This window comes from Streptomyces sp. NPDC001852 (assembly GCF_042891825.1).
Lineage (GTDB): Bacteria > Actinomycetota > Actinomycetes > Streptomycetales > Streptomycetaceae > Streptomyces.
In genome coordinates this window covers 393,294-448,900 of record NZ_JBIATN010000004.1, presented here as the reverse complement: position 1 = coordinate 448,900, position 55,607 = coordinate 393,294, and the positions used below count along the sequence as shown (strand labels likewise).

Here is a 55,607-nt window from a genome sequence, read left to right as displayed (position 1 = left end):
GGCGTCGACGTACGCCACGAGCGCCTCGGTCTGCCCCTGCCGGGCCAGATCGAAGATCTTGGTCGCCAGCTCCACGACCTCGGGGTCGGGGGCTTCACTCATCGGCCGGACCGCCTCTCCTCGGAACTTCGGGGACTTCAGGGAGCGTACGGCAGCGGGAGCGGAATGCGGCCGTACGAGTGAATCGCCAGGGTACTGGCTCGCGCGGCACATGACCCGATGTGCCCGAGGTAAAGATCACCGACAGCCCCCGTCTGAGGCAACCGCCCAGCTCAGACGGGCCGTGACGCGCTCCGCCGACAGAGTGAAATCGACTGGATTTCACCCATTTGCACCTTTAATAGTATGGATACATGCTGTGATCCTGGAAGAACTCAGGGTGACTGTCCCCCCTCGACACCAGGAGGCCTCAAATGATCCTCTCCATCTCGGGCGTCATGCTGCTCGGCGTCGTCGTCTTCCTCTTCTTCCGCAAGGACGGCCTCAAGGGCTCACACGCCTGCACCTCGGCCCTGTTCGGCTTCTACCTCGCCAACACGGGCATCGCCCCGAGCATCAAGGCGGGCGGCGAGAGCCTGGCGAGCCTCCTCGGCGGCATCAAGTTCTGACCCGGCCCGTCCCGCCCGCACTCACCGTCAGGAGACAGCAGTGGCCCGGCGCCCTCTCCCCCGCATTCTGAGCAAGGACAGCGCCCAGCTCGCCCGGACGCAGCTCGCCCGGAGCCGGGAGCTGGCCCGGACGGCGGCCGACAGCGCGACCGATGTCCTCCACCCGCTCATCACCGTCTCGCGCGGGCTGCGCCGGCTGGCCTCGGCCGGGCGGCGCAGATGGGCGGACACCCCCCAGGACAAGCGTGGCCCACTGCTGTTCCTCGTGGCCTCCGTCATGCTCGCCGTGGCGCTGGCGCCGTACGGGCCGCTCCTCGCCGTCATCGCCGTCATGGCGGCAGCAGCCTGGCAGGGCCGTGACCACCCCCCGACGGCCCCCGAGGGGCCCGACGAGTCGCAGACCGAGCGGCTCCAGTCCCTCTACGAGGCCCTGGTGCCGTACTTCGCCGGCCGCGAGGACCCGGCACCGCTGTACGCGCACGGCGGGGAGTGGCAGAAGGCCTTCCCCGCCCACGAGTTCGACGACGCCGGGCGCATCGGGCACCTCGTGATCCGTTACCCCGCGTACTTCCCGGACGGCGAGTCCGAGGCCCGCATGCGGATCGAGCAGCTGCTCACCGCGAAGGCCGGCCGGGGCCGCGAGTACCACTTCGCATGGGACGAGGAGGGCAACCAGCTCACCGTCACCGTCCTCCCGCCCCTGCCCGCCGACATCCCGGCCCAGCACTTCGTCACCACACCCGGCGAGACCGTCCTCGGCTTCACCGACCCCAGCGAGGTCCAGCGCACGCTGCCGCTCTCCTACGGGGAGGAACAGATCGACGTGCCGCCGGTCGTCTGGCGCACCGGCATCCGCTCCACCGAGCCGCACCTGCTGGCCATGGGCCACCCCGGAAGCGGCACCTCGACCCTGTTGCGCTCCATCGCCCTGCAGGCCCTCCAGTACGGCGACGTCCTGATCGTCGACGGCGGCGGCACCGGCGAGTACGCGTGCCTGACCGGCCGGGACGGGGTGCTGGCGGTGGAGTGCGCGCTGCCCGGTGCGCTGGCGAGCCTGGAGTGGGCGGCGCAGGAGACCGAGCGGCGGCTCATCGCCGTCAACCTGGCCCGGCAGGCGGGCGACCCGCCACCGCCCGACGCCCGACGCCCGCTGTGGATCCTGCTGGACCGCCCGTCCGTCTTCGCCCACCTCGCCGCCACGGACGGCTGCAAGGACCCGCAGGCGCTGCTCGAGGTGCCGCTGCGGCACGGCCGCGCGGCGAACGTGACCGTCGTCGTGGCCGAACAGTTCGACAGCGCGGAGGCCTTGACCGACGCCGTACGGCAGCACACACGCGCGCGTGTCGTGCTCGGGTCCGCGGCGCCTCGGCAGGTGGAGGCGGTACTGGGCGCTCCGCCGCACACGAGACCGCTCGGGCAGGTGCCGCCGGGGCGCGGGTACGCACGGCTGGGGTCGGGTCCGGTGCACCGGCTGCAGGTGCCGCGTACGCCGGATCCGTACGACGACGCGACCAGTGACGCCGACCGGCAGGCGGTGCTGGAGCTGCTGCCGGCGCGGGCGACTGCCGTGGGGGCTCAGCCGGCGGAGGCTCCGAAGCCGACGGATCTCACGAAGCCGGCGGTACCTGCCGAGGCTGCCGGGTAGCGCCGTTGGGGTTCCGGACCGTCTCCCGGGTGCGGGGTCGCCGTGGTCGCCGAAGGACCCGGCGCCCCGAGCCATCAGGCGCCCGGCCTACGCCACGAACGTGCCCGGCGCCTCCACACCCCCCGTGCCACCGCTCTCCACCAGCCGGGCCGCCGCCCCAAGGCGGACCGCCGCCTCCTCCGCCACCGCTCCCCCGACGGTGAACGGCAGCCGGAGATAGCCCTCGAACGCGCCGTCCACGCCGAAGCGGGGGCCGGAGGGGACGCGGACGCCGGTCCGCTCGCCCGCTTCGGCGAGGCGGGAGCCGGACAGGCCCCCGGCGCGGACCCACAGGGTCAGCCCGCCCTGCGGGACGTTGAACTCCCAGGTCGGCAGCTCGCGCCGGATCGCCGCCACCAGCGCGTCCCGGTTCTCGCGGGCCTGGGCCCGGCGCAGCTCCACCGCCTGCTGCCAACCCCCCGTGCTGAACAGCCAGTTGACGGCGAGCTGTTCCAGCACCGGCGTACCGAGATCGGCGTACGCCCGCGCGGCGACCAGGCTGCGGATGACATCCGGGGCCGCCCGCACCCAACCGATCCGCATACCCGCCCAGAACGCCTTGCTCGCCGAGCCGACCGTGATGACCGTCGAGCCGGCCGGGTCGAAGGCGCAGACCCTGCGCGGCATCGCGCCGTCCGCGAGCTCTTCGTCCAGCCACAGCTCGGTCATCGTCTCGTCGGCGACCAGCACCGTGCCGGCCGAACGCGCCGCGTCCACCAGACGGCGCCGCTGGTCCTCGTCGGCGAGCGCGCCGGTGGGGTTGTGGAAGTCGGCGACGACGTACGCGAGACGGGGCGCGGCCTCACGCAGGACCTGGCGCCAGCGGTCCATGTCCCAGCCGGACAGCCCCTCGGCCATCGCGACGGGGACCAGGCGGGCGCCGGCCTCCCGCATCAGCTGGAGGATGTTCGCGTAGGACGGCGACTCGACGGCGATGCGTTCACCGCGCCCGGCGAAGAGGTGGCAGATCGCGTCGATCGCGCCCATCGCGCCCGTCGTCACCATGATCTGCTCGGGCATGGTGGGGATGCCGCACGCGGTGTACCGCTCGGCGATCATCGAGCGCAGCGCGGGCAGTCCGGCCGGGTAGTCGCCGTGCGTGTGGGCGTACGGGGGCAGTTCCTCCAGGGCGCCCTGCACGGCGCGGGTCAGCCACGGCTCGGGGGCCGGGAGCGAGGCACAGCCGAGGTCGATCATCGAGCCCAGGGCCTCGGGGGGCAGCGGCTCCAGACCACGGGCGGGCAGCGGATTGCCGGCCGGTACGGCGGTCCAGCTGCCCGCGCCGCGCCGGGACTCCAGGAAGCCCTCGCCGCGGAGCGCCTCGTACGCCGCCGCGACGGTGGTGCGGCTGACGGAGAGGGCGAGGGCCAGTTCGCGCTCGGCGGGCAGGCGGGCGGCCACCGGGACGCGGCCTTCGAGCACCAGCAGGCGGATGCCGTCGGCGAGAGCACGGTAGGCGGGCGGGCGGCGGGTGCCGGGACCGGCCGGGCGGTCCTGCTGGGACTTGAGCAGCCGGGCGAGCTGCGCGGCACCCATCGCAGAGGTCCACTGCGCCATGACGATCAGTCCACCTTCCCCGAATTGGCCATGGATGGCGATTCTCCCCAAGCCACAGAGTGACATGCGTCAGGCCACCGCCACCACCCAGGGGGTACTTCGTGTCCACTCCGCGCCGCCTCGGACGGCGGTTGATCCAGCTGTACGCCGGGCTCACGCTCTACGGCGCGAGTTCCGCCCTGCTCGTCGAGGCGGGACTGGGCCTGGAGCCCTGGAACGTGCTGCACCAGGGGCTCGCCGAGCTCACCGGGCTGACCATCGGCGTGGTGTCGATCATCGTGGGAGCGGCGGTGCTGTTGCTGTGGATCCCGCTGCGCCAGCGCCCCGGCCTCGGCACGGTCTCCAACGTCTTCGTCATCGGCCTCGCCATGGACGGCACGCTCGCCCTCGTCCCGGGCGCGCACTCCCTCGCCGTACGCGTGCCGCTCCTGCTCGCCGGGATCGTGCTGAACGGCGCGGCGACGGGCCTCTACATCGCGGCACGCTTCGGTCCCGGCCCCCGCGACGGGCTGATGACCGGCCTGCACCGGCGTACCGGCCGCTCGATCCGGCTGATGCGGACCGGGATCGAGGTGGCGGTGGTGGTCACCGGGTTCCTGCTGGGCGGCACCATCGGCGTCGGCACCGTGCTCTACGCGGTGTCGATCGGGCCGCTGGCGCAGCTGTTCCTGCGGGTGTTCGCCGTGCCGGCGGCATCGGGCGGCAGCACGGTCTTTGCCACCTCGACACCGGAACAGGTCATACTGCGGCCGTGACCCTCACGAAGCCGCCCATACGCCACCCCTACCTCGACCATCCCGGCCCGATCCCCTTCGCCCACCGCGGTGGGGCCGCCGACGGGCTGGAGAACACCGTGGCGCAGTTCCGGCGCGCGGTCGAGCTGGGCTACCGCTACATCGAGACCGACGTGCACGCCACGGCAGACGGGCGGCTCGTCGCCTTCCACGACTCGACGCTGGACCGGGTCACCGACGGTGCGGGCCGCATCGCGGACCTGCCGTGGGACGACGTACGGCACGCGCGCGTGGCCGGCCGGGAACCGGTGCCGCTGTTCGAGGAGTTGCTGGAGACCTTCCCCGAGGTCCGCTGGAACGTCGACGTCAAGGCGGAGCACGCCCTGCGCCCCTTCCTGGAGCTGATCGAGCGCACGGGCGCCTGGGACCGGGTCTGCGTGGGCTCGTTCTCCGAGGCGCGTGTGCTGCGCGCCCAGCGGCTGGCCGGGCCGAAGCTGGCCACCTCGTTCGGCACCCGCGGGGTCCTCAGCCTGCGGCTGCGCTCCTGGGGCCTGCCGGCCGCCGTGCGCCGTTCCGCCGTCGCGGCCCAGGTGCCCGAGGCCCAGTCGGGCGTCCCGGTGGTCGACCACCGCTTCGTCCGCGCCGCCCACGCGATGGGGCTGCAGGTGCACGTGTGGACGATCAATGAACCCGAGCGCATGCACCGGCTCCTGGACCTGGGAGTCGATGGCATCATGACCGATCACATCGACACGTTGCGCAAGGTCATGGAGGAACGCGGCGTCTGGGCCTGACCGCCCGGCCGGCCGGCCCGAGCCTTCGCACTTGAGCAGTTGAGCGGGGAAGCGAGGGCACGGGTGAGCACGGACACCGTGCGGACGGCCGCGGCGGACGACGCCGCCGGCCTCCGGCGCGAGCAGCGCGGCTGGTATTTCTACGACTGGGCCTGTTCGGTCTATTCGACGAGCGTGGTGACGGTCTTCCTGGGCCCCTACCTCACCGCGGTGGCCGAGCGGGCCGCGGACGCCGACGGCTATGTGCACCCCCTGGGCGTCCCGGTCCGGGCGGGCTCCTTCTTCGCCTACTCGGTGTCCCTGTCGGTGATCCTGGCGGTCGTGGTGATGCCGATCGTGGGCAGCGCGGCCGACCGCACCGGACGCAAGAAGCCGCTGCTCGCGGCGGCGGCGTACACCGGGGCCGCGGCGACCACGGGCATGTTCTTCCTGGACGGCGACCGGTACCTGCTCGGCGGGGCGCTACTGGTGGTGGCCAACGCGGCGCAGTCCGTCGGGATGATGCTCTACAACTCCTACCTGCCGCAGATCGCCCCGCCCGAGGAGCGCGACGCGGTCTCCTCACGGGGCTGGGCCTTCGGCTACGGCGCGGGCTCCACGGTCCTGGTCGCCAACCTGGTCCTGTACTCGGCGCACGGCTCCTTCGGCCTGACCGAGACGGCCGCGGTCCGCGTCTGCCTGGCCTCGGCGGGCCTGTGGTGGGGGGCGTTCACGCTCATACCGCTGCGCAGGCTGCGCGACCGGCACGCGCGCGTGGAGCGCGGCGCGGCGCCCGGAGCGAGGCAGTTGGCGGCGACGGTCCGGGACATGCGCCGGCATCCGCTGACGCTCGCCTTCCTGCTGGCGTACCTCATCTACAACGACGGCATCCAGACGGTGATCACCCAGGCCTCCGTCTACGGCTCGCAGGAACTGGGACTCGGCCAGTCGACGCTCATCGTGGCCGTGCTGCTGGTGCAGGTGCTGGCCGTGGCCGGGGCGCTGGCGATGGGCCGGCTGGCGCGGACGTACGGCGCCCAGCGGACGATCCTGGGCTCGCTGGTGGCGTGGACGGTGACGCTGGCGGCCGGTTACTTCCTGCCCGCGAGGACACCGGTGTTCTTCTTCGTGCTGGCCGCCGGGATCGGCCTGGTCCTCGGCGGCAGCCAGGCGCTGTCCCGGTCGCTGTTCTCCCATCTCGTGCCGCCCGGCAAGGAGGCCGAGTACTTCTCGGCGTACGAGCTGAGCGACCGCGGGATGAGCTGGCTCGGGCCGCTGCTGTTCGGGATGACCTACCAGCTGACCGGGAGCTATCGGTCCGCGATCATCTCGCTGGTGGCCTTCTTCGTCATCGGCTTCGTGCTGCTGGCGCGTGTCCCGGTGCGGCGGGCGATCGGCGAGGCGGGCAACCCGGTTCCGGAGAAGATTTAGCACTGATTTAGCGCTCAACGCGAAAGGGCGGTAGTGTACGCCTTTGGCCTGCCAGGCGTACCGTTACTGCGCGTCAAAGATGCCGAAACGCTGGGTGACATCTGCTAGCAGATGTGACAAACCGGGCGCCGGTGGGTAGAACAAGGGGCGGCTACGACGGCGACGCATGACCCGGAACGGGACACGGAACGGGAATCTTTACCGCCGACCGGACGTTGACCGGATGACGACGACAGCGACACCTGTCCTGTGGGCGACAAGCCCGGGAGGCACGATTCATGAGTGAGCGAGCTCTTCGCGGTACGCGCCTCGTGGTGACCAGCTACGAGACGGACCGCGGTATCGACCTGGCCCCGCGCCAGGCCGTGGAGTACGCATGCGAGAAGGGGCACCGCTTCGAGATGCCCTTCTCGGTCGAGGCGGAGATCCCGCCGGAGTGGGAGTGCAAGGTCTGCGGAGCCCAGGCACTCCTCGTCGACGGCGACGGCCCTGAGGAGAAGAAGGCCAAGCCCGCGCGTACCCACTGGGACATGCTGATGGAGCGGCGCACCCGTGAGGAGCTCGAAGAGGTCCTCGAGGAGCGCCTGGCGGTTCTGCGCTCGGGGGCGATGAACATCGCGGTTCACCCCCGGGACAGCCGTAAGTCGGCGTAGTCCTGCGGGGCTGGGCCGGGATACAGCGCACACGAAACCGCGGGCGCCGTACGCGAATCGCGTACGGCGCCCGCGGTTTCGTCTGTGCCCGGGGTTTCGTCTGCCCGCGGCCCGCGGTTTCGTACGGCCGCCGGGCTCAGCGGGACAGCGGCGGGCGCTCCTGCTCGTCCCCCGGCCCGGGCCGGTCCTCCCGGATGACCTCGCCCTGCACCACCTTGCCGTCGGGACGGCGGATGCGGGCCTGCTGGAAGGCGTCGCCGAGGCTGCCCGGGGCCGCCGTGCACAGCCTCTTGTCCAGGGCGTTCTCCGCGTACCGGCTCACGGCCTTCTGCACCGGCGGCAGCAGCAGGAGCAGGCCCGCCACGTCGGAGAGCAGGCCGGGGATGATCAGCAGCAGACCACCGAGCATCATCAGGCCGTTGCCGCCGCCGCGCTCCGGTGAACCGCCCCGCTGCAGCGCCTCGTTCAGGCTCTGGAAGGCACGACGGCCGGCCCGTTTGATGACCACGGAGCCGGCCATGAGGCCCGCGACGAGCAGCAGGAACACGGCGAGCCCCCCGGCCGCGCCCGCGACCTGGGCCAGCAGCCAGATCTCCAGCACCAGCCAGGCGGCGATGCCCAGCGGCAGATACCTGCGCAGCCGGGAGCGCCGGGGGCGGGCAGCGGTGTACGGAGAGGTCGGAGCGCCAGTCGTCATGCTCCCAGTGTGCCTGGTGGCAGCTCAGCACGGGATAAGGGGTTGATCGGCCGGGTCCGGCCGGGGACCACGAGGTCCGCCGGAGCCGGCCGGGGACTACGAGGCGCGCTTCTTCTTGCCGGTGAGCTTGGCGACCCGCTCTTCCGCACCCCAGGCGGTGACCCGCCACAGCGCCTCGATGAGGATGTTCTTGCTCATCTTGGAGTCGCCGAGCTCGCGCTCGACGAAGGTGATCGGCACCTCGACCACGTGGTAGCCGGCCTTGACCGCGCGGCGGGCCAGGTCGACCTGGAAGCAGTAGCCCTGGGAGGCGACCTCGTCCAGGCCCAGGCCCTGCAGGGTCTCGCGGCGGAACGCACGGTAGCCGCCGGTGATGTCGCGCAGCGGAAGGGAGAGGGCGAGCCGGGAGTAGAGGCTGCCGCCGCGGGAGATGAACTCGCGGGACTTGGGCCAGTTCACCACGCGGCCGCCGGGCACCCAGCGGGAGCCGAGCACCAGGTCGGCGCTCTTGAGGCCGGTGAGCAGCCGGGGCAGCTCCTCGGGCTGGTGGGAGCCGTCGGCGTCCATCTCGACCAGCACGCCGTAGTCGCGCTCCAGGCCCCAGCGGAAGCCGGCGAGGTAGGCGGCGCCCAGGCCTTCCTTGCCCTTGCGGTGCATCACCTGGACGTGTCCGTCCTCGGCCGCCAGCTCGTCGGCGAGCTTGCCGGTGCCGTCGGGACTGTTGTCGTCCGCGATCAGCACGTGCGCCTCGGGGACGGCCTTGCGCACCCGGCCGACGATGGTCTTGATGTTCTCCGCCTCGTTGTAGGTCGGAATGATCACCAAGGCCGTGCCGAGCGGACCGAAGTGCCTCTCCTGGGCCTTGGCCGCCAGGGTCCCGTCGCCGTCGTTCACTGCTGCCCCTTCTGGTCGTACGCAGGGGTCCACCATAGTGGCCACCGGCGGGTAAGACGCACCGGCTCGTTCCCAGGGTGGTGTCGATTCCGCAAGAGCGGGGTAAGAATCGGCGTTTCGGCACCTTGACGGCGCGCCGGGGCCGCGTTCCCCGCCGCGGCGGATGGGGGCCCGGCGCCCTTCGGGCCGACCTGGGACCCGCTGGCTGCGGATCGACCGAAAGCCGTTGTCTACTGAGCGCACGGGCCCCACCCGGGTCACACCTTGCCGACCGGCTGGAACGTTCCCTCGGCGGCGCGGGCGCTGAGCCTGGCTCCCAGCGACGGTGCCCGGTGCGGCACACCGTCCCTGACCCAGCGGCGCCGCGCCGAGTGCGAACGCTCCCCGGTCGGGCGTCCGGTGGTGGACTCGGCCGAACCTACCGGCCCCCGGCCGTCGACTGTCAACAGCCGCCTGGCCTGCGACGACGTCCCGGACGGGGCCGCCTTCGGGGAGGATGCGCAGGTCGGGCGGCGGCGCGGCGGCGCCTGATCGCCACCGCGCCACCCCCGTAGATCACTCGCCCGGCCGTACGAACACCGTCCGTCCGCCCACCGCGGTGCGCAGACAGACCGGCAGGTCACGACCCGGGGTGAGGTCCGGCAGGCCGGGCGTGCCGGAGCGCGGGTCGGTCGACCAGCGGGCCACCCGGTCGTCGGGGGCCTGGACGACCAGCTCGTCGGTGCGCCAGACCGCGTAGTCGGCGGGCGCGCCCGGCACCAGGACGCCGGCGTCGTCCCGGCCCACGGCCCGCCAGCCGCCGCGCGTGTGCGCCGTGAAGGCGGCCCGGACGGAGACCCGGTGGTGGGGCGTGTGGTGGAACGCGGCGGCCCGGACGGCGCCCCACGGGTCGAGCGGGGTGACCGGGCTGTCGGAGCCGAAGGCGAGGGGCACACCGGCGCGCAGGAGAGCCGCGAAGGGGTTGAGGGTACGGGCACGCCCGGCACCCAGCCGCCGGGCGTACATGCCGTCCTCGCCGCCCCACAGCGCGTCGAAGGCGGGCTGGACGGAGGCGATCAGACCCAGCTCGGCGAAGCCGGCGACGGTCTCGGGGGTGAGCATTTCGGCGTGTTCGACGCGATGCCGGGCGGCACGGATCCGGGCGAGGCCGAGCTTCTCCGCGGCGGCACGCACGCCCTCCACGACGGTGGTCACGGCGGCGTCGCCGATGGCGTGGAAGCCGGCCTGCAGGCCCGCCTCGGTGCAGGCGACGACATGGGCGGCGACGGCCTCGGCGTCCAGGTAGGCGGTGCCGGAGTGGTCGGCGTCGGCGTACGGCTCGTGCAGGCAGGCGGTGTGCGAGCCGAGGGCGCCGTCGGCGAAGAGGTCGCCCGCCGCGCCCACGGCGCCGAGGTCCCGTGCCCGCTCGACGTTCCGTTCGGCCCAGTAGCCGACCACGCGCGGGCCGGGCACCTCGGCGGCGAGCCGCAGCAGGCCGGTGAAGTCCTCCTCGGAGGAGATCTGCGGGCCGCCGCACTCGTGCACCGAGCCGATGCCGAGGGAGGCCGCGTGGGCGAGGGCGGTGCGCTGGGCCTCCGCGCGCTGGGCGGGGGTGATGGCGGCGAGGGCGGCCTCGCGAACGGCGTGATGGGCGTCCCGGGTGAGCGGGGCGTCCTCGCGCGGGACGTCGCCGCCGATCAGGTCCAGCAGGGCGGTGGTGACGACCGCCGAGTGCACGTCGATGCGGGAGAGGTACAGCGGGCGGCCGCCGGTGGCCTGGTCGAGTTCGGCGCGGGTCGGCGGGCGGCCGCCGGGCCAGCGGGCGGCGTCCCAGCCGTGGCCCAGCAGCACGCGGTCGTCCGGGCGGGCGGCGGCGAAGTCGCGGACCAGGGCGAGGGCGGCCGCCAGGGAGGGTGCGCCGGACAGGTCGAGTCCGGTCAGGGCGAGGCCCGTGGCGGTGGTGTGCACATGGGCGTCGGTGAAGGCCGGGGTGACGAGGGCACCGTCGAGGTCGATCACCTCGTCCACGCCCTCGGCGAAGGCGTCGGCGGCGCCCTCCGAGCCGACCCAGGCGACGTGGCCGCGCTCCACCACCATCGCCGTGGCGAAGGGGTCCGCGGGGCTGTGCACCTCTCCTCGGCGCAGGAGGACGGTCTGGGCAGGCTCGGGCTCGGCGGTGCGGTCGCTCATGGCGGACAGTTTCTCCTGCCGCCGGGGCGGAGCCGCACCTGGGGCGTGTCGGAACGCCTCGGTCAGATCCGCGGCGGCCGTGCTTCGTACGGCGTCGACAGGACCACCGTCGTGCGCGTCGACACCCCCGCGAGACCGCGCAGCCTCGCCAGCAGCTCCTCCAGTTCGTGCGGGGTCGCCACCCGGACCTTGAGGATGTAGTTCTCGTCGCCCGCGACGCTGTGGCAGGCCTCGATCTCGGGGACGCCGGCGAGGCGGTCCGCGATGTCGTCGGGGGCGCTGGGGTCGAACGGTTTCACCGAGATGAACGCGGTGAGCGGCAGCCCGACGGCCTCCGGGTCGACCACCGCGGCGTAGCCGCGGATGACGCCACGCTGTTCCAGCCGGCGCACCCGCTGGTGCACGGCCGACGTGGACAGGCCCGTGGCCTTGCCCAGGTCTGTGTAGCTCATCCGCCCGTCCTTGACGAGCAGCTGCACGATCTGTCGGTCCAGCTCCTCCATGGCGCCAAAACCTACAGTGCGCTTGATCTCCTGGGATAGCCGAGAGCGCAGGTCATGGCCGGTTCGATACAAAAAGCACTGCATAGGGCCCGCAGGGCGCACCTGCGCCCGGCATGTGACGAACACCACACACCACGGGCAGGCTCCGTGATGCTCTCGTGATTACCGCCGAGGGCGGGCGGGAAGTGCTTGCTGTGGTCGAGGCCGCAGCGCCGTCACGGCCCAGCCTTAGGGGGAGAATCCCATGCAGAGTGTCCATCGCCCTGGTCGATCCGCGTCCAAGCGGCAGCAGCCGGTCGTCGAGCCCGAGCCGGAGGGCGTCGAACCCGGCGCCCTCGACGACGAACCGGACGCCTACGACACCTTCGAGATGTACCGGGTGATCTGCCCGGACTGCGCCCAGCCGATCGCGCTCCTGGCGGACGAGCAGGTCCTGCCCGAGCACGCGCTGTGCGCCTCGCCGTGGAACCCGTTCGGTCTCACGGTCTGTGCGGGTACGGGCCGTTCGGCCGCCGACGCCCGCCCCGCGGACGAGTCCGTCACGCTGCAGGAGCAGGACACCGCCCTGCTGCTGACGCTCCCCCAGGGTCTGGACTGGCGCAAGCAGCCGTTCTCGCACGTCGGCGGCCCGGGCTCGCGCCCGATGCGCGTGCCGGCGATGCGCCGTCAGGCCGCCTGAGCCGCCTCACCGCGTCCAGTACGTGCCCTGCACCATGGCGCGCAGGCTGCCGTGGTGCAGGATCAGTGCGTCCGGGTCCGCCGGGACGGCGTCCTCCCCGAAGTGCACCTGCCGGTAGGCGATGCGAAGCATGACGATCGCATGGCGCAGGGCGGCGTAGAGGGTGTGGAAGTCCATGTCCCGTGGCGTGTGACCGGTCAGGCGTGCGTAGCGGGCCTCGACGCGGTCCCGGCGCAGGAGCTCCGGCAGTCCGCGCTGTCCTGAGGCGACCGTGAGGTCGTGGAAGAAGCGGTGCAGATAGATGATCCAGCCGAGGTCGACCTCGCGCGGGGCGAGTGCCGCCATCTCCCAGTCCAGGACGGCGACGGGGTCGAAACCGTCGTAGACGATGTTTCCGATGCGCGCGTCGCCCCAGCTGAGGACAGGTGGGCCCACCTCGCGTGGCCACAGCTGCTCCAGCCGGTCGAAGGCGGCCTCGATGAGGGGTGAGCGGGGCAGGCCGTCGACCACCCAGGCGTAGTAGGCGCGTTGGGCGGTCACATGGCGGCGCAGCGCGTCGCCCGGACCGGGCGTGGCGAGGAAGTGGGCCTCGGCGACGGGCACTTGGCCGTGCAGGCGGGCCAGCAGCCCGACCGTCCCGGCCTCCAGGTGCTCGCGTTCGGCGTCGCTCGCCCCGTGCAGCCAACTGCCCTCGTAGGTGTACGGCATGACGTCCGGCGGCACGCGGCCGGCGACCCGTTCCATGACGAAGAACGGCGCCCCCAGCGGGCCCGGGTCCTCCTCCAGCCACAGCACCCGGGGCACGGGCACGTCGGTGTGCTCGGCCACCAGTTGCAGGGTGCGGTACTGCCGGGCCATGTCGTACTCGGGGAAGACGGTGTACGCGGCAGGGTCCGCCGCGAGCCGCAACACACAGGCCCGGCAGGGTGCTTCGGGGTGCTCCAGGTCGAACAGCAGGGTCTCGCTGGACATGCCGTTGGAGGCCGGGACGGTGACACCGGTCGCCCTGGCGCCGGGCAACCGGGTGCCGAGCCAGGCGGTGAGGCGCCGGACGAGTTCCCCCGGGGCCCGGGTGCTGGTACGGGGACGCGGTGCCGTGGCCATGCGGATCCCCTTCCTCAGGGCGCGACCGAGTCGAAACCGGTGAAGCCGCTCGGGTCGTGCCGGCCGAACGAGCCGTGCTCGAAGATGCCGTGACCCGTCTGCCCGTCGAGCCGGAAGCGGGCGGAGTGGTCGGTGACGCCGTAACCGGCCAGGGGGTGCGGCTGGGTCATGTCGTAGGTGCGCCGGTCGGTCCAGCCGGGCCCCCGCCAGGTCCCGTGCTGCCAGTCGTCCGCCGGCGGGTAGCCCGCGCCGAGGGCGAGCGGCGAGGAGGCGAGGATCTCGACGTCAAGCTTGCGCGATTCCCGTGCGTCCCCCAGATGGATGACCGCCCGCCGCGGGTGACGGGTGCCGGGGCGGTAGCCGATCTCGGTCTGCGGCCAGCCCAGCTGGCGGTCGCGCCGGCCGGGGCGGACCTCGGTCGCGTCGTTCAGCAAGCGGTGGCCGTCGGCGTCCTCCTGGGTGATGACCATCAGGAAGCGGTCGTCGAAGCGGACCGGGCACCAGATCCAGTGGAAGCCCTCGGTGGGGTGGTCCGCCGCGAGCCGCCCGCCGTCCTCGCCCGGCAGGGGCCGCACGCCCCAGCTGCGGTCCCGGGTGCCGGTCCAGTCGTCCGCGGTGACCCGGAACTCCGCTCCCCCGGCCCGGACGACACCCTCCGCGGTACCCGCCTGGACGAAGCGGCGGCCCTCCAGGGTGAGCCGGTCGCCGCGGCGCTGGAGGTGGTGCGGCTCCCAGAGGGCGGGGAAGGCGGCCGTCCAGGTGAGGTCGTACGACAGCTGGTCGTCCTCGCAGATCAGGCGCAGTTCCCGGAGCGGCCGCGGGACCTCGATGCGCAGGGGGCCGACGGCGAGCCGCATCCGGTCCTCGCCCAGGGCGTCGGAGGCGCGTACGGCGTGCAGGGTATCCCCCGTGCGCAGGGTGGCGTAGGCGTCGATCACGCCGAGGTTGGGGTAGACGCCGAGGCCGAGGATGAGCAGGGCGCGGCCGGCGTGGTCGAAGACGTGGAAGATGCAGCGGTCGTAGGCGTTCCGGTCGCCGGTCGCCACGTGCTTCATGGACAGCGGTACCTGGTGCACCGGGTACTCGTCGAGCGGTACGGGACGGTCGTCGGCCACGGTCACCCCCTGGGCGATGGTCGGCTGACGGTACGTCAGTTGACCGTAGGAGGCCAGAGCGGGGACCGGATGCGCCTGAACTGACGCTCGATTCCACCGGGTGGTGACCTGTCCGGCCGCTGCCGCGTTGCCCAGGCATGACCGCCTTGCACTCGGCCACCGGGCGTCAGCGCCGGATCTTCGTCCCCCGCCCGGCAGAATCGGTTCCGCCGCCCGTGCCGCAGGACCCGCCCATCTACCGCGATCTCATGCGGACGTGGGCCGACCGGGGCCGGACGCTGCCGGGCCGCCACGATCCGGAGTGGATCAGGCTGGCGGCCCCGACCGTCCTCACCGGGCAGTTCAGCGGCTTTCGGGTCCCGCCACGTGACGGGCGATGACCATGCGCTGGATCTGGTTGGTGCCCTCGACGATCTGCAGGACCTTGGCCTCGCGCATATAGCGCTCGGCCGGGAAGTCGGCGGTGTAGCCGTAGCCGCCGAGTATCTGTACGGCGTCCGTGGTGACCTTCATGGCCGTGTCGGTGCAGTGCAGCTTGGCCATGGCGGCCTGCTTGGCGAACGGCTTGCCGGCGTCGCGCAGCCGGGCGGCGGCGAGGTAGAGCGCGCGGCCCGCCTCGATCTGGGTGGCCATGTCGGCGATCATGAAGCGCAGGCCCTGGAAGTCGCCGATCGGGTGGCCGAACTGCCGGCGCTGGGTGGCGTAGGCGACCGCCTCGTCCAGTGCGGCCTGGGCGAGGCCGATCGCGCAGGCGGCGATGCCGAGCCGCCCGGAGTCGAGGGCGGACAGGGCGATGAAGAAGCCCTGGCCCTCCTCGCCGATCCGCCGGTCGTCACCGACGCGGACACCGTCGAGGTGGACCTGCGCGGTGGGCGAGCCCTTCATGCCCATCTTCTTCTCGGGCAGCGCGCCGCTCAGGCCCGGCGCGTCGCCGGGGACCAGGAAGGCGGTGATCCCGCGCGGGCCCTCCTCGCCGGTGCGGGCCATCACGGTGTAGAAGTCGGCGATGCCGCCGTGCGTGATCCAGGCCTTGGTCCCGTCGATCACCCACTGGTCGCCGTCGCGGACGGCCTTGGTCCGCAGCGAGGCCGCGTCGGAGCCGGAGGACGGCTCGGAGAGGCAGTATGCGCCGAGCAGGCCGCCGCCGAGCATGGCGGGCAGATGCTCGACCTGCTGCTGCTTGGTGCCGTACGTGGCGAGCGCGTAGGAGGCGAGCGTGTGCACGCTGACGCCGAGGCCCACGGTGAGCCGGGCCGCGGCAAGCTCCTCCAGGACCTGGAGGTAGACCTCGTAGGGCTGGTCGCCGCCGCCGTACTCGGCGTCGTACGGCAGGCCGAGCAGGCCCGATTCGGACAGCAGGGTGAAGACCTCGCGCGGGAAGCGGCCCGCGTCCTCCTCCTCGGCGGCCTTCGGCGCGATCTCGCGCTGGGCGATGTCCCGGACGAGGGCGAGCAGATCCCGCGCCTCCTCCGTCGGCAGCTGACGCTCCACCGGCTGCGGGTCGCGGTCGGACATGGCGTCGGTCTCCTCCCTGGTCGGGCACCGGCGGTCTGGCCCTTCGGGTGGGGGCGGCTCCGCCTGGTCGTTCCGTGATGCCGAAGGCGCCCGCTCCCGGGTCTCGGAAGCGGCTGACCAGCGGCTGTGCGCTGTGAGTATGCCCGATCAGCGACCTCCCGTCACCAGTTAACGACCGCTTACTTCAAGAATCCAGCCGGAACCTTGTGTACGGGTCGAACCGCAGGTGAGCCCGGTACGGCACGCCGTCGCGTTCATGCCAATCCTTGTCCCGGCGACACGGCGACAGGGCGACCCTGCGACACGGCGACACAGCGGCCGGGTGGGTCAGGTGTCGCGACGGGCCGGCCGCGGCGCCGGGTAGGCCGGGTCCAGTTCCTCGACCGCGCGCAGGGCGCCGCCGAGCGTCTTCACCAGCAGCTCGCGCATGGTGTCGCGGGAGAGCTCGGGGCGGTCGATCCAGTCCAGGGTCGCGCCCTCGACGCTGCACACCCAGGAGAGCAGGCCCATCCGGGCGAGCGGAGCGATGTCGCTGCGGCCGTACGCCCCTTCGGCGATGGTGGCGATGATCGCCTCGCGGACGCCGTCCCGGATGGCGTGGACCTCGGCGTCGAAGCCGACGCCGCCGCTGACGATGGTGCGGTACGCGGCCTGGTGGTGCTCGGCGTACCGCAGATAGCCGTCGATGGTGCGGTGGACCCGGTCCACGGCGGGCATCTCGAGGCCGTTCGCGGCAAAGGTGACCAGGTCGGCGACGGAGTCCTGGATGATCGCCAGGTAATAGCCCCGCTTGGACTGGAAGTAGTAGTAGATCAGCCCCTTGGCGACATGCGCCTGGCGGGCGATGTCGTCCATGGACAGCGCGTCGTAGGACGTGTCGGCGAACAACGTCCGCCCGATGGCGATGAGTTCGGCGCGACGGGCCACGGAGCGCTCGGTACCGCGCATCCGGGGACGGACGGCGGCACGCTGCGGCGGCATACTCAATTTCGGCCCTGTTCCAGGCGGTCGGCGGGACCTCCGCAGTATGTCAGAACATGCCGCACACGTGAGCGGGCCGACTCAGAGCAGGCCGAGCTGGGTCACGAACATCGCGACGACCGCCACGAGGACCCAGCCCATGACGTGCTCCAGGATCTTCGGGCCGTCTTCCTGGGGGCCGCCGGTGCGGGTGGCGGTGGCCGGGGGTGCGGTCGTGTCCATGCGGCCACCTTGCCACCCGCGACGGCGTCTGCGGTGATGAGCTTGCTCACACGGCCGCGCTCACCAGGTCAGTGCACGCCCACCGCCGCGAGCGCCTTGCGCTGACGCGGGCTCGGGTGGGCCGGGAAGTAGAGGTAGCAGACTCCCCCCGTGCCGGAGACGACCTTGCCTGAGGCGTTGTACCGCTTGGTGCGCAGCCAGATGTTCTCGAACTCCCGGCGCAGATAGACCCGTCGTACCGCGTCGTCGCTCGGCGAGGCCGGGTCGTTGGCGATCACGTCGCCGTCCGCCGTGAAGCCGATCACCGTCATCAGATGGCCGGAGGTGCCGTAGCCGGCGCCGGTCAGTTCGGTCTTCAGGAACGACTGGGACGTTATGGCCGGGATGCCGGCCGCGATCAGCGTCTCCAGGTCGGTCAGCGAGGCGAGCCGCGTGACCACGCCCTGCAGGCCCTCGAAGGTGGCCGCGTAGGCGGCGTTGAACGGCCAGTTGCCGCAGCCCTCGTACTGGTAGTCGTAGGTGAAGCGGGCGGCGTTGTCCACCTGCGGGTCGGCGTAGGAGGGGTCGACCCAGGACAGCTGCCCGGGGGTGAGCCGGCCGCCCCAGTACTCGATGATCATCTGCGAGGATGTGGGGCTGCACCAGGCCTCACCACCGTTGTCGTACTGCGGGTACTGGCCCTTGTGGATCTCCTGGGAGTAGCGCGGTACGGCGAGTTCCTGGGCGAGTCCGGGGGTGGAGGCGGGGACGGTGAAGCGGTCGGGGATGTCGGACCCCATGGCGCCCAGCCGCCACACCGTCGGGGTCAGGTGCGTCCCCGGCCTGCGGTAGAGGGTGAGGCGCAGCCGGTACGAGGTCAGGCGCAGGCCGGTGCTCGCGTCGTCGATGGCGAAGGTGTCGGTCCAGATCGCGCTCTTGCCGTCGGCCTGGCCGTCCACCGAGGTCCGCTTGATGTCCTGGTCACCGGCCGCCCAGCGGCCCATCACGTACCACGGGGTCCCGGTGCCGTCGGAGTACGTGCCCTGGAGCTCCACCTGGATCCAGGTGCCCTCGGGGGTGTGGGCGTTCCAGGAGGAGACGACCTCGGTGGCGGGGACGGTGAGCCGGTGGAGCGGGGAGGTCCAGGTGGCGTACTCCCAGGTGGTGGTCGTACCGGTGTGCGGGTCGGCGTAGTCGGTGCGGCCGGCGGGGGCGCCGATCACGACGCCGGGGCGGGCGCCGGCGACGGCCCGGACTCCCTGGGCGGCGCCGAGGCGCCACTCGCGGTACGTGGTCCAGGCGTGGTAGTCGATCGGGCGGGCCTGCGCCTGGCCGGGGTCGTCGGCGTCGGTGGCGAGCCGTGGCGCGGCGGCGGCAGCGGGGGCCGTTCCGCCGGCCACCGCCACGGCGACGGCTGCGGTGAGGACGGTTCTGCGGGACGGCTGTTGGGCTCTGCTCATGGGCGCGATTACCCCCAGGTGTCCGGTGATCCGGTGCGGTTTGTGCGCCAACTATGGAGCAGGCCGCATGGGCCTGCCAGCACTTCGGCGCATGCGGCGCCATCAATATTGGTCTCAGCCACTGGAACGGCAGAGTGGAGCCCTTGTGAGCTGCTGAGCGGCGCTGTCGGCGGGCCGGGGGTGGGGGCGGGCGCCTGGCACCTCGAAGGCCGACCTCCGAGGCCGTCGGGCTGTGGTCATATGCGGCTCCGCCCCGTGGGAGCGCCCGGCCCACCGCCGGCCCGCAGCCGCGCGACTCCCCGCAGCCACCCGAGCCGGACGCCTCCTGACTTCGGCGCGCGTCGGTCAGACGAGATCCATCGCCGCGACCTCGTCGGGCCGGCCATAGCTGATCGGCCCCTGGAAGCGGCGGCGGGCGGTGGCGAACCACCACACCGTCGCCACGACCAGGACGGCGGCGAGCGCGATCGGCGCGTAGTTGAAGGAGTCGACGGTGATCGGTGAGGCCTGCGGCAGCATGAACAGGACGCTGCTGAGCACGATCCAGATCACCGCGAGCCAGCCGACCGGCCGGCCCCAGCGCCCCAGGTGCCAGGGCCCGGGCTGGAACGCGTCACCGAGCCGCAGCCGCAGGAAGATCGGCACGGCGTAGGCGAGGAAGAGACCGACCACGTTGACACTGACGATCGCGGTGAAGGCGGTGTGCGACCACCAGCCGGGCAGGACCAGGGCCAGCGAGCAGACCACCGCGAGCCACACCGCCTTCACGGGCGTACGGGTGCGCGGCGAGACCGAGTGCCACCAGCGGGAGCCGGGCATGGCGCCGTCGCGGGAGAAGGCGAAGATCTGCCGGGTGTTGCTGGTGAGGTTGGCGAGACCGCAGAAGAGCATCGCGCCGATGACGATGAGGAGCATGACCTTGGCGGCGCCGAGGCCGAGGCCGTCGATGAGAATCTGGACGGGTGGCGCATCCGAACCGGCCACCTTGGCGTAGTCGCCAATGCTGTAGACCAGTGCCAGCATCAGGATCAGACCGGTGATGGCCGAATAGCCGATGGCGCGGGTGATCCCCCTGGGCGCGTTGACCGTCGCGTGGACCGTTTCCTCGGACATGTGGAAGCTGCCGTCGAACCCGGTGAACGTCCAGCTGGTCACCAGCAGGCCGAGCATGCCGCCGTAAAGTCCGTTCGTGAAGCCGGTGTTGTTCTCGAAATGCGTCACGAACGACGCCGGCTGATGGTGATCGGGCATCACTATGAGTGCGCCCACGATCACGACGAGTCCGATCAGCAGCCACCACACGGAAATGCGGTTCAGTACGGCGACGAGCTGCACGGTGTAGGTGTTGGCGAGGCCCTGCACGACGATGATCAGGGCCGTGATCAGCACCGTCTGGTGCGCGGTCGCCCGGTAGGAGGGCCACTGGAGCTGGACGAAGGCCTGGATGAACGTGGCCGCCGCATAGCCGGTGGCCGCGGTGCCGCCGATCTGGCCAACGAAGTTCAGCCAGCCGGTGAACCAGGACCAGGCCCCCTTGTGCCGCTTTGCAAGTTTACCGGCGGAGAAATACAGGGCACCGCTGGTCGGGTAGGCCGAGGCGACTTCCGCCATGGCCGCCCCGATGAGCAGCACCATGACGCACACCCCGATCCAGCCGAACACGAGAATGCGCGGGCCGCCCGCGTTCATACCGAATCCGAAGGACGAGAAAATACCCGAGAGGATATTGATGATGGTGAAGGAGATCGCGAAATTGTCGAACGCCTGGAAGCGCCGGGTGAGTTTCCGCGGATATCCCATCGCGTGCAGGGTCGCGTCGTCGTCGAGCACGACCGGGTCTTCTCCCCCGCGGGCCTTCGCCCATGGAGTCGACATCCGTTCCGACACAGATCGGCCTTTCTCTCGGTGGGGTGGAAAAAGGGGACGAACGGCGGTCAGTCGGGCCGCGGGACGGGCAGTCCGCAGGCACGCCGGGCCCGGGAGAGCTGCTCGGCCGGATCGCCGAAGGCGCTCCAGGGCATGCGCGAGGCGTACGGGCCCATCGCCGTGAACACCGCCCGGGCCTCGAACTCGCGCCGGCCCATGATCAGCGCGTGCGCGAGGTAGGCCAGGTCGAGCACCGGGGTGAAACGGTAACGGCCCACCGCGGGCAGCCAGTTCTGGTAGATCGCCAGCGCGGTGGAGCGCCACTGCGGCTGTTCCCAGACGCGGTCGGCGAGCAGCTGGGTCGGGTTGTAGCTCTCCACCAGCGCCACCAGGGGCAGCAGCCGGAGGGCGGAGTCGGCGGGCGCCCGCTGGCTGAGGAAGGCGGCCACGTCCCAGGCCGCGTTGACCGAGCCGCCGTACCGCGTGAAGAAGAAGGAGAGGAAGCGGTGGTGGCCCTCGCGGTGCCAGGGGTCCAGCGACAGGACGTGCGCGAACAGCCGCCAGGGGCCGGGCGGGGCGGTGAGCAGGCCCTGCGGGGCCGGGTCGCGCAACCGGTGCAGCCGGGCCATGGCGAGCCTGGCGACCCAGGGGGTGGGGTCCTCGGGTGCCAGGGCGGCGGCGCGGTCGCAGGCGGTCAGCGCGATCCGTTCCAGCGCTTCGGCGCGTTCGTCGCGGGCATCGGCGGCCCGCAGCGCGCGCTGCACCGCGACCCGGGCCCACATCAGCGCGGACTCGGGCGTCGGCTCCTCGGCGAGCCATCGCTCGACCAGATCGGTGCCGGCCGCCTCGGAGGCGAGGACCAGCGAGCGATGGGCGCGCAGGGCGAAGTCGGTGCGCGTTTCGGCGAGGGCCTCGTACGCGTGTCGATAACGTCCCGCACGCACATCGACGCATACGCCCGCCAGGACACGGTCGTCGGCCGCCGGGTGCCACACATAGTGCCCTTCGAATAACTCCGCGGCCATGTCCCCCTGCCAGTACCCGTACGGCGCACAGCGGTTGCGCTGATGGCACCCTACTCAGCGGCGGTCACACCCGGAACGCCTAATTCGACATATCGGTCAGGGGATTCGCGAATGTTTATCGGGGGCCCTTGACTGGCCGCCAGCCGATGATTCAAAACGCGACTACCACTACACTGTTGCTGCACAGTTCCGGAAAACCGCCCACACCCGCCCACCCCGGGGGACCCCCATGCGCGACCTCGCCGCCCGGCTGCGCGGGCTTCCCCCCTCCCTCGGGCCGGTCCGGCTGATCGGGATCGACGGGCACGCCGGCTCGGGAAAGTCCACCTTCGCCGGGCAGGTGGCCGCCGCACTCGGCGGGGCTCCGGTGCTGCACCTCGACGACATCGCCAGCCACGAGCAGCTCTTCGAGTGGACCGGTCGGCTCATGACCCAGGTGATCCGCCCGTTCGCCCGCGGCGAGAGCGCCTCCTACCTGCCGTACGACTGGGTCGCCCGCGGCTTCGGCGCGCCGCGTCTGCTGCCGGCCGCACCGGTGGTCCTCGTCGAGGGGGTCGGCGCCGGCCGCCGGGCGCTACGGCCGCACCTGGCCCTGCTGCTGTGGATGGAGCTGCCGCGGGAGGCGTCCTGGGCGCGCGGTCGGCTGCGGGACGGGGCGGAGCAGCGGGAGTTCTGGGAGGGCTGGATCGAGGCGGAGCGCGTGCACTTCACCGCGGACCCTTCGCGCCCCCATGCCGATCTTCTGGTGCTGCAGACGCAGAAGGGGTATGAGGTGCTGCCGGGCCCTGGGGAAACTCGTGGACCGGACCAAGGTGTGACCCAGAGTGACGAATCGTCCGCGTTGTGGTGAAGTTGTGAAGACCCTTGCGGGGGAACTTCTCCGAGTGCCCCAACTCCGCTTGACCGGGGGGCCGTACAGGTCTTACGTTCTCAATGAGCGGTCATTCGGGACCGCCCACAGACGCGAAGCCCCCGGTTGTTCCCCCGTGACCGGGGGCTTCGTTCTGCCCGTCGGCCTTTTTCCGGGCGCCCCGCGCACCGATCCGGTCACCCTCGGTCACCGATCCGTGTGCGCCCCGTCTGCTCCCACCTCGTCAAACGGCCGGTGCGGCACCCTTCGGCACGCGGTCACCGCGCGGGTACGATGCCCTCGGTGCGGCCTTCGAGGCTGCCTCGCGCACCGGTAACTCCGGTCCGCGGCACAGCGGTTCGACTGCGGCGGCCGTCGGGTCACTGCCCGGTGGTGAACCACGGGGGCACGGTCTGTGGGGGGACGGGATGGACTTCGGCACGCAGGGCCCCGAGGCCCCGGCCGACCTGGCCTGGCTGCGGGGTGTGGACGCCTACACGATGGGCGCCTATCCGCAGGCGGAGGAGGAGTTCCGCGCCGCGGTGCGGATGGACCCCGGAATGGCCGACGGCTGGTTAGGGCTGCACGCGCTCCGCGTCGACACGACGACCTCGCTGCTCAGGATGTTCCGGCACCGCGACCGCTTCGGCGAACAGCGCGCCCGGCACCGCAGAACGCTCAACTCCTGGTACTGGCTGGGCTGGTGGGTGCAGCCGGTGCTGGAGAGCCCGCGCGACCTGCTGCTCGCGCACGCCTCGCACTGGCTGGACGGCCGGCACGTGCCCGAGCTGGACCGGGCCCTCGCCGGACTGCCCCCGGTCGACACCGACCCCCAGGTCCGCTTCCTGCACGCCTGCCGCGCCTATCTGGTCAAGGACTGGGAGCAGCTGGTACGGCACACCGACCCGCTGCTGGACGACCCCATGCTCGGCATCGAGGCGGGCCTGTTCGGCGGCATGGCCCGGGTCCGGCTGGAGATGTACGGCCAGGCCGAGCCGCTGCTGTCGGCGGCGCTGATGCGCTGCCGCAGCGAGCAGCCGCAGCGCAAGGAGCTGCGCTACTGGCTGGCGCGGGCGCACGAGGGCACGGGACGCTCGGCGGCGGCGCTCCCCTTGTACCGGGCCGTCCACCGCGTGGACCCGGCCTTCATGGACACCGCGGCACGGCTCGCGGCGATCGCCGAGGGCGACGGGTACGACGACTGCGCCGACCTGGCCGCGATCACCCTGACCGGTGCCGGGCAGGACAGCGTGGACGGGCCCGACGGCTTCGATCCGCTGTTCGGCACCGAGGGCCGTGATCTGCGGCTGCCGGAGCCGGATCTGCCGACGGGGCCCCTGCCGTCGGTGACCGATCCGGCGGTACGGGTGAAGACCGGTGTCTCCTCCTCCCCCATTCCGGCCGGTCCGACCGACCCCGCCCTGCTCGAGGAGGCGCTTGCCGAGCTCGAGCGCATGGTGGGGCTGGAGCCGGTGAAACGCCAGGTCAAAGCGTTGTCCGCGCAGCTGAACATGGCTCGGCTGCGGGCCGGGCAGGGGCTGCCCGTGCAGCCGCCGAAACGGCACTTCGTCTTCTCCGGGCCGTCGGGGACCGGGAAGACCACCGTGGCCCGCATCCTGGGGCGGGTGTTCTACGCCCTCGGCCTGCTCGGCGGGGATCACCTGGTGGAGGCCCAGCGGGCCGATCTGGTCGGCGAGTACCTCGGGCAGACGGCCGTGAAGGCCAACGAGCTGATCGACTCCGCGATCGGCGGGGTGCTGTTCGTGGACGAGGCGTACTCGCTGTCCAACTCGGGGTACGGCAAGGGGGACGCGTACGGCGACGAGGCCCTGCAGGTGCTCCTGAAGCGGGCCGAGGACAACCGTGACCACCTGGTGGTGATCCTCGCCGGCTATCCCGAGGGCATGGATCGCCTGCTCGCCGCGAACCCCGGGCTGTCCTCCCGTTTCACGACCCGGGTCGACTTCCCCTCCTACCGGCCGCAGGAACTCACCGAGATCGGGAAGGTGCTGGCCGCGGAGAACGGGGACGTGTGGGACGAGGAGGCGCAGGACGAGCTGCGCTCGATCGCCGGGCACGTGGTCGAGCAGGGGTGGATCGACGAGCTGGGCAACGGCCGGTTCCTGCGGACGCTGTACGAGAAGAGCTGCGCGTACCGGGATCTCCGGCTGTCCACGTACGCGGGGTCGCTGTCCCGGGAGGACCTGGCCACGCTTCGGTTGCCGGACTTGATGCAGGCGTACGGGGAGGTGCTGTCGGGCCGGGGGCCACAGGATCCGTCGGCCATGTAGGTGCGGTCGGCCGGGGCAGGGGGGCGCCTGCCCGCGCCGGTGGGGTGGCGCCCCGAAGGGGCACGGGGAACTGCGCGGGTGACCCACCACCAGTGCCACAGCCGCGCAGCTCCCCCCACCACCACCCGAGCTAGGACGCGAGCACCTGCTCGGGCTCCCCGCTCGCCCGTGGCTCCGGCATCTCCCGGTGCGCCGGATCCGTCACCTCGCCCACCAGCAGCTCCAGCGCGTCCTCCAGGGCCACCAGACCCAGCACCTTGCCGGAGGCATCGGCGACCTGAGCCAGGTGGGTGGCCGCCCGCCGCATGACGGTCAGCGCGTCGTCGAGCGGCAGCTCGGCCCGCAGGGTGGCCATCCGGCGCCAGATCTGCTGCGGGACGGCACGGTCGGAGTCCTCCAGGTCCAGGACGTCCTTGACGTGGACGTATCCCATGAAGGGACCCGTGTCCGACGCGGCGATCGGGAAGCGGGAGTACCCCGTGCGGGCCGTCAGCTCGACGATCTCGCCCGGGGTGACCGACGGGGCCACCGTGACCAGGGACTCCCGGCGCAGCAGGACGTCGGTCACCGGGCGCGAGCCCAGTTCCAGGGCATCCTCCAGGCGTTCCCGCTCCTCGGGGTCGAGCAGCCCCGCCTGGCCGGAGTCCTCCAGCAGGCGGTTGAGCTGCTCGCTGGTGACGACCGCCTCGACCTCGTCCTTGGGCTCGACCCGGAAGAGCCGCAGGATGCCGTGGGCGCAAGCGCCGAGGGTCACGGTGATGGGCCTGCACAGGCGGGCGAAGTAGACCAGACCGGGGCTCAGCCACAGCGCCGCCTTCTCGGGGGCCGCCATCGCCAGGTTCTTCGGCACCATCTCGCCGATGACCAGGTGGAAGAAGACCACCGCGGCGAGCGCGATGACATAGCCCAGCGGGTGGACCATGCCGTCGGGGAGGTGGACGGCCGCGAACACCGGCTCCAGCAGATGCGCCACCGTCGGCTCGGCCACCGCGCCCAGCGTCAGCGAGCAGACGGTGATGCCGAACTGGGCCGCGGCCATCATCTGCGGCAGCCGCTGAAGGCCGTAGAGGACCTGACGGGCCCGCGCCGTACCCAGCGGTTCGATCTGGCTGCGGCGCACGGAGACGAGCGCGAACTCGGCGCCGACGAAGAAGCCGTTGGCGAGCACGAGCAGCGCGGCGAAGATCAGTTGGAGGACGCTCATCGCGCGGCCTCCATCACGTTCACCGCGGGGGCCGTCCTGACCAGGCGGACCCGCTCGGCGCGGTAGTGGCCGACCTGGCGGACCGAGAGCCGCCAGCCGGGCAGTTCGGCCCGGTCACCGGGTGCCGGGATACGGCCGAGCAGGTCGGCGACCAGTCCGGCGACCGTCTCGTACGGGCCCTCGGGCACGTCGAGGCCTATGCGCTGGAGGATGTCGACGCGGCAGCTGCCGTCGGCGTCCCAGGCGGGCCGGCCGTCCTCCGGCGGGGCGGGGGCCAGCTCGGGCATGTCCTTGGCGTCGTGCTCGTCGCGGACCTCGCCGACGAGCTCCTCGACGATGTCCTCCAGGGTGACCACGCCCGCCGTGCCGCCGTACTCGTCGACGACGACCGCGATGGGCTGTTCGGAGCGCAGCCGGGCGAGCAGGGGCTGGACCGGCAGGGTCTCCGGGACCAGCAGCGCCTTGCGGGCGATCCGGCGCACCGGGGTGCGCAGCCTGTCGTGCACGGGGACCGCGAGGGCGTCCTTCAGATGGGCCATGCCCACGATCTCGTCGATCTTCTCCCGGTAGACGGGGAAGCGGGACAGGCCGGTGGCCCGGGTGAGGTTGACGACGTCCTCGGCGGTGGCCGTGTCCTGGAGGGCGCTGACCTTCACGCGCGGGGTCATGACGTGCTGCGCGGTCAGCTCGCCCAGGGACAGGGTGCGCACGAACAGGTCGGCCGTGTCCTGCTCCAGGGCGCCGGCCTGCGCGGAGTGCCGGGCCAGGGAGACGAGTTCGCCCGGGGTGCGGGCGGAGGCCAGTTCCTCGGCGGGTTCGACGCCGAGGGCCCGCACCAGGCGGTTGGCGACGGTGTTGAGCGCGGCGATCACCGGGCGGAACAGGCGGGAGAAGTGGTGTTGCGGGCCTGCCACGAACCGGGCGACCGGCAGCGGCTTGGACACCGCCCAGTTCTTGGGCACGAGCTCGCCGATCACCATCTGGATCGCGGAGGCCAGCAGCATGCCGACGACCACGGCGACGCCCGAGACGGCGCCGTCGGGAATGCCGGTCGCGGCGAACGGGCCGCGCAGCAGCCGGGCCAGGGCCGGTTCGGCGAGCATGCCGACGACCAGGGAGGTGATGGTGATGCCGAGCTGGGTGCCGGAGAGCTGGAAGGACAGCTCCTTGAGCGACTCGGCCACTCTACGGGCCCGTCGGTCGCCCTCGGCGGCCGCCTTCTCGGCGTCGGTCGCCTCGACGGTCACCAGGCCGAACTCGGCCGCCACGAAGAAGCCGTTGGCGAGGATCAGCAGGAAAGCCGCTCCCAGGAGCAGCAGGGAGATGGTCACGCTGCCACCGCCTTCCCGGTATGTCGGGTCGGGGCGGCGCAGGTACTACAGGACGATCCGTCCATCGCTGGAGGGAGTCACTCCTCGGGTAGCAGGAACCCCTGTGCACCGGGCGGTGTCCAGGGGCGGAGGCGCAGCGAAAGGGCCTCCGCCACCAGATTAATCAAGACATGGGCCACTCGGGCAGGGTGGGCGACCCCGAGTCAGCCCCGATCCGTCCCCGAGGCCGCCCTGATCTGCCTCGAGTCCGCCCCCGATCCGCCCCGGCTCAGCCGTCGCCTTCCACCGGATGGGCCGCGGCACGGGCCTCGGCGAGGGCCCGCAGGGCCTGCGCGTCGGCGATGGCGCGCTGCTTGGCGAGGCCCGGCTGGATGCCGAGCGCGGGCAGGCTGGTGCCGTCGCTGAGGTTGAGGAACACCCAGGGATCCCCCGGCCGGAGGTTCACCTGGACGATCTCCGCCCACTCCAGGCGCCGACTGCCGGCGATGTTGACCACGGTGACGCCGGACTCGTCGGCGACGACCTTCACCCGGGCCAGCCGGGCCAGCACCCAGAAGATCAGCGCCCCGGTGACGACGAAGCTCGCCCGCTCCGCCGGGCCGAGCTGCTCCAGCAGCATCGCGACCCCGGAGATGGTCAGGAAGATCGCGACACCGGCGGTGAGCAGGATCACTCGGGTGTGGCCCGGCCGGAAGGTGACGGGAAGGGCGGGAGGGACAGGGGTGGTGGACATCTCGGTGCGCACCCCTTACAGGCGGCAGGCGTGGATGGCCGTGGTGAGGATGGCGCGGGCGCCGATGGCGTAGAGGTCGTCCATGATCCGCTGCGCCTCCTTGGCGGGGACCATGGCGCGCACCGCCACCCAGCCCTCGTTGTGCAGCGGGGAGACGGTCGGGGACTCCAGGCCGGGGGTGAGCGCGACGGCCTTCTCCAGCTGCTCGACGCGGCAGTCGTAGTCCATCATCACGTACGTCCGCGCGACCAGGACGCCCTGCAGGCGGCGCAGGAACTGCTGGACCTTCGGTTCCTCGCCGTCGGTGCCGGTGCGGCGAATGACAATGGCCTCGGACTTCATGATCGGCTCGCCGAAGACCTCCAGGCCGGCGTTGCGCAGGCTGGTGCCGGTCTCCACGACGTCGGCGATGACCTCGGCGACGCCCAGCTCGATGGCGGTCTCCACGGCGCCGTCGAGGTGGACGACGGAGGCGTCGACGCCGGCGTCCGCGAGGTGCCCGGCGACGATGCCCTCGTAGGAGGTGGCGACCGTCTTGCCCTTGAGGTCCTCGATGCCGTTCGCGGTGCCCGGCTTGGCGGCGAAGCGGAAGGTGGAGCGGGCGAAGCCGAGCGGCAGGATCTCCTCGGCGTCGGCGCCGGAGTCGATCAGCAGGTCGCGGCCGGTGATGCCCATGTCGAGGCGGCCGGAGGCAACGTAGATCGCGATGTCGCGGGGGCGGAGGTAGAAGAACTCGACCTCGTTCTCCGGGTCGACGATCCGCAGCTCCTTGGACTCGCGGCGCTGCTGGTAGCCGGCCTCATGCAGCATCTCCGCCGCAGGGCCGGACAGTGAACCCTTGTTGGGGACGGCGATGCGCAGCATGAGGTCGGCTTCCTTTGCGTGAAGGGGTTTTCTACGGCTCTTGCAGCAGGCGGGTCACAGGTGGGCGTAGACGTCGTCCAGGGAGATCCCGCGGGCGACCATCATCACCTGGACGTGGTACAGCAGCTGGGAGATCTCCTCGGCGGCCGCCTCCTTGCCCTCGTACTCGGCGGCCATCCAGACCTCGGCGGCCTCTTCGACGACCTTCTTGCCGATGGCATGGACCCCCTTGCCGACCAGCTCTGCGGTGCGGGAGGTGGCGGGGTCGCCGTGGGCGGCCTTCTGCTGGAGCTCGGTGAAGAGCTCCTCGAACGTCTTCTTGGACATGGTGGTGCTTACCCTACGCGGTCCACCCGGTGCCTCAGTGCCAGGGTTCGGATACTGAGCGGAGCGTCGCCGCGGTCGCGAGCGCCGCGGTCACCGCCTCGTGGCCCTTGTCCTCGTTCGAGCCCTCCAGGCCGGCCCGGTCCAGGGCCTGCTCCTCGGTGTCACAGGTGAGCACGCCGAAGCCGACGGGCACGCCGGTCTCGATGCTGACCTGGGTGAGGCCCTGGGTGACGCCCTGGCACACGTAGTCGAAGTGGGGGGTGCCGCCGCGGATGACGACACCGAGGGCGACCACGGCGTCGTAACCGCGACCGGCCAGCACCTTGGCAGCGACCGGGAGTTCGAAGCTGCCCGGGACCCGGATCAGGGTCGGCTCGTCGATCCCCAGTTCGTGCAGGGCGCGCAGCGCGCCGTTCACCAGACCGTCCATCACCTTCTCGTGCCACTGTGCCGCGATGACGGCGACCCTCAGGTCACTCGCGTTGCGTACGGACAGCTCCGGTGCACCCTTGCCGCTCACGTGTCTCCTCAGTGCTTTCTTGCTTACTGGTCGTTGCAGGCCGCCACGGCGGGCGTGTCCAGCCAGGGCAGGTCGTGCCCCATACGGTCGCGCTTGGTGCGCAGGTAGTGCAGGTTGTGCTCGCCGGCCTGGACGGGCATCGGCTCGCGGCCGGTGACCTTCAGGCCGTGGCGCTCCAGCGCGTCCGTCTTGTCCGGGTTGTTGGTCATCAGCCGGACGCTGCGCACGCCGAGGTCGGCGAGGATCCGGGCGCCGGCGCCGTAGTCGCGGGCGTCGGCGGGCAGGCCGAGTTCGAGGTTGGCGTCCAGGGTGTCGCGGCCGCGCTCCTGCAGCTCGTACGCCCGGAGCTTGGACAGCAGCCCGATGCCGCGTCCCTCGTGGCCGCGCAGGTAGACCACGACTCCCCAGCCCTCCTGCTGGATGCGCTGCAGGGCGGTGTCCAGCTGGGGGCCGCAGTCGCAGCGCAGGGAGCCGAAGACGTCTCCGGTGAGGCATTCGGAGTGGACGCGGACCAGGACGTCCTCGCCGTCGCCGATCTCGCCGTGGACGAGGGCGACGTGTTCGACGCCGTCGGCGGTGGAGCGGTAGCCGTAGGCGGTGAAGGTGCCGTGCCGGGTGGGCAGGCGGGTCTCGGCCTCGCGGCGGACGGTGGGCTCGCTGCTGCGGCGGTAGGCGATCAGGTCCTCGATGGAGATGATCGTCAGGCCGTGCTTGCGGGCGAACGGGATCAGCTCGGGCAGGCGGAGCATACGGCCGTCCTCGCCGGCGATCTCCACGATGGCGCCGGCCGGGCGCAGGCCCGCGAGCCGGGCGAGGTCGACGGCGGCCTCGGTGTGGCCGTTGCGGGCGAGGACGCCGCCGGGCTTGGCGCGCAGCGGGAAGATGTGGCCGGGGCGGACGAAGTCCGTCGGCTCCGCCGTGCCGCTCGCGAGGAGCTGAAGGGTCGTCGCTCGGTCGAAGGCCGAGATGCCGGTGCTCACACCGTGAGCGGCGGAGGCGTCCACGGAGATGGTGAACGCGGTCTTCATCGACTCGGTGTTGTCCTGGACCATCTGCGGCAGCCGCAGCCGGTCCAGTTCCTCGCCCTCCATGGGGGCGCAGATGAGTCCCCGGCACTCGCTCATCATGAAGGCGACGATCTCGGGGGTCGCCTTCTCGGCGGCGATGACGAGGTCGCCCTCGTTCTCCCGGTCCTCGTCGTCCACGACGACGACGGGGCGGCCTGCCGCTATGTCGGCGATGGCCTGCTCGACGGGGTCGAGCCCGAAGCTCTCGAGGGCGTCCGTGGCGTACAGGGGCAGTGCCGAGGTCATGCCGGGGCTCCTTCCAGGACGGGCTGCGGGCTCCGGCGGGAGCGCAGCCACCAGTCGCGCATGCCCCACAGGACGAGTGCGCCGTAGATGACGTAGACGAAACCGGAGAAGGCGTAGCCGTTGGCGAAGTTGAGGGGGACGCCGACGAGGTCGACCAGCAGCCAGGCGATCCAGAACTCGACCATGCCCTTGGCCTGGGCGTACATGGCGACGACGGTGCCGACGAAGATGTAGGCGTCCGGCCAGGGGTCCCAGGACAGCGACGGGTAGGCCGTGAAGAGCAGGGCCACCGCGACCGTGCCGGCGGCGGCCGCGCCGAGCATCGCCGCGCGCTCGCGCCAGGTGGCGAACCGGGGGACGATGTGCCCGTCACCACCGTCTTCGGCTCGGCCCTTGTTTCGGTTCCACTGCCACCAGCCGTACAGGGCGACCGCCATGACGACGACCTGCTTGCCGGCGCTGCCGGCCAGGTGGCCGTAGAAGGCGATGAACAGGACGAGACCGGAGAGGAACTGCACGGGCCAGGTCATCAGCGAGCGGCGCCAGCCGAGGACGAGGGTGATCAGGCCGAGGATGTTGCCGGTCATGTCCGACCAGATGATGCGCTGTCCGAAGAGGGTGAACGCCTCTGAGTTCAGCCAGTTCACTTGCCGGCTCCCTGGACACGGTCGCCGAGGAGCCGCTCGACGTACTTGGCGACGACGTCGACCTCGAGGTTGACCGGGTCGCCGGGCTGCTTCACGCCGAGCGTGGTCAGGCCGAGGGTGGTCGGGATGAGGCTGACGGTGAAGTGGTCGGGGCCGGCGTCCACGACCGTGAGGCTGATGCCGTCGACGGTGATGGAGCCCTTCTCGACGACGTAGCGGGAGAGGTCGGCCGGGAGGGAGATCTTCACGATCTCCCAGTTCTCGGAGGGCTTGCGCGCCAGCACCTCGCCGGTGCCGTCGACATGGCCCTGCACGATGTGGCCGCCGAGACGCGCGCCCACGGCCATGGGGCGTTCGAGGTTGACGCGGGAGCCGACGGTGAGGGCACCGAGGCTGGAACGCTTCAGGGTCTCCGCCATCACGTCGGCGGTGAACTCGTCGCCCTCGTGCTCCACGACGGTGAGACAGACCCCGTTCACGGCGATGGAGTCGCCGTGCTGCGCGCCCTCGGTCACGACGGGTCCGCGGAGCCGGAAGCGGGAGGCGTCGCCGAGGTTCTCGACGGCGGTGACCTCACCCAGCTCTTCGACGATTCCGGTGAACACTTCCCGGGTCCTCCTGCCTCTTCGGGCACGGACTCCGGGGCCTGTCGATGACGACAGAATGTACGGGTGAGCACGCCGGGGCGACGCCGAAAGAGGCTCGCCCGCGCACGGACAAGCCCAGATACGGCGACGCGCACAGGTAGATGTGCCCGCCCGCCGCGCACTGCCTCCCATCCGGACTTTAACCGTCGGTCCAGGAATTTCACCTGGTCAACCGGCCGCTGGAAGCGGCCGGGTCGCGGACTGTAACCGCCGGTTCGGACTTTCACCGACCCCGGAGTGCGCTGCTTCTGGTACAGGGCCAGTGTGCCACGCCGGGCGGCACTCCAGACAGGCGGAGGGTGTGGGTTCCCTCACAGCGCGTGCCGTCACCCTTGCGCGGTGCGGTCGATCCGCACAACTGCCGGAGACCGGGGGCGGATTGACCTTTGATCCGGACCGTTGACCACTCTGGTCTAGTCCTTTTATGGTGCGGGCGGGTCCGGTGGCGGTGACGACGGCCCTTGCCCGCCGCCGGGCCGTCCGAACGCCGCCGAGCGTCTGGCAGGCTGAGGCGCATGACGCCAGCGCCGCCCGCCGACGAGTTCGAGTCCCACCGGCCCCGCCTGTTCGGCCTGGCCTACCGCCTGCTGGGCTCCGCCCACGAGGCGGAGGACGCGGTGCAGGACGCGTATCTGCGGTTCAGCGGCGCCGACCGGGCGGCGATCGAACACCCGGGGGCATGGCTCGCCAAGGCCGTCACCAACCTCTGCCTGACCCGGCTGACCTCGGCCCGGGCGCGGCGCGAGGAGTACCCCGGGACCTGGCTGCCCGAGCCGGTGCTCACCTCCGACGGAACGCTCGGTCCGCTGGAGTCCGCGGAGCGGCGCGAGCAGGTCTCCATGGCCCTGCTTGTCCTGCTGGAGCGGCTGACGCCGACCGAGCGGGCGGTGTACGTGCTGCGCGAGGCGTTCGGTTACGCCCACCGGGAGATCGCGGACGTGCTGGGCCTGGGCGAGGCCAACTGCCGTCAGCTGTACCGGCGGTCGGTTGCCCGGGTCGCGGCGCCGGAGGGGCGCTTCGAGCCGGCGCCGGAGCGGCAGGAGGAGCTGCTCAGGTCCTTCCTGACGGCGGCCCGCGAGGGTGATCTGGCCCGTCTGGAGAAGATGCTCGCGGCGGACGTCACCTACTGGGGCGACGGCGGCGGCAAGGTGTCCGCGGCCCGGCGGCCGGTCGAGGGACGCGACAAGGTCGTGCGCTTCCTGGTGGGCGGGGCCGAGCGGTTCACGGGCGGCCTGGACATCGCGGTGGCGGAGGTCAACGGCGCGAGCGCGCTGGTCGCGTGGGCGGGCGACGTGCTCGCCGGGGTGGCGTCCTTCGAGCTGCGGGACGGGCTGATCACCCATGTGCGAACGGTGATGAACCCGGACAAGCTTGCCTACATGCGACGGCAGCTGACGCGGTCGTAGCCGAGCCGTCCCGGGGCTTGTCACATTCCACGGGGGCTGCGTGGTCCCAGCCGACGAAGGTGTTCCGACCCGGGGCACCCGGAGTCCGAAGGGACAGCAACAGCATGACCACGATCCTGGTGACCGGCGGGACCGGCACGCTCGGCCGGTGTGTGACTCAGCGGCTGCGGACGGAGGGGCACGAGGTGCGGGTGCTCAGCCGGCACACGGAGCCGTACGCCGTCGATCTGCGCGTGGGCGGGAGCGCTCTCGACGCCGCGCTGGCCGGCGTGGACACCGTGGTGCACTGCGCGACCACGCAGCGGGGCGGGGACGAGGCCTCCGCCGATCACCTGATCGCGGCGGCCCGGCGGGCCGGAGTGGGGCATCTGGTCTACATCTCCATCGTCGGCGTCGACCGGGTGCCGCTCGCGTACTACAAGACCAAGCTGGCGGTGGAGCGTCGGATCGAGGAGTCGGGGCTCGGCTGGACCGTCCTGCGCACGACCCAGTTCCACGACCTGCTGGTCACGATCCTCGGCGGCCTGGCCAAGCCGCCGGTCATGCTGGTCCCGGCCGGGGTCCCGGACCAGCCGGTGGAGGTGACGGAAGTCGCGGACCGCCTGGCCGAGCTCTCGCTCGCCGTGCCGGCCGGGCGGGTGGCGGACATGGGCGGTCCCGAAGTGCGTTCGCTGGACTCGCTGGCCCGCGCGTACCTCCGCGCGACCGGGCGGCGCCGGGCGGTGGCACAGGTGCCCCTGTTCGGCCGGACCTACCGTGCCTGCCGCGAGGGGGGCCTGCTGACGCCGGAACTGGCGGTGGGGAAGACGACGTTCGAGGAGTACCTGGGGCGCCGCTTCGGTGGCTGAGGGAACGGGCGCGAGGGGGACGGCGTGGACGAGCGGGCGTTGATGCTCAACCAACTCGCCCAGGGACTACGGCCGGTGCCGGCGGGGATCGCCTGGTTCGGGGGTCTGGACGCCGAGGAGCAGTCCGCCGTCTTGCGGGATCTGCGCCCCTTCTGCGTCCAGGCCCGCGCCACGCGCGAGGACGCCCTCACGGACGCGCGCCGGCGGGAGCGGTTCTGCACCGTCGCAGTCACTCCTGGCACCGGTTGACCGGCGTGCCCGAGCCTGCGGTCGGATGAGCGGCGGCGGGTGGTTCGCTGCCGTCCGGTGTGCCGTCAGGTGCGGTCCTGCGGTGCGAACAGGGCGTCCTGGGCACGGTCGCGGGCGGTCAGGAGGGCGCCGCGCAGGACGGCCGCGCCGCCGAGGGTGCTCGCCCGTACCTCCGTGAGCAGGGGTGACATACGCCGCAGCCGCTCCTCCACGAGCCCGGCGAGCACCGCGCCGCCCGCCTGCCCGGCCTCTCCGCCGAGCACCACACAGCCGGGGTCGAGCACGGCCACCACGGACGCGGCGCCGATGGCGATCCGGTCGGCGAGGGCGTGGAGGAAGCGCTCGGCGGAGCGTGGCGCGCCCGAACCGGCTGAGCCGACGGGCTGTTCCGCACCTGGGCGAGCAGCACCAAAATCGCCGCCCTCCCCCGCCGCCTCCGCCACGGCCTCCCGGATCACCACCGCCGTGCCCGGTCCGTCCAGCGCGGCCGGTACCGGCAGGCCGTGCCGCGCCGCCAGGGCGCCGATCGCCGCCGCACCGGCCAGCGAGTGGAAGCCTCCGTCGCAGTCCCGCGCCGAGGGCAGCGCGTGTGTGCCCGGAACCGGCAGGAAGCCGATCTCGCCCGTGCCGCCCGAGGCGCCGCGGCGGAGGGTGCCGTCGAGGACGACCGCCGCGCCGACGCCATGGCCCAGCCAGAGCAGGACGAAGGTGTCCCGGTCACGGGCGACGCCCTCGCGCTGTTCGGCCAGGGCCGCGAGGTTGGTCTCGTTCTCCACGGTGACGCGCGACCCCGGCAGCCGCTCCTGCAGCGCGGCGACCAGGCTTCGGTGCCACTCGGGCAGGCCCCCGGAGTCGCGAAGGTCGCCGGTGGCCGGGTCGATGAGGCCCGGTGCGCCGATGCCGACGGTGTGCAGCCGGTCCGCCCCGGCCTCCTTCGCGGTCCGTTCCACCGCGGCCACCGCCTGCTCCACGGCGGGACCGGTCCCGGTGTCGCCGCCGATCGGCACGGACGCCTCGGCCAGCACCCGTCCGACCAGGTCGGAGACCAGCACGAGGACACCGCCGGTGCGGACGTCGAGCGCGGCGAGATGGGCCCGGTCCGCGACGATGCCGTAGAGCCGGGCGTTGGGACCGCGGCGCTGCTCGCCGGACTCGCCGACCACCGTGATCAGCCCGGCGGCGGTGAGCCGGTCCACGAGGTCGGCGACCGTCGGCCGGGACAGCCCCGTCAGCTGCTTCAACTGCCCGGCCGTGAGCGGGCCTTCCTGCTGCAGCAGGCGCAGGGCCAGGCGGTCGTTGATGGCCCGGGCGGTGCTGGGTGATGCGGGCATGACGGGCATCCTTCCAGATCGACGCGCCGGGGATCGCCGTCGGCGGCCGTAGAACCGTCTATCTATCAGGCAGGGTCCCTGATAGTTTACGGCGCATGCCGCAGCGGCGACCCTGGGGAGGGACGGACATGAGTGACGTGGGATACGCCCGGAGAGAAGTGAGGCGCGCCCGGTACGCCGTGGCGGCCGTGTTCGCCGTGCACGGCGCCGTGACCGGCTCCTTCGCCACCCGGGTCCCCTGGATCCAGGACCACGCCTCGCTGGGCGCGGGCCAGTTGGGGTTCGCGCTGGCCTTCACGGCGTTCGGCGCCTCCTGCGCGATGCCGCTGGCGGGACGGATCAGCCACCGCTTCGGCAGCCGTACGGCCCTGCGCGGCCTGCTCGCGCTGTGGACGCTCTGCCTGGTCCTGCCGTCCCTCGCGCCGAACCTGTACACCCTGTGCCTGGCGATGTTCACCTACGGCGCCAGCGCGGGCATGGCCGACGTGGCGATGAACGCGCTCGGCGTGGAGATCGAGCGGCTGCTGGACAAGTCGATCATGTCGGGGCTGCACGGCATGTGGAGCGCGGGCGCGCTGATCGGCTCGGCCGCCGGCACGCTCGCGGCGCACCTGGGCTCCGACGCCCGGCTGCACTTCTCGCTCGTCTCGGCCGTGCTGACCGCGCTCGGACTGGTGGCCTGCACCTGGGTGCTGGACCTGCAGCCGGCCGACGACGAGGAGCCGCCGCCGCGGTTCGCGCTGCCGCCGCGCTCGGCGCTGCTGATCGGCACGGTCGGCTTCTGCGCGGTGTTCGCGGAGGGCGCGAGCCTGGACTGGTCGGCGGTGTTCCTGCGGGACCGGCTGGGCAGCTCGGCCGGGGTGGCCGCGGCCTGCACGACCGGCTTCATGCTGGCGATGGCGCTGGCCCGGATCGCCGGGGACGCGGTGGTGAACCGGTACGGCGCGGTGCGTACCGTGCGGGCGGGCGGCGTCCTGGCCGTGCTCGGGGGGCTGCTGATCGTGTTCGCCGGGCATCCGACCGTGGCGACGGCCGGGTTCGCGCTGATGGGACTCGGCATCGCGGTGGTCGTACCGCTGTGCTTCGCGGCGGCCGGGCACGCCGGGCCCAACCCCAGCCAGGCCATCGCCGGCGTGGCGACGATCACCTACACGTCCGGCCTGATCGCGCCGAGTCTGATCGGCGGGGTGGCCCAGGCGACCAGCCTGGTGGTGTCGTTCTGTGTGGTGACGGCGCTGGCCTGCGGGCTCGCGGTGTTCGCGGGCGTGCTGCGCAGCGCCGAGCGGGGCAGCCGGGCCGAGGTCAGCCGGCCGGCCGCAGCAGTTCCCGACCCGCGGCCCTGAAGGCATCGGTCCACGGCGTCGGCCGCAGGGTCGACGCGTCCAGCCGGACCAGCACCCGGGTGCCCTGGGCATGGGTCCGCGCCCCGTCGGCCGAGCAGAAGCGGAAGCCGTAGGTCAGACCGGTGGTGCCGAGCCGGTCGAGCCAGAGATGGACGCCGTAGACGCCGGGGCCGGTCACCGGCGCCTCGTAGCTGATGCGCAGTTCGCGGACCGCGTTGCAGGCGTCACCGGCCGCGTGCCAGTCGCCGTCGAAGCGGATGCCGTGCTCGCTCCACAGCTCGGTCCAGGCGCGCTCGACCAGCAGCGGGTAGCGGGCGTTGTGAAGGAGCCCGAGCGCGTCGAGGTCGTCGAAGTGCACGGTGACGGGGATCAGCCGGCCGTAGGAGACGGCGGGTGCGATCGGGGCTTCGGCGGTCACGGGGACGGGCTCCTGAAACTTCGCTGCTGGGACCGATCCATACTAAGCGACCGCTCAGGAGCCCCGTCCGGGGGCCGGGGTCAGCCCGCCATGGAGTCCAGTTGCTCGGCGGCGGGCCGCAGCGCCCACAGGTCTCCGCCGGGCGGTGCCTCCAGCCTCGCCACGGCCGCCCCGGCCGCGGTGTCCCCGGCGTCGGCCGCCGCGTGCACGACATCGGTGGCCGCGTACCGGTGGAACTCCAGTTCCGGATGCGGCCACGCGGCGGCCCCGGTCGCGGCCGGCAGCAGACAGCCGACCGCCTTGAACAGACTCTGGCCGTCCGGACCCCGGTACGACCACAGGTTCACGCCTACGTGCCGGCCGATGGCCGCGAGCCGGGTGTAGGCGACCAGGTCGAAGGTGGAGTAGTGCCAGCTGCGGGTCCGGGCGAGTTCCCGGGGCTGGCTGCCGTCGGCCGCGATCTGCGGGTCGATCCGCTTGGCGCGCGCGTCGAGCACGGTCCGCCGAACCAGGGCGGTGTCGCCGGTGGCGTAGGCGAGGGCGGCGAGCTGCATGTCGTAGAAGGTGCCGTGGTTGTTGGCGGCCGCGCCCTCCTGCTTGCCGAAGTCGCTGTTCTTCAGCCAGTCCAGGAAGTCGGCGTTCCACCGGCCCATCGCGGTGCGGTCCTCGGCGCTCCAGCCGGGGGCGCCGGCGGCCAGGATCGCCTGGGCGTCGAGGACGCTCGTGTACGACTGGGAGAAGTCGATGATGCCGATGGCCCGGCCGTCGTACGCGCACGGGATGAACTGGGCGTGCTGCAGGTCGGGGTTCATCCGGGTGGCCGGGTCCAGGAACCAGGTGCGCAGGATCTGCCCGGCCTTCTCGGCGTAGGCGGCTTTGCCGGTGTAGTACCAGGCGAGCGCGAGGTCGTACGTCGAGCCGAAGACCTTCTCGGCGTCCTGCCGGTCCGTGCCGCTGTCGACCTCCGGGTTGCGCTGCCCGTCGCGCTGGACGTACGGACAGCCCCAGGGGTTGTCGGCGGTGGGTGTGGCCGTGGGCCACCAGTAGGGGGCCTGGCTCAGGTACTCGTGGACGTCACCGCCGGGTGCGGGCCTCGGCTTGTCGACGACCGTCCAGGGGCCCTGGTCCAGCCAGGTGTCGGCGCGGGCGGTCAAGTCCCGCAGTGCGCGCCGGAGTCGGGGGTCGTGGCCCAGGCGGGCGCGGGTGCGCTGGAGGCGGCCGCCGTCGAGCACGGCGGTCCTCGGGGCCTTGGGCGCGGCGTGCGCGGACGGCACCAGCAGGGCCCCGAACGTCACCACCGCGGCCAGCAGCACGGCCGTACGGGATCTTCCACTCATCGAGCACTCCGAATCTGCGTCCGACGATCAGTCTGATCAGACATGTGAACCGAGTTCATGAGTAGGGCCGTGCGAGCGTAGAACCGCTCGTCACCCGTGACAATGGTTCGGACCGTCTTCACATACGCAAGAAAGCGAAACCGCACATGGACCTCGGCGTGCGCTGGAAACTGCACGGCGACGGGCGCACGCCCGCGCCCGGAGCGGTGGTACGCCCCGACGAACGGCTCTCCTGGCCCCGCACGGTGGGCCTGGGCGCCCAGCACGTGGTCGCGATGTTCGGCGCGTCCTTCGTCGCGCCCGTGCTGATGGGCCTCGACCCGAACCTCGCCATCATGATGTCCGGCGTGGCGACCGCGATCTTCCTGCTCGCCACCCGCGGCAGGGTGCCCAGCTACCTGGGCTGTTCCCTGTCGTTCGTCGGTGTGGCCGCCGTCATCCGCGCACAGGGCGGCACGAGCGCCACGGTGACCGGCGCGGTGTTCGTCGTCGGCGTGGTGCTGTTCCTGGTGGGGCTCGCGGTGCAGCGCTTCGGGGCGAGGATCATCCACGCGGCCATGCCGCCGATCGTCACCGGCGCCGTCGTCATGCTGATCGGCTTCAACCTCGCCCCGGTGACCGCCTCCACCTACTGGCCGCAGGACCAGTGGACGGCCCTGCTGGTCATGCTGTTCACGGGGCTGGCCGTGGTCTGCCTGCGCGGCTTCTGGTCCCGTATCGCGATCTTCCTCGGGCTGGTCTTCGGCTACGGCATCTCCTGGGCGTTCGACCGGATCTTCGGCAGGATCCACTCCATGAGCCCGAGCGGCCAGGTCACCGACCACTGGCGCCTCGACCTCTCCGGCGTCTCCAAGGCGCACTGGATCGGCCTGCCGCACTTCCACGGGCCGACGTTCCAGTGGTCGGCGGTCCTGGTCGCGCTGCCGGTCGTGATCGCGCTGGTCGCGGAGAACACGGGCCACATCAAGGCGGTCGGCGAGATGACCGGCGACCCGCTGGACGACAAGCTCGGTACGGCGATCTCGGCGGACGGCTTCGCGTCCATGCTGTCGACCGCGGTGGGCGGCCCGCCGAACACCACCTACTCGGAGAACATCGGTGTGATGGCGGCGACCCGCGTCTACTCCACCGCCGCGTACTGGGCCGCGGCCGGCTTCGCCCTGCTGTTCGGCGTCTGCCCGAAGTTCGGGGCCGTCGTGGCCGCGATCCCGGGGGGTGTCCTCGGCGGCATCACCGTGATCCTCTACGGCATGATCGGCCTGCTGGGCGCCCAGATCTGGCTGCACGCCAAGGTGGACCTGCGCAACCCGCTGAACCTGGTGCCGGCCGCCGCGGGCATCATCATCGGCGTGGGCAATGTCGGCCTGAAGTTCACCGGCACCTTCTCGCTGAGCGGCATCGCCCTCGGCACCCTGGTCGTCATCACCGGCTACCACGCGCTGCGCGTCTTCGCGCCCGCCCATCTGAAGCAGCAGGAGCCGCTGCTGGACGAGGGCACCTCCGCCTACGACGAGGAGGCTCCGCGCGCCAAGTCGTAGGCGTACGACGGCAGAGACGCCCCCCCCGGCGGCGCCCTGGCGATCGAGCACCTGGGAGTCGGGGGGCGGTACAGGAGCGGTGACACGGGACCCCGCGGTCCGTTCCCCCGTTCCGGCGATGTCTCCGGCCGGTCGGCACGCCCTTCGGCCGGGGGCTGGGACCCTTCCCCCATGGCGCAGTTGGAACACTTCACCACTCCCGTCGACGCGGTCGTCTCCCGTATGCGGGCCCTCGGCGCGGCGCTGCCCGAGCGGGACGGTGTCGCCGTGTTCAACCGCGTCTACCTCACCGTCACCGAGGAGATCGGCCGGCGCCTGGACGGCGGGGAGTTCCCGGACCCGAGGGGCGCGGTCGCGCTGGACGTGCGGTTCGCCGAGCGCTACCTGGCGGCGGTCGACGCGGTGGCCGCGGACCGCCGTCCGCCCGCCTGCTGGCGTCCGCTGTTCCAGCTCCGCCGCCATCCCGGGGTACGGCCGGTGCAGTTCGCGCTGGCGGGCATCAACGCGCACATCGGGCACGACCTGGCGCTCGCCGTGGTGGACGCCTGCCGCACGCTCGGCTGCGAACCACCGGACCTGGAGGACGAGTTCGACCGCGTGGGTGAGCTCCTCGTGTCGCTGGAGGAGCGGATCCGCGAGGATCTGATGCCGGGACCCGATCTGCTCCAGCTCGCCGACCCGCTCACCCATCTGCTGGGCTCCTGGAGCCTGGAGCGGGCCCGCGACGCGGCCTGGGCGGCGGGACGGGCCCTGTGGGCGCTGCGCCACTGCGCCGGGATGGCCGAGGAGTTCGCCGAACGGCTGGACGCGGCGGTGGGGTTCGCGGGTCGGATGCTCCTGACGCCGCTCGCCGGCGGAACCTGGCCGGATTCCGCCCCTGCGTGAGCCGCCTTCGGAACACCCCGTGATCGCCGCACGTTCCCCCGGCAGGCATCCGATGGCAGAGGAGCAGCGGTATGGCGACCCGGCTCGGTCTGAGTCTTCCCCAGATGCGGCAGTACTCGATCGGCACGGACGTGCCCGCGGTGGCGCGCGCCGCCGAACGGATCGGCTACGACAGCCTGTGGGTCTTCGAACGGGCCCTGTTCCCCGAGCCCGCCACCCAGGGTCTGTACGGCATCGAGGGCCTGCCCTGGCCCGACCAGTACCGGAACGTGGCGGATCCGCTGGTGACCCTCACCCTGGCCGCGGCGGCCACCGAGCGGGCGGAGCTGGGCTCCAGCGTGCTGGTGGCGCCGCTGCACGTGCCGTTCCAGCTCGCGAAGGCCCTGGCCTCGCTGGACACGGCGAGCGGGGGCCGGGTGATCGCGGGCTTCGGCACCGGCTGGTCCGTGGACGAGTACGCGGCCTCGGGCGTCCGGCCGATCGCCGAGCGCGGCGCGGTCCTGGACGAGATCATCGCGCTGTGCCGGGCCGTGTGGGGTCCGGATCCGGTCGTCCACGACGGGCGGTTGGCCAAGATCACTTCGGCCGTGGTGGGCCCCAAGCCCGCCCGGCCGATCCCGGTGCTGCTGGCGGCGAGCAACGAGCGGGCCTTCCGCAGGCTCGTCGACCATGCCGACGGCTGGCTGCCCGCGGGGTTCAGCGCGGAGGGAGTCGGCGCACAGTGGCGGCGACTGCGGGAGCTGGCCGAGGAGCGGGGCCGTACGAAGCCGATCCGGACGGTGCTGCGGGTGAACGCCGACCGCCGGGCGAAGCCGTACGACGGGGCGGACCGCCGGCCCTTCCAGGGCGATGCCGACCAGATCGTGGCGGACCTCGTGGAGTTCGCCGGCATCGGCCTGGACGAGATCCTCATCGACCTCCAGGGCACCGCTCGGGACGCCCAGGAGCTGACGGACGTCGCCGCCGAGGTGTTTGAAAAGGCGCGGGCGGCCGGAGTCTGAGTCCGGCCGCCCGCGCCTTGGTCCTTGCTCGCTCTGCTGGTCAGTCCTCGGGCAGCTCCACGGGGGCGATCTCGTCGTACAGGTCACCCGGGCCGGGGTTGGCCGGGTCGGTCTGGCCGCCGAAGTGGTGCATGACGCCCCAGACCGCGTTCAGCGCGGTCTGGATCGCGCCCTCGGCCCAGCCGGCCGTCCAGGAGATGTCGTCGCCGGCGAGGAAGATGCCCCGCTTGTCCTCGGGCAGCCGGTCCTGCATGAAGTGGGTGAACAGGCGCCGCTGGTAGCGGTAGTGGCCCGGCAGATTGGCCTTGAACGCGCCCATGAAGTAGGGCTCGTTCTCCCAGGAGACGGTCACCGGGTTGCCGATGATGTGCTTCCTGATGTCGACCTTCGGGTAGATCTCGCCGAGCGACTTCAGCATGACCTCCATCCGCTCGTTCGCGGACAGCGGCAGCCACTTCAGGCTGTCGTCGCACCAGGTGTAGGACAGGCAGATCACGGCCGGCTTGTCCGGGCCGTCGTCCAGCAGGTAGGTGCCGCGGGTCATGCGGTCGGTGAGCGTCATCGACATGACGTCCCGGCCCGTCTCCTCGTCCTTGTCCAGCCAGAACGGCCGGTCGACCGGGACGAAGAGCTTCGAGGACTCCATGTAGTGGGTGCGCTCGATCGCGGTCCAGTGGTCGATCGGGAAGAGCGAGTCGTCGCAGGCGATCTTGGACAGCAGCATCCAGGACTGGGCGGTGAAGATCGCCGCCTTGTAGGTGCGGATGTCGCCGTTCGCGTCCGTCACGGTGATCTGGTTGCCCGCGGTGCGGTGCAGCCGGGTCACGGCCGGGCGCGGCTCGCCGTCCACGTGCAGGGACTTCAGCGAGGTGCCGTACGGCCAGTGGACGATCTTCTCGGGCTCGCGCTCCCACAGGCGCAGCGGCAGCTGCTGGGAGCCGCCGACGATGCCGCGGTGGTGGTCGTCGGCCTCGGTGTAGACGACGCGGAGGATCTCCAGGATGGAGTTCGGGAAGTCGGTGTCCCAGCCGCCGGTGCCGAAGCCGACCTGGCCGAAGATCTCGCGGTGCCGGAAGGACTTGAAGGCCTCGGAGTCGCAGAGGAAGCCGTAGAAGGTCTGGTTGTCGAGCTTCTCGACCAGCTTGGCCCAGATCTCGCGGATGCGCGGGACGTCCCGCTCGCGCATGGCGCGGTTCATGTCGGAGAAGTCGGCACCCTCGTCGAGGCACTTGTTCCAGGCCTCGGCGACGTCCCGGTAGACCTGGGGCAGGTCGTCGATGGTCTCGGCGTAGTGCGACTCGCCCTTGAGATCCACGACGGTGGACGGGGTCGCCTCGGCGAGCGGGTTCGGGAAGGGCTTGGTCTCCAGGCCCACCATGTCGATGTAGTGCTGGAGGGCGGTGGAGGACGGCGGGAAGCGCATCGCGCCCAGCTCGCAGCCCAGCGACTCGTCGCAGCCCTCGAAGCCGACGGTGCGCAGCCGGCCGCCGATCTGGTCGGCCTCGTACACGACGGGCTTGAGGCCCATCTTCATCAGCTCGTACGCGGCCACGATGCCGGACAGACCGCCGCCGATGACCGCGACCTCGGTGCCGTGCTCGGTCGCGGGTATCTGGCCGAGGCCCGCCGGGTGGGCGAGGAAGTCGTCGTAGGCGTAGGGGAAGTCCGGGCCGAACATGGTGATCGGCGGCTGCTGCTCGTCGGTGTGCTCGACGGCGTTGGGCACCATGGACGTCATGGGGTACGGACTCCTTGCGCGAAAGAACTCGGGGGGAAGTTCAGGAAGTTCGGGAAGTTCGGGGGAAGGCTCAGGGGTTTTGGGTCAGGGACCCGTACAGACCGGGGCGGCGGTCCTCCAGGTACGGGTTGCTCTCGCGGGAGGCGGCCAGGAAGGCGGGGTCGGCGTCGGCGTACACCAGCTGCTCGGCGCGGCCCGCCCGGGCGCGGGCGACGCCGTCGGGACCGGCGAGGACGGACAGCCCGACGAACTCGAACTCCCCCTCCTGACCGACCCGGTTGACGTACGCGACGTACATCTGGTTCTCCCAGGCGCGCACCGGCACCAGGGACTCGGCGACGAACTGGAAGGGGTGCATCTGCGCGGTCGGGACGACGAGGAGGTCGGTGCCGGCCAGGGCGTGGGCGCGCACGTTCTCCGGGAACTCGACGTCGTAGCAGATCATCAGGCCGACGGTGAGGCCGTTCAGCTCGGCCTGGACGACCGGCTGCTCGCCCGGCGTGAAGTGGTCGCGTTCGAAGCAGCCGAAGAGGTGGGTCTTGCGGTAGTTCGCGAGCCGGGTGCCGTCGGCGGAGATCAGCTGGACGGAGTTGTACACGGTCTGGCCGTCGCGCTCCGGGTAGCCGTAGGCGATCGCCAGGCCGTGCCGGTGGGCCAGCTCGGCGATCGCGTCCGCGCTGTCGCCGTCGGCGGGCTCGGCGAGGCGGGCGATGTCGTCGCCGATCGCGTACCCGGTCAGGAACATCTCCGGTGCGGCGAGCAGCGCGGCGCCCGCGGCGGCGGCACGGCCCGCGGCCTCGTCGAGGACCTTGAGGTTCTCGGCGATCGAGCCGGGGCGGCCGGAGCTCTGGAGCAGGGCGGTGCGCATGCGGGTCCTCACCGGAAAGTGGCTTTGGGGTGGTCCCCGACGTTTTTGGGGGCCACGAAGAAGGTACGGTCGGCGCGCTCGGCCGGACAAGAAGGAGCCGTTGCGCGCCCGTGCGCGGTTCGTTGCGTGGAGCGCGGGCCGGGCGGCGATTCGTTGCGCGCCCACGGGTCCGGTTCCCCGTCCTCCCCGAGGCGCAGGTCCCGGCCGGGGTTCCCCGCCGGACGGGGGAGGTGAGGTCCCGTCCCTGGAGCGATGTGCGGGCGGGCCGCCGCCGGGAGAGTGGTGATCGTTCCGGTCACGCCCTTGACCTGCGGAAAGGACCGCCATGAAGCCAGTGATGAAGCGCCGTACGAAGATCGTCGCCATGTCTGCCGCCACCGCCCTGCTGATCCTCACCGGGGCCGCCGGGGCGGCGGTGGCCTCCGGAAGCGGGGCGCACGCCCCCCAGCGGGAGGTCACCGCGCAGCGGGAGGCCGCCGCGCTGACCGGTACGGCCAAGCTGTACCGGTCGGCGGGGGACGACATCACCTTCTCCTTCGACGCGCATCTGGCGGCGAAGGACACCATGGACCCGCGCAGGGCCACGGGCACCTTCCGGTTCAGTCACTACCTGCACGGCCGGGGAGCCTGGGCCGAGGCCGAGGTCGACTGCCTGGTCACCGGCGGCGAGGTCGCCGTCGTCTCCGGGGTGATCACCGCCTCCGACCTGCCGGGGGCGAAGGGCAAGCGGGTCGGGGTCACGGTCCACGACCTGGGCCGGCACGACCGGCTGGGCTACAGCTGGGCGGGGGTCGGCAGCCCCACGGACACCAAGGACCTGCCGCCGTGCGTGTCCTCCGCGCCCTTCGAGAAGGTGAAGCAGGGCACGGGTGACTTCAAGGTCGTGCCCTGGCGGCCGGAGCTCTAGTCCGGCTACTTGCCGGTGCCGGCCGGGTCGACGGTGATGGCCGGGCCGCTGCCGTCCGTGTGTGCGGGAGTGGGTCTCGTTCGGCGAGGTCACGACGAGGCCGGTGAAGGTCTCGCCGCTGCCCCCGGAGTTGTTCGGCGGGTAGTGCAGGGTGAAGCGGGTCTCCGCACCCGGGCCGGAGGACGGGGAAGCGGAGCTCTGCGGGCTCGGAGCGGAACTGCTCCATGAGCGCCCGGCCGCTGTTGATGCGTTCCGATCAACACGCTCATCGACCGGGTCCCGTACGAGGCTGTGACAAACGCCTAGATCTCCCGCAGCCGTTCCACGATCTCCCGCAGCAGCCCCGGGTCGGCGGCCGGGCCGCCGGCCGGGTGGCGGCGGGGCTCGTCGATACGGATCAGGCCCGCCTCGGCCAGGTCACCGAGCAGGACCCGCAGGACGGTCAGGGGCAGGTCGGCGTCCGCGGCCAGTTCCACCACGGGACGCGGGCCGCGCCGGATCAGGTCGAGCAGGGCGGCGCGGGCATGGTCGACGCCGGGTCCCGGTGCGTCGGCTTCCAGCGCGGTGACCCGGGACATCAGGTCGATGGCGTGCGCGCCCGCGGGCCGCGTGCGCCCGCGGGTCACCGTGTAGGGGCGCACCATCGACCCGGTCTCGTCCTCGTACCAGTGCTCGTCGCTCACCGCGGGATCATCTGGGGGTGCGGGCGGCCGCGTCCAGGTGGTGGCCCAGGCGGCGGACGAGCAGGGCCATTTCGTGGGCGAGCTGGCCCACGTCGGTGCCGGCCTCGCTGAGGACGGCGAGCCGGCTGCCGTGCCCGGCCGGGGTGATGAAGAGGTAGCCGTCGTCGAGCATCACCATGGTCTGCCGCACCTCGCCCGCGGCGAACCGCTCCCCCGCCGAGCGGGCCAGGCTGTGGAAGCCGGAGCAGACGGCGGCCAGGTGCTCGATGTCCCGCCGGCGCATCCCGTCCGAGCTGCTGAGCGGGAGGCCGTCGGCGGTCAGCAGCACGGCCTGCCGGACGTGCTCGGTGCGCGCCACGAGGTCGTCCAGCAGCCAGTCGAGCGCTCCGCTGGACTCGGCGGGCCGTTCGGGCTGCTCTTCGTCAGCGGGCATCGTCGGTGTCCGTCCCTTCGTTGGCGTGGGTGGGCACGGTGTCGTTGATCGCGTCGTCCGGGCGGTCGGGGGCGGGGGCGGGTACGGGTGCGTGGGGGCTGGTCGCGCCGTTCCCCGCGCCCCTGGGGGACTGCTGTTCCGTCGGCTGTGCCGCAGCGGTGCCGCGAGTCGCCGGCAGGCCCCTGCGGCCGCGGTCGAGGCCGCGCTGGAAGGCCCCGAAGACCGTCCGCATCTCCTCGGCGTCGATCTCGCGCTCGGGTGCGGTGTCGTGCTGCGGCGGTTCGTCCCGCAGCTCCCGGACCAGCGAGGCCTGCCGGGTCCGGGTGGGCAGGGCGGGCGGGGACACCGACGACTCGGACACGGCCTCGGGGGCGGCCGGGGAGGACGACCGGTCACCCGCCGGCAACTCGGGCTCGGCCCCGGGTGCGGGCACGGACCGGGACGGCAGGAGGCCTCGCGTCGGCGGCTCGGGCTCCGGCGGGGGTGCGGAACCGGTCCCCGGGCCGGGAGCAGCCGCAGTCGTCGGGCTGTCCGGCGGCAGCTCGCGTACCGGTCCCGGATCGGGGACGGCCCGAGAGGACGGCCCCTCCCCCGGCCCCGGCTCGGACACGGGCCCCGTACCCGGCGCGGGCACGGACGCGAGCCGGTTCCGCGTGGGCGATTCACCGGCGGGCGTGCCCTGCGGCTCACCCGGCGTGGACCCAGCCGCCCGCTTCCTGGACGGCAACTCGCGTACGGCCGCGCCCGGTTCGCGCGGCCCCACCTCGGCCAGCACCCCCTCCGGCAGCAGGACCACCGCCGTCGTGCCGCCGTACGGCGAGTCGCCGAGGGTGACCTCGATGCCGTGGCGGGCGGCGAGGCGGCCGACGACGTAGAGGCCGAGTCGGTCGTGGCGGGTCGGATCGAAGGCGTCGGGGTCGGTGAGGGTGGCGTGGGCCCGGGCGCGGGCTTCGTCGTCGAGGCCGAGCCCCCGGTCGTCGATCTCCAGCACGAACCCGCTGCCAACCCGCCCGGTGCGCAGGGTGACCTGGGTGTGCGGCGGCGAGAACACCGTGGCGTTCTCGAGGAGTTCGGCGATCAGGTGCACCACGTCGGCGACCGCGTCCGCCGCGACGCCGAGCTCCGGCATCGGCGGCACCGCCACGCGCGCGTAGTCCTCGATCTCACCGACCGCCGAGGCGACGACGTCCGCGATCGGCACGGGCCGGCGCCAGCGGCGTCCGGGCGCGGCGCCGGAGAGGATGATCAGGCTCTCCGCGTGCCGTCGCATGCGCGTGGTCAGGTGGTCGATGCGGAAGAGCTCACGCAGCACGTCGGGATCGTCGGTGCGCCGTTCCAGGGTGTCGACGAGCTTGAGCTGTCGGTGCACCAGCGCCTGGTTGCGGCGTGCGATGTTGAGCAGTACCGCGAACAGGCCGCGGCGCAGGGTCGCCTGCTTGACGGCGGCCTCGACGGCGGCGAGCCGCGCGGTGTTGAAGGACCGGCCGACCTGAACGATCTCGTCGTCGCGCCCCTCGTCGGCGGCCACCGGTGGCGCCTCCGCCGCCGCGTCCACTTCCTCACCGGCACTCAACCGGCGCATGACATCGGGGAGCTGATGCTGCGTCAGCAGGTCGGCCGCGTCCCGCAGGGTCTCCAGGCGCCGCGAGATGCGCCGAGCGCCGCGCACCGCGAACCACAGCGAAAGACCGGCGGCGGCGAGCCCGACCACGCCGACGACGGCCGCCTTGGTCAGCTCCCGGTAGGCGAAGGCCCGTCCGCGTGCCGCGGAGTTCTCGGCGGACCGCGTGCACAGCTCCATGTACCGCTTGACGGCCCGGTCGGTGGTGGACCGCCAGGTGTCCGCCGCGACCGCCTTCCCGGCGCCCGTGGCCCCGGCCCGCAGCAGCGCGTCCTCGCCGCGCACCAGCGAGCCGTACAGGTCCCCGCGCTGGAAGTCCTCGAACAGCGCACGCGAGTCGGCGGGCAGGTCCGGCACGTACGTCCGCTGGAATACCCGCCGGTCCTCGATGGTCGCGGTCAGCGTGTCGTACTGCCGGTCGGTCAGCGCGCCGGCCGCCCGCGCTCCGGCGACCAGCGCGTCCTCCCGCGAGACGAACTCCCGTACCCGTACCAGCTCGATGACGACCTGCGCCTCGCGGGCGAGCTGCCCGGCCTGGAGGGCGGTGAGCGTGGACTGCACGTCGAAGCCGGGCTCGACCAGCGCGCTGTAGGCGTCCACGGCCCGGTCCCAGGTGATGTGCCGGGACAGCACCAGCGAGCGCAGCCCGTCCAGTTTCCCGGTGGCCGCGTCCATGGTGTCCAGCGCCTGCCGCTGCCGGGCCGTGAGCCGACTGCGGTCGCCGCCCCGGATCGCCTGCCGCATGGCGTCCACGGCCCGGTCGGTACGGCGCTGTTGTTCGAGCAGCTGACCGGCCGTGTCCGTGTCGAGGCGGGCGCCCAGGTAGGCGGCGGACATCCGGCGCTCGATCTGGATCTGCCCGACCGCGGTGTCCACGGGGGTGCCGAAGTCCTCGTACACCCCCTGGAGCCGGATCAGCGCGCGCGTCTCGCCGGTGACGGACCACATGGCGAAGCTCCACAGCCCCATCAGCGCGACGGCCGGGGCGAGCGCGAGCGCCACGATCCGCGCGCGGACGGTGGTGGGACGGCCGAGGGGCCAGCGCATGGGGTACCTGCCGGGTTACCAGTCAGTAGAGAGCGCGGCACAACCTACGGGATGATCACCAGTGCCGCAATGGTGACCTGCGGTAACCCGGGGTCACGTCCTGGTCAAGGCGAACGTGGTGACGACCGCCGCGTGGTCGGAGGGCCAGTCGTTGTCCGCGACGTCGGGCCAGGGCCGCGGGCGGCCGGTGACGAGGGTCCGCGCGTCCCGCACGGTCAGGCCGCGGTGCAGGACGTAGTCGATCCGGTCCTGCGGCTCGGGCCGTCCGCTGCCGTCCTCGTGCACCGGGTGGATCGGCGACCAGGTGTGGCCGGGCTCGGCCACGGGGTCCGGGTGGGCCTCCCGGTAGGAGTCGGCGAAGCCCGCGTCCTCGGCGGCCTTGGTCACCGGCCAGGCCACGTCCGGCCAGTCCAGGTGGGAGGGGCAGTTGAAGTCGCCGACGAGGACGACCGGGACGCCCCCGCCACAGGAGTCGGCGATGCGGTCCAGGGCGTCCCGCATCTGGCTCAGCCGCAGCTCCTCGTGGGCGATCAGCTCCCGTGCCGGCAGCCCGTCGAAGACGGACTCGTAAGGGCCGTACGGCGTGTAGTGCAGATGGGCGGTCCACACGTCCACCTCGCGGCCCGGCGCCACGGCGATCCGGACGCCCGCGGCGCCGTAGAAGCCGACGTCGGGGTCGCCGAAGCGGGCGGTGATGGGGTGACGGCTGATGACGCCGAGGTTCTCGCCGGCCCGGTGGTGGTGCCAGCCGAGCGCCTCGGCGAGCTCCTGGGCGGCGGTGCCGCCCGTCTCCTGGAGTCCGACCACGTCGGCGCCGCTCTCCAGGATGACCTTGAGCTGCTTGGCCCGGTGGTCGTCGACCTCGCTGCCGCCCAGCCACAGGTTCCAGCTCATGACCCGCAGTTCGGGCCCGACCATCCGCCGCAGTTCCTCGACCGTCACCCCGGTGAGGCTGTCCCGCAGGGTCCGGCCGGGCGCGGTGCCGATCGGCGCGAGGGACGGTACGGCGAGTACGGCGCAGCCGGCGGCCTCGGCGGACGCGACGCCGGTCTCGGTGTCCTCGACGGCCACGCAGGCCGCGGGGTCGACGCCGAGGGCCCGGCAGGCGGCCCGGTAGGGGTCGGGGGCCGGTTTGGTGCGGACGGTGTCGTCGGCGGTGACGGAGGCCGCGAACCGGTCGGCACCGAGGGCGTCGAGCACGACGTCGGCGACCGCGCGCGGAGACGCGGTGACCAGGGCGGCGGGGACACCGGCGGCGGCCAGCGCGTCCAGCAGCTCCAGGGCGCCGGGCCGGGGCACGATCCCGGTGCGGACGCGCGCGGCGAACTCGCGGTGCAACTCGGCCGCGAGGTCGGCGGCCGGCCTGCCGTCGGCCGCACCGAGCCAGGCTGCGGTGTGCTCGACCGGGCGGCCGAGCACATCGGGCTGGTCGGCCTCGGTCAGCGGGCGCCCGGCGACCTGCTCGACCGCCTCCCACCACAGCCGCTCGGTGTCGACGAGCGTGCCGTCCATGTCGAACAGAACGGCCTGCAGCGGGAATTGAGAGGTGTGGGGGGTCACGTTCGGGTCAGTCCTCACTTCTGGATGCGTTCGGCCACGAGCACCGGCCGCTCGGGCAGCGACGCCTCGACGGCGGTTCCGGCGCCGAGCCCGGTGGCCTCGTGGGCGGGCAGGTCGGCCTTGGCCTCGGTGCCGTCGGCGAGCCGTACGGTGACCCGGACGACCGCGCCGAGGAAGGCGGTGGCGACGATCCGGGCGGTGCCCTGCTCGTCCGGGCGCACCTGTACGGCCTCGGGCCGCACCAGCACGTCCACTTCGCCGTCGGACACCTCGCCGTCGGCCGGCAGCCGCTGCCCGAGCACCTCGACGGCGCCGTCCTTCAGCACGCCCGGGATCCGGCTCATCGTGCCGACGAACTCGGCGACGAAGGCGGTGGCGGGACGGCCGTACAACTCGGCCGGTTCGGCGCACTGTTCGAGGCGGCCGGCGCGCATGACCGCGACCCGGTCGGCGATCGACAGAGCCTCTTCCTGGTCGTGGGTCACGAACAGGGTCGTGATCCCCAGCTCCTGCTGGAGGCGGCGGATCTCCTCGCGGAGGGTGAGCCGCACCTTGGCGTCCAGCGCGGACAGCGGCTCGTCGAGCAGCAGCACACGCGGGCGCAGGGCGAGGGCGCGGGCCAGAGCGATGCGCTGCTGCTGGCCGCCGGAGAGCTGGTGCGGATAGCGCTCGCTCTTGTCGGCGAGGCCGACCAGTTCCAGCAACTCGGCGGCACGGGCGCGCCGTTCGGCCGTACGGACGCCGCGCATGCGCAGTCCGAAGGCGACGTTGTCGAGGGCGTTCAGATGCGGGAAGAGGCTGTACGACTGGAACACCATGCCGGCGTCGCGGCGGTGGGCCGGCACGTGCGTGACGTCCTCGCCGTCCACCATCACGGCGCCGGAGTCGGGGTGTTCGAAGCCGGCGAGCATGCGCAGCGCGGTGGTCTTGCCGCAGCCGGAGGGGCCGAGCAGGGCCAGGAACTCTCCCGGGCGGACGGTCAGGTCGAGCCCGTCGAGGGCGACGGTGGCGCCGAACTCTCGCCGCAGCGAACGGAATTCGACGGTGGCGGCCTGGGTGCGGGTCTCGGGCAGGGTGGCGGTCATGTAGGTCATCCCCGGGAAGGAGCGGTTCGGGTGCGTCCGCGGCCGGCACCGGCGAGCGCGAGGAGCAGGGCCCAGGTGACGAGCAGGCTGAGCACGGACACGGCGACGGACATCTGGGCCTGCTCGCCGCCGACGTTGTAGATCCACACGGCGAAGGGCGCGTATCCCAGCAGATGGGAGACCGTGAACTCGCCGAGGACCAGGGCCAGCGTGAGGAAGGACGCGTTCAGCAGCGCCCCGCGCAGATTGGGCAGGACGGCCCGCACGAGGGCCTTGGGCCAGGAGGCGCCGCAGCTGCGGGCCGCCTCGACCAGGGTCCGTACGTCGATGGCGCGCAGACCGGTGTCCAGGGCGCGGTAGACGAACGGCAGAGCCATCACGACGTAGGCGAGGACGAGCACGACGGGGAAGCTGTCGTTCTGGATCACCACGAACGTCTCGAACAGCGGCGTCCGGGAGAGATGCTCAGGGCCCCACTTCAGGACGGTCGCGATCCCGGCGACGAACGCGATGGGCGGCACCACCAGCGGCAGCGAGCACACCACCTCCACCACCGGGCGCAGCCGGGGCGCGCCGAGCCGGAGCGCGACCACGGCGGGCACCATCAGCAGCAGCACGGCCGCGATGGTGGCGACGGCCAACTCCAGCGAGAGCAGCAGGCTGGAGAGGAAGCCGTCGGCGGAAAGGATCTTGGTGTACGCGTCGAAGGTGAGGCCCTGGCCGGGCACGTCCACCGTGAAGATCGCGGAGGCGACGAGCGGCACCAGGAAGTACAGGGCGGCCAGGCCGAGGACGACCCACCGCCAGAGGGTCAGGCGTCGAGCCATCGGGCACTCCGTCGCTGAAGGGGCAGGTACACGGCCATCACCAGGCCCGCCACCAGGACCATGTCGAGGCTGAGGGCGAGGGCGACGTTCTCCTGGCCGACCAGCACGTTGCCGGACAGGGCGTCGGCGATCTGCAGGGTGACCAGGGGGACCGCGCTGCCGACCATGGCGGCGGCGGTGGCGTAGGCGGCGAAGGCGCTGCCGAACAGCAGCACCAGGCCGCCGAGCAGCGAGGGCGCCAGCACGGGCAGGGCCACGTGCCGCCAGTACTGCACGCCGGTGGCGCCGTTGTTCAGCGCGGCCTCCCGCCACTGGGAGCGCAGCCCGTCCAGCGCGGGGGTGATGGTGAGGACCATGAGCGGGATGAGGAAGTACAGGTAGACGAGGACCAGGCCCCAGAAGCTGTACAGGTCCCAGCCGCTGTCCTTCAGGCCGAGGTGCACGGTCAGCACACCCGCGTTGCCGAGGGTGGCGACGAAGGCGAAGGCGAGCGGGACCCCGCCGAAGTTGGCGAGCACACCGGAGGCGGTCAGCACGGCCTCGCGCAGCCAGGTGGAGCGGGAGCTGACCACGGCCTGGGCGAGCGGCAGCCCGAGCAGGGCGCCGAGCGCGGCGGAGATCGCGGACAGCTTGACGCTGCCGAGCAGGGCGGTGAGGTACGGGCCCTGCAGCGAGGCCGTCATGTTGGCGCCGGTGTAGGTGGTGGCGCCCGTGGTGGCGTCGTCGACCGAGAAGGCGCCGTTCACGATGGCGACGGCGGGCAGGCCGAAGGCGATGGCGACGAAGACCAGCAGCGGTACGACCGCGAGCCAGCCGGGGGCGTGGCGCCGTCGCTTCGCCGAAGCGACGGGCGCCACGTCCGCGCGCGGGAGAGCGGCGGTCATCCGGAGACGGCCTTCCCCCAGCCCTGCGCGATGACCGTCTTGGCCTTGCTCTGCTGGGTCTCGGTCGGGAAGGACGGCGTACCGGTGACCTTGGGCAGCTTGGCGGCGGCCGTCTTGTCCAGCGTGCCGGCCTTCTCCATGGCCGTCATCAGGGCCGGGCGGGCGTAGCCCTTGAGCCAGAGGTTCTGGCCCTCGGTGCTGTACAGGTACTCCTGCCACAGGCGTGCGGCCGCCGGGTGCGGGGCGTCCTTGTTGATGGCCTGGGAGTAGTACTGGGCGTACTGGCCGTCGCTGGGGATGACGACCTTCCAGTCGAGGCCCTTGGACTTGAACTCGTCGGCGTAACCGGCGTTCAGGTAGTCCCAGTCGATGGAGATGGGCGTCTCGCCCTTCTCGACGGTGGCCGGGGTGGACTCGACGGGCGTGTAGTTGCCGTTCTTCTTCAGCTTGGCGAAGAAGTCCAGGCCGGGCTGGATGTCGTCGAAGGAGCCGCCGTTCGCGAGCGCCGCCGCGTAGACGCCGCCGAAGGCCGAGCCGGACTTGGTGGGGTTGCCGTTGAGGGCGACCTGGCCCTTGTACTCGGGCTTGAGCAGGTCCTTGAAGCTGGTCGGGCACTCCTTGACGCGCTTGGCGTCGCACCCGATGGAGACATAGCCGCCGTAGTCGTTGTACCAGCGGGCCTGCGGGTCCTTCTGGGCCTCGGGGATGTCACCGTAGGAGGCCACCTTGTACGGCGCGAGCAGCCCCTGCTGGCCGGCGCTCAGCGCGAACGAGGAACCCAGGTCGAGAACGTCGGGGGCGCGGTCCTGGCCCTTGCGGGTGGTGACGGCGTTGATCTCGTCCTGGCTGGTGCCGTCGGGGCTCTCGTCCTGGATCTTGATGCCGTACTTCTTCTGGAAGCCGTCGATGAGGGCGCCGTAGTTCGCCCAGTCGCGGGGCACCGCGATGATGTGCAGCGTGCCCTCCTTCTTGGCCGCCTTCACCAGGGCGTCCATGCCGCCGAAATCGGCCGCGGAGGTGACGGTGGCGGCGCTCTTGCCGTCCTTGGTGGTGGTCGACGCATTGTCGGGGGCGGCGCCGCAGGCGCTGAGCGCGAGCGCGGCGACGGCGGCGAGGGAGCCGCCGAGGACGGCGTTTCTCGGCAGGGACACGGTCACGGGTTTCTCCAGGGGTGCACACGAGGGTTGAGGCAGTGCGGAGAACTTGTCTGAACAAGTTGCGT

General features: G+C 72.2%; 53 protein-coding genes and 1 riboswitch (1 of these 54 only partly in view). Of the genes, 17 read left to right on the top strand and 36 right to left on the bottom strand.

Annotated elements, in window-relative coordinates; translation table 11 throughout:
• Nucleotides 1-102, bottom strand: partial view of an ankyrin repeat domain-containing protein gene (locus tag ACFYZB_RS10080; protein ID WP_388756437.1) — the start only. The gene continues 291 nt to the left of window position 1, outside the view; 102 of the gene's 393 nt are visible here — the first part of the coding sequence; its start codon is at nt 100-102; its stop codon lies off the left edge, out of view.
• Nucleotides 103-413: 311 nt separating this feature from the next.
• Here ACFYZB_RS10080 and ACFYZB_RS10075 point away from each other — a divergent pair, with 311 nt between their 5' ends.
• Together ACFYZB_RS10075 and ACFYZB_RS10070 are read left to right on the top strand one after the other, a co-directional pair.
• Nucleotides 414-608, top strand: coding sequence for a hypothetical protein (locus ACFYZB_RS10075; protein ID WP_055706964.1), 195 nt, complete (start codon nt 414-416; stop codon nt 606-608).
• Between the two features lie 40 nt (nt 609-648).
• Nucleotides 649-2,253: a hypothetical protein gene (locus tag ACFYZB_RS10070; RefSeq protein ID WP_388756434.1), complete on the top strand. Its 1,605-nt coding sequence runs from the start codon at nt 649-651 to the stop codon at nt 2,251-2,253.
• A gap of 87 nt (nt 2,254-2,340) precedes the next feature.
• Here ACFYZB_RS10070 and ACFYZB_RS10065 read toward each other — a convergent pair whose 3' ends face one another.
• The gene (locus ACFYZB_RS10065; protein WP_388756432.1) at nt 2,341-3,849 is read right to left on the bottom strand and encodes a PLP-dependent aminotransferase family protein; all 1,509 of its coding nucleotides are present in this window, start codon (nt 3,847-3,849) and stop codon (nt 2,341-2,343) included.
• A gap of 101 nt (nt 3,850-3,950) precedes the next feature.
• Between ACFYZB_RS10065 and ACFYZB_RS10060 the strand changes: the two genes are divergently transcribed.
• From ACFYZB_RS10060 to ACFYZB_RS10045, 4 genes are all read left to right on the top strand, one after another.
• Entirely contained in the window at nt 3,951-4,604 is a 654-nt protein-coding gene (locus ACFYZB_RS10060) for a YitT family protein (RefSeq protein ID WP_388756429.1), read from the top strand.
• Nucleotides 4,601-5,377: a glycerophosphodiester phosphodiesterase gene (locus ACFYZB_RS10055; protein ID WP_388756427.1), complete on the top strand. Its 777-nt coding sequence runs from the start codon at nt 4,601-4,603 to the stop codon at nt 5,375-5,377. Before ACFYZB_RS10060 ends, ACFYZB_RS10055 begins: the two co-directional genes overlap by 4 nt.
• A 63-nt stretch (nt 5,378-5,440) precedes the next feature.
• A complete protein-coding gene (locus ACFYZB_RS10050; RefSeq protein WP_351216384.1) occupies nt 5,441-6,787 on the top strand; it encodes an MFS transporter in 1,347 nt (448 codons plus the stop codon).
• A 278-nt stretch (nt 6,788-7,065) separates the two neighbouring features.
• On the top strand, nt 7,066-7,440 hold the full coding sequence (locus tag ACFYZB_RS10045) for an RNA polymerase-binding protein RbpA (protein WP_003977404.1): 375 nt from the start codon (nt 7,066-7,068) through the stop codon (nt 7,438-7,440).
• Between the two features lie 136 nt (nt 7,441-7,576).
• On the opposite strand, the gene fxsA is transcribed toward ACFYZB_RS10045, so the two are convergent.
• From fxsA to ACFYZB_RS10025, 4 genes are all read right to left on the bottom strand, one after another.
• Nucleotides 7,577-8,137, bottom strand: a complete 561-nt coding sequence (gene fxsA / locus ACFYZB_RS10040; protein ID WP_388756425.1) for an FxsA family membrane protein — start codon at nt 8,135-8,137, stop codon at nt 7,577-7,579.
• 96 nt (nt 8,138-8,233) lie between these two features.
• Complete coding sequence (locus ACFYZB_RS10035) at nt 8,234-9,031, bottom strand: polyprenol monophosphomannose synthase (RefSeq protein ID WP_351211468.1); 798 nt, start codon at nt 9,029-9,031, stop codon at nt 8,234-8,236.
• 555 nt (nt 9,032-9,586) lie between these two features.
• Nucleotides 9,587-11,200, bottom strand: a complete 1,614-nt coding sequence (locus ACFYZB_RS10030) for an amidohydrolase (RefSeq protein ID WP_388756422.1) — start codon at nt 11,198-11,200, stop codon at nt 9,587-9,589.
• Nucleotides 11,201-11,262: 62 nt separating this feature from the next.
• Nucleotides 11,263-11,703: an Lrp/AsnC family transcriptional regulator gene (locus ACFYZB_RS10025; RefSeq protein ID WP_043498889.1), complete on the bottom strand. Its 441-nt coding sequence runs from the start codon at nt 11,701-11,703 to the stop codon at nt 11,263-11,265.
• Between the two features lie 244 nt (nt 11,704-11,947).
• On the opposite strand from ACFYZB_RS10025, the gene ACFYZB_RS10020 reads away from it, so the two are divergent.
• Complete coding sequence (locus ACFYZB_RS10020; protein WP_388756419.1) at nt 11,948-12,382, top strand: hypothetical protein; 435 nt, start codon at nt 11,948-11,950, stop codon at nt 12,380-12,382.
• Nucleotides 12,383-12,388: 6 nt separating this feature from the next.
• Here the strand turns inward: ACFYZB_RS10020 and ACFYZB_RS10015 are convergent, their stop codons facing one another.
• The 8 genes from ACFYZB_RS10015 to ACFYZB_RS09980 form a co-directional block, all read right to left on the bottom strand.
• Nucleotides 12,389-13,486 carry a phosphotransferase family protein gene (locus ACFYZB_RS10015; RefSeq protein ID WP_388756417.1) on the bottom strand — a complete coding sequence of 366 codons (1,098 nt, stop codon included), beginning with the start codon at nt 13,484-13,486 and terminating at the stop codon, nt 12,389-12,391.
• A 14-nt stretch (nt 13,487-13,500) separates the two neighbouring features.
• Nucleotides 13,501-14,601 (bottom strand): hypothetical protein, encoded by a 1,101-nt coding sequence (locus ACFYZB_RS10010; RefSeq protein ID WP_388756414.1) that lies wholly within the window; start codon nt 14,599-14,601, stop codon nt 13,501-13,503.
• Nucleotides 14,602-14,943: 342 nt separating this feature from the next.
• Entirely contained in the window at nt 14,944-16,116 is a 1,173-nt protein-coding gene (locus ACFYZB_RS10005; RefSeq protein ID WP_388756411.1) for an acyl-CoA dehydrogenase family protein, read from the bottom strand.
• A 327-nt stretch (nt 16,117-16,443) separates the two neighbouring features.
• Nucleotides 16,444-17,097: a TetR/AcrR family transcriptional regulator gene (locus ACFYZB_RS10000; protein ID WP_351211480.1), complete on the bottom strand. Its 654-nt coding sequence runs from the start codon at nt 17,095-17,097 to the stop codon at nt 16,444-16,446.
• Between the two features lie 81 nt (nt 17,098-17,178).
• On the bottom strand, nt 17,179-17,319 hold the full coding sequence (locus tag ACFYZB_RS09995) for an SCO1431 family membrane protein (protein WP_388756408.1): 141 nt from the start codon (nt 17,317-17,319) through the stop codon (nt 17,179-17,181).
• A 68-nt stretch (nt 17,320-17,387) separates the two neighbouring features.
• Entirely contained in the window at nt 17,388-18,758 is a 1,371-nt protein-coding gene (locus ACFYZB_RS09990; RefSeq protein ID WP_388756405.1) for a peptidase C39 family protein, read from the bottom strand.
• Nucleotides 18,759-19,103: 345 nt separating this feature from the next.
• On the bottom strand, nt 19,104-20,645 hold the full coding sequence (locus ACFYZB_RS09985; protein WP_388756402.1) for an amino acid permease: 1,542 nt from the start codon (nt 20,643-20,645) through the stop codon (nt 19,104-19,106).
• 47 nt (nt 20,646-20,692) lie between these two features.
• Nucleotides 20,693-21,649 (bottom strand): hypothetical protein, encoded by a 957-nt coding sequence (locus tag ACFYZB_RS09980; protein ID WP_388756400.1) that lies wholly within the window; start codon nt 21,647-21,649, stop codon nt 20,693-20,695.
• Nucleotides 21,650-21,878: 229 nt separating this feature from the next.
• Here ACFYZB_RS09980 and ACFYZB_RS09975 point away from each other — a divergent pair, with 229 nt between their 5' ends.
• Together ACFYZB_RS09975 and ACFYZB_RS09970 are read left to right on the top strand one after the other, a co-directional pair.
• On the top strand, nt 21,879-22,499 hold the full coding sequence (locus tag ACFYZB_RS09975) for a uridine kinase (protein ID WP_388756397.1): 621 nt from the start codon (nt 21,879-21,881) through the stop codon (nt 22,497-22,499).
• 428 nt (nt 22,500-22,927) lie between these two features.
• Entirely contained in the window at nt 22,928-24,790 is a 1,863-nt protein-coding gene (locus tag ACFYZB_RS09970) for an AAA family ATPase (RefSeq protein ID WP_351211492.1), read from the top strand.
• Between the two features lie 130 nt (nt 24,791-24,920).
• Here ACFYZB_RS09970 and ACFYZB_RS09965 read toward each other — a convergent pair whose 3' ends face one another.
• The 9 genes from ACFYZB_RS09965 to ACFYZB_RS09925 all read right to left on the bottom strand — a co-directional run bounded on the left by ACFYZB_RS09965 (nt 24,921) and on the right by ACFYZB_RS09925 (nt 32,334).
• The gene (locus tag ACFYZB_RS09965) at nt 24,921-25,994 is read right to left on the bottom strand and encodes a hemolysin family protein (RefSeq protein ID WP_388756394.1); all 1,074 of its coding nucleotides are present in this window, start codon (nt 25,992-25,994) and stop codon (nt 24,921-24,923) included.
• Nucleotides 25,991-27,325: a hemolysin family protein gene (locus tag ACFYZB_RS09960; RefSeq protein WP_388756391.1), complete on the bottom strand. Its 1,335-nt coding sequence runs from the start codon at nt 27,323-27,325 to the stop codon at nt 25,991-25,993. Before ACFYZB_RS09960 ends, ACFYZB_RS09965 begins: the two co-directional genes overlap by 4 nt.
• Before the next feature lie 268 nt (nt 27,326-27,593).
• The gene (locus tag ACFYZB_RS09955) at nt 27,594-28,058 is read right to left on the bottom strand and encodes a PH domain-containing protein (RefSeq protein WP_388756388.1); all 465 of its coding nucleotides are present in this window, start codon (nt 28,056-28,058) and stop codon (nt 27,594-27,596) included.
• A 15-nt stretch (nt 28,059-28,073) separates the two neighbouring features.
• Nucleotides 28,074-28,922, bottom strand: coding sequence for an ATP phosphoribosyltransferase (gene hisG / locus ACFYZB_RS09950; RefSeq protein WP_388756385.1), 849 nt, complete (start codon nt 28,920-28,922; stop codon nt 28,074-28,076).
• Between the two features lie 54 nt (nt 28,923-28,976).
• Entirely contained in the window at nt 28,977-29,249 is a 273-nt protein-coding gene (locus ACFYZB_RS09945; protein ID WP_023552153.1) for a phosphoribosyl-ATP diphosphatase, read from the bottom strand.
• Between the two features lie 34 nt (nt 29,250-29,283).
• A complete protein-coding gene (gene ribH / locus ACFYZB_RS09940) occupies nt 29,284-29,769 on the bottom strand; it encodes a 6,7-dimethyl-8-ribityllumazine synthase (protein ID WP_351211503.1) in 486 nt (161 codons plus the stop codon).
• 23 nt (nt 29,770-29,792) lie between these two features.
• Complete coding sequence (locus tag ACFYZB_RS09935) at nt 29,793-31,082, bottom strand: bifunctional 3,4-dihydroxy-2-butanone-4-phosphate synthase/GTP cyclohydrolase II (protein WP_388756382.1); 1,290 nt, start codon at nt 31,080-31,082, stop codon at nt 29,793-29,795.
• Nucleotides 31,079-31,729, bottom strand: coding sequence for a nicotinamide riboside transporter PnuC (gene pnuC / locus ACFYZB_RS09930; protein WP_388756380.1), 651 nt, complete (start codon nt 31,727-31,729; stop codon nt 31,079-31,081). The genes ACFYZB_RS09935 and pnuC overlap by 4 nt, the downstream gene beginning before the upstream one ends.
• Nucleotides 31,726-32,334, bottom strand: coding sequence for a riboflavin synthase (locus ACFYZB_RS09925; RefSeq protein ID WP_351211509.1), 609 nt, complete (start codon nt 32,332-32,334; stop codon nt 31,726-31,728). Before ACFYZB_RS09925 ends, pnuC begins: the two co-directional genes overlap by 4 nt.
• Before the next feature lie 156 nt (nt 32,335-32,490).
• Nucleotides 32,491-32,621, bottom strand: a riboswitch (FMN riboswitch).
• 270 nt (nt 32,622-32,891) lie between these two features.
• On the opposite strand from ACFYZB_RS09925, the gene ACFYZB_RS09920 reads away from it, so the two are divergent.
• From ACFYZB_RS09920 to ACFYZB_RS09910, 3 genes are all read left to right on the top strand, one after another.
• Nucleotides 32,892-33,782: an RNA polymerase sigma-70 factor gene (locus tag ACFYZB_RS09920; protein WP_388756378.1), complete on the top strand. Its 891-nt coding sequence runs from the start codon at nt 32,892-32,894 to the stop codon at nt 33,780-33,782.
• 104 nt (nt 33,783-33,886) lie between these two features.
• A complete protein-coding gene (locus ACFYZB_RS09915; RefSeq protein ID WP_388756376.1) occupies nt 33,887-34,630 on the top strand; it encodes an SDR family oxidoreductase in 744 nt (247 codons plus the stop codon).
• A 24-nt stretch (nt 34,631-34,654) separates the two neighbouring features.
• Nucleotides 34,655-34,879 (top strand): DUF5958 family protein, encoded by a 225-nt coding sequence (locus tag ACFYZB_RS09910; RefSeq protein ID WP_388756373.1) that lies wholly within the window; start codon nt 34,655-34,657, stop codon nt 34,877-34,879.
• A 65-nt stretch (nt 34,880-34,944) separates the two neighbouring features.
• On the opposite strand, the gene ACFYZB_RS09905 is transcribed toward ACFYZB_RS09910, so the two are convergent.
• Nucleotides 34,945-36,210, bottom strand: coding sequence for an ROK family transcriptional regulator (locus tag ACFYZB_RS09905; protein WP_388756370.1), 1,266 nt, complete (start codon nt 36,208-36,210; stop codon nt 34,945-34,947).
• 128 nt (nt 36,211-36,338) lie between these two features.
• Between ACFYZB_RS09905 and ACFYZB_RS09900 the strand changes: the two genes are divergently transcribed.
• Nucleotides 36,339-37,553, top strand: coding sequence for an MFS transporter (locus ACFYZB_RS09900; protein WP_388756368.1), 1,215 nt, complete (start codon nt 36,339-36,341; stop codon nt 37,551-37,553).
• Here the strand turns inward: ACFYZB_RS09900 and ACFYZB_RS09895 are convergent.
• A complete protein-coding gene (locus tag ACFYZB_RS09895) occupies nt 37,513-37,971 on the bottom strand; it encodes an acyl-CoA thioesterase (protein WP_388756366.1) in 459 nt (152 codons plus the stop codon). The two genes, ACFYZB_RS09900 and ACFYZB_RS09895, sit on opposite strands and share 41 nt — an antisense overlap.
• 80 nt (nt 37,972-38,051) lie before the next feature.
• Nucleotides 38,052-39,308 carry an alginate lyase family protein gene (locus ACFYZB_RS09890; RefSeq protein WP_388756364.1) on the bottom strand — a complete coding sequence of 419 codons (1,257 nt, stop codon included), beginning with the start codon at nt 39,306-39,308 and terminating at the stop codon, nt 38,052-38,054.
• 146 nt (nt 39,309-39,454) lie between these two features.
• On the opposite strand from ACFYZB_RS09890, the gene ACFYZB_RS09885 reads away from it, so the two are divergent.
• The 3 genes from ACFYZB_RS09885 (at nt 39,455) to ACFYZB_RS09875 (ending at nt 42,732) form a co-directional block, all read left to right on the top strand.
• Complete coding sequence (locus ACFYZB_RS09885) at nt 39,455-40,846, top strand: uracil-xanthine permease family protein (RefSeq protein ID WP_388756361.1); 1,392 nt, start codon at nt 39,455-39,457, stop codon at nt 40,844-40,846.
• 171 nt (nt 40,847-41,017) lie between these two features.
• Complete coding sequence (locus tag ACFYZB_RS09880) at nt 41,018-41,731, top strand: DUF5995 family protein (RefSeq protein ID WP_351211527.1); 714 nt, start codon at nt 41,018-41,020, stop codon at nt 41,729-41,731.
• Nucleotides 41,732-41,802: 71 nt separating this feature from the next.
• Complete coding sequence (locus ACFYZB_RS09875; protein WP_388756358.1) at nt 41,803-42,732, top strand: LLM class F420-dependent oxidoreductase; 930 nt, start codon at nt 41,803-41,805, stop codon at nt 42,730-42,732.
• 40 nt (nt 42,733-42,772) lie between these two features.
• On the opposite strand, the gene ACFYZB_RS09870 is transcribed toward ACFYZB_RS09875, so the two are convergent.
• Nucleotides 42,773-44,470 (bottom strand): flavin monoamine oxidase family protein, encoded by a 1,698-nt coding sequence (locus tag ACFYZB_RS09870; RefSeq protein WP_388756355.1) that lies wholly within the window; start codon nt 44,468-44,470, stop codon nt 42,773-42,775.
• Nucleotides 44,471-44,540: 70 nt separating this feature from the next.
• A complete protein-coding gene (locus tag ACFYZB_RS09865) occupies nt 44,541-45,338 on the bottom strand; it encodes a carbon-nitrogen hydrolase family protein (RefSeq protein ID WP_388756353.1) in 798 nt (265 codons plus the stop codon).
• A 325-nt stretch (nt 45,339-45,663) separates the two neighbouring features.
• Here ACFYZB_RS09865 and ACFYZB_RS09860 point away from each other — a divergent pair, with 325 nt between their 5' ends.
• Nucleotides 45,664-46,245, top strand: a complete 582-nt coding sequence (locus ACFYZB_RS09860; protein WP_388756351.1) for a Repetin — start codon at nt 45,664-45,666, stop codon at nt 46,243-46,245.
• Nucleotides 46,246-46,547: 302 nt separating this feature from the next.
• Here ACFYZB_RS09860 and ACFYZB_RS09855 read toward each other — a convergent pair whose 3' ends face one another.
• From ACFYZB_RS09855 to ACFYZB_RS09820, 8 genes are all read right to left on the bottom strand, one after another.
• Entirely contained in the window at nt 46,548-46,928 is a 381-nt protein-coding gene (locus ACFYZB_RS09855) for a DUF742 domain-containing protein (RefSeq protein WP_351211537.1), read from the bottom strand.
• Nucleotides 46,929-46,935: 7 nt separating this feature from the next.
• Nucleotides 46,936-47,361: a roadblock/LC7 domain-containing protein gene (locus tag ACFYZB_RS09850; RefSeq protein WP_351211539.1), complete on the bottom strand. Its 426-nt coding sequence runs from the start codon at nt 47,359-47,361 to the stop codon at nt 46,936-46,938.
• Nucleotides 47,351-50,029 (bottom strand): nitrate- and nitrite sensing domain-containing protein, encoded by a 2,679-nt coding sequence (locus tag ACFYZB_RS09845; protein WP_388756347.1) that lies wholly within the window; start codon nt 50,027-50,029, stop codon nt 47,351-47,353. The genes ACFYZB_RS09850 and ACFYZB_RS09845 overlap by 11 nt, the downstream gene beginning before the upstream one ends.
• A 93-nt stretch (nt 50,030-50,122) precedes the next feature.
• A complete protein-coding gene (locus ACFYZB_RS09840) occupies nt 50,123-51,589 on the bottom strand; it encodes an HAD-IA family hydrolase (protein ID WP_388756345.1) in 1,467 nt (488 codons plus the stop codon).
• A gap of 14 nt (nt 51,590-51,603) precedes the next feature.
• A complete protein-coding gene (locus ACFYZB_RS09835) occupies nt 51,604-52,674 on the bottom strand; it encodes an ABC transporter ATP-binding protein (protein ID WP_388756343.1) in 1,071 nt (356 codons plus the stop codon).
• A gap of 5 nt (nt 52,675-52,679) precedes the next feature.
• A complete protein-coding gene (locus tag ACFYZB_RS09830; protein ID WP_388756339.1) occupies nt 52,680-53,501 on the bottom strand; it encodes an ABC transporter permease in 822 nt (273 codons plus the stop codon).
• Nucleotides 53,486-54,385: an ABC transporter permease gene (locus ACFYZB_RS09825; protein WP_388756336.1), complete on the bottom strand. Its 900-nt coding sequence runs from the start codon at nt 54,383-54,385 to the stop codon at nt 53,486-53,488. The genes ACFYZB_RS09830 and ACFYZB_RS09825 overlap by 16 nt, the downstream gene beginning before the upstream one ends.
• Nucleotides 54,382-55,542 carry an ABC transporter substrate-binding protein gene (locus ACFYZB_RS09820; protein ID WP_388756333.1) on the bottom strand — a complete coding sequence of 387 codons (1,161 nt, stop codon included), beginning with the start codon at nt 55,540-55,542 and terminating at the stop codon, nt 54,382-54,384. The genes ACFYZB_RS09825 and ACFYZB_RS09820 overlap by 4 nt, the downstream gene beginning before the upstream one ends.
• Nucleotides 55,543-55,607: the final 65 nt, after the last annotated feature.

Excerpts from the sequence above, each read along its gene's own strand:
- ACFYZB_RS09900 (WP_388756368.1), top strand. The coding sequence starts at position 36,339 with ATGAGTGACGTGGGATACGCCCGGAGAGAAGTGAGGCGCGCCCGGTAC.
- ACFYZB_RS09975 (WP_388756397.1), top strand. The coding sequence starts at position 21,879 with ATGCGCGACCTCGCCGCCCGGCTGCGCGGGCTTCCCCCCTCCCTCGGG.
- ACFYZB_RS09850 (WP_351211539.1), bottom strand. The coding sequence starts at position 47,361 with ATGCCCGCTGACGAAGAGCAGCCCGAACGGCCCGCCGAGTCCAGCGGA.
- ACFYZB_RS10075 (WP_055706964.1), top strand. The coding sequence starts at position 414 with ATGATCCTCTCCATCTCGGGCGTCATGCTGCTCGGCGTCGTCGTCTTC.
- ACFYZB_RS09945 (WP_023552153.1), bottom strand. The coding sequence starts at position 29,249 with ATGTCCAAGAAGACGTTCGAGGAGCTCTTCACCGAGCTCCAGCAGAAG.
- ACFYZB_RS09825 (WP_388756336.1), bottom strand. The coding sequence starts at position 54,385 with ATGACCGCCGCTCTCCCGCGCGCGGACGTGGCGCCCGTCGCTTCGGCG.
- ACFYZB_RS09905 (WP_388756370.1), bottom strand. The coding sequence starts at position 36,210 with ATGCCCGCATCACCCAGCACCGCCCGGGCCATCAACGACCGCCTGGCC.
- fxsA (WP_388756425.1), bottom strand. The coding sequence starts at position 8,137 with ATGACGACTGGCGCTCCGACCTCTCCGTACACCGCTGCCCGCCCCCGG.
- ACFYZB_RS09830 (WP_388756339.1), bottom strand. The coding sequence starts at position 53,501 with ATGGCTCGACGCCTGACCCTCTGGCGGTGGGTCGTCCTCGGCCTGGCC.
- ACFYZB_RS09935 (WP_388756382.1), bottom strand. The coding sequence starts at position 31,082 with ATGACCTCGGCACTGCCCCTGTACGCCACGGACGCCCTCGAGAGCTTC.
- ACFYZB_RS09860 (WP_388756351.1), top strand. The coding sequence starts at position 45,664 with ATGAAGCCAGTGATGAAGCGCCGTACGAAGATCGTCGCCATGTCTGCC.
- ACFYZB_RS09880 (WP_351211527.1), top strand. The coding sequence starts at position 41,018 with ATGGCGCAGTTGGAACACTTCACCACTCCCGTCGACGCGGTCGTCTCC.
- ACFYZB_RS09955 (WP_388756388.1), bottom strand. The coding sequence starts at position 28,058 with ATGTCCACCACCCCTGTCCCTCCCGCCCTTCCCGTCACCTTCCGGCCG.
- ACFYZB_RS09870 (WP_388756355.1), bottom strand. The coding sequence starts at position 44,470 with ATGACGTCCATGGTGCCCAACGCCGTCGAGCACACCGACGAGCAGCAG.
- ACFYZB_RS09970 (WP_351211492.1), top strand. The coding sequence starts at position 22,928 with ATGGACTTCGGCACGCAGGGCCCCGAGGCCCCGGCCGACCTGGCCTGG.
- ACFYZB_RS09995 (WP_388756408.1), bottom strand. The coding sequence starts at position 17,319 with ATGGACACGACCGCACCCCCGGCCACCGCCACCCGCACCGGCGGCCCC.
- ACFYZB_RS09885 (WP_388756361.1), top strand. The coding sequence starts at position 39,455 with ATGGACCTCGGCGTGCGCTGGAAACTGCACGGCGACGGGCGCACGCCC.
- ACFYZB_RS10025 (WP_043498889.1), bottom strand. The coding sequence starts at position 11,703 with ATGGAGGAGCTGGACCGACAGATCGTGCAGCTGCTCGTCAAGGACGGG.
- ACFYZB_RS10020 (WP_388756419.1), top strand. The coding sequence starts at position 11,948 with ATGCAGAGTGTCCATCGCCCTGGTCGATCCGCGTCCAAGCGGCAGCAG.
- ACFYZB_RS09980 (WP_388756400.1), bottom strand. The coding sequence starts at position 21,649 with ATGGCCGCGGAGTTATTCGAAGGGCACTATGTGTGGCACCCGGCGGCC.
- ACFYZB_RS09845 (WP_388756347.1), bottom strand. The coding sequence starts at position 50,029 with ATGCGCTGGCCCCTCGGCCGTCCCACCACCGTCCGCGCGCGGATCGTG.
- ACFYZB_RS10005 (WP_388756411.1), bottom strand. The coding sequence starts at position 16,116 with ATGTCCGACCGCGACCCGCAGCCGGTGGAGCGTCAGCTGCCGACGGAG.
- ACFYZB_RS10065 (WP_388756432.1), bottom strand. The coding sequence starts at position 3,849 with ATGGCGCAGTGGACCTCTGCGATGGGTGCCGCGCAGCTCGCCCGGCTG.
- ACFYZB_RS09875 (WP_388756358.1), top strand. The coding sequence starts at position 41,803 with ATGGCGACCCGGCTCGGTCTGAGTCTTCCCCAGATGCGGCAGTACTCG.
- ACFYZB_RS09890 (WP_388756364.1), bottom strand. The coding sequence starts at position 39,308 with ATGAGTGGAAGATCCCGTACGGCCGTGCTGCTGGCCGCGGTGGTGACG.
- ACFYZB_RS10000 (WP_351211480.1), bottom strand. The coding sequence starts at position 17,097 with ATGCCGCCGCAGCGTGCCGCCGTCCGTCCCCGGATGCGCGGTACCGAG.
- ACFYZB_RS09835 (WP_388756343.1), bottom strand. The coding sequence starts at position 52,674 with ATGACCGCCACCCTGCCCGAGACCCGCACCCAGGCCGCCACCGTCGAA.
- hisG (WP_388756385.1), bottom strand. The coding sequence starts at position 28,922 with ATGCTGCGCATCGCCGTCCCCAACAAGGGTTCACTGTCCGGCCCTGCG.
- ACFYZB_RS10030 (WP_388756422.1), bottom strand. The coding sequence starts at position 11,200 with ATGAGCGACCGCACCGCCGAGCCCGAGCCTGCCCAGACCGTCCTCCTG.
- ACFYZB_RS10015 (WP_388756417.1), bottom strand. The coding sequence starts at position 13,486 with ATGGCCACGGCACCGCGTCCCCGTACCAGCACCCGGGCCCCGGGGGAA.
- ACFYZB_RS10045 (WP_003977404.1), top strand. The coding sequence starts at position 7,066 with ATGAGTGAGCGAGCTCTTCGCGGTACGCGCCTCGTGGTGACCAGCTAC.
- ACFYZB_RS09915 (WP_388756376.1), top strand. The coding sequence starts at position 33,887 with ATGACCACGATCCTGGTGACCGGCGGGACCGGCACGCTCGGCCGGTGT.
- ACFYZB_RS09920 (WP_388756378.1), top strand. The coding sequence starts at position 32,892 with ATGACGCCAGCGCCGCCCGCCGACGAGTTCGAGTCCCACCGGCCCCGC.
- ACFYZB_RS09990 (WP_388756405.1), bottom strand. The coding sequence starts at position 18,758 with ATGAGCAGAGCCCAACAGCCGTCCCGCAGAACCGTCCTCACCGCAGCC.
- ACFYZB_RS09965 (WP_388756394.1), bottom strand. The coding sequence starts at position 25,994 with ATGAGCGTCCTCCAACTGATCTTCGCCGCGCTGCTCGTGCTCGCCAAC.
- ACFYZB_RS09865 (WP_388756353.1), bottom strand. The coding sequence starts at position 45,338 with ATGCGCACCGCCCTGCTCCAGAGCTCCGGCCGCCCCGGCTCGATCGCC.